General features: G+C 68.0%; 48 protein-coding genes, 1 other RNA gene and 1 pseudogene (1 of these 50 only partly in view). 36 read left to right on the top strand and 14 right to left on the bottom strand.

Annotated elements, in window-relative coordinates; genetic code table 11:
- Positions 1–591 carry the 3' portion of an amino acid ABC transporter permease gene (locus tag DBV10_RS05465; RefSeq protein ID WP_124511422.1) on the top strand. It extends 75 nt beyond the left edge of the window, so the window shows 591 of its 666 coding nt (coding positions 76–666); its start codon lies off the left edge, out of view; its stop codon occupies positions 589–591.
- A 40-nt stretch (positions 592–631) separates the two neighbouring features.
- Entirely contained in the window at positions 632–1,369 is a 738-nt protein-coding gene (locus tag DBV10_RS05460; protein ID WP_124511420.1) for an amino acid ABC transporter ATP-binding protein, read from the top strand.
- A gap of 75 nt (positions 1,370–1,444) precedes the next feature.
- Here DBV10_RS05460 and DBV10_RS05455 read toward each other — a convergent pair whose 3' ends face one another.
- Positions 1,445–2,398: a MurR/RpiR family transcriptional regulator gene (locus tag DBV10_RS05455; protein WP_124511418.1), complete on the bottom strand. Its 954-nt coding sequence runs from the start codon at positions 2,396–2,398 to the stop codon at positions 1,445–1,447.
- A gap of 101 nt (positions 2,399–2,499) precedes the next feature.
- On the opposite strand from DBV10_RS05455, the gene DBV10_RS05450 reads away from it, so the two are divergent.
- The 6 genes from DBV10_RS05450 (at position 2,500) to DBV10_RS05425 (ending at position 9,530) form a co-directional block, all read left to right on the top strand.
- Complete coding sequence (locus tag DBV10_RS05450) at positions 2,500–3,681, top strand: M20 family metallopeptidase (protein WP_124511416.1); 1,182 nt, start codon at positions 2,500–2,502, stop codon at positions 3,679–3,681.
- Between the two features lie 47 nt (positions 3,682–3,728).
- Positions 3,729–4,721 (top strand): tripartite tricarboxylate transporter substrate binding protein, encoded by a 993-nt coding sequence (locus tag DBV10_RS05445; RefSeq protein ID WP_124511414.1) that lies wholly within the window; start codon positions 3,729–3,731, stop codon positions 4,719–4,721.
- A 119-nt stretch (positions 4,722–4,840) separates the two neighbouring features.
- Positions 4,841–5,893, top strand: coding sequence for a dihydroorotase (gene pyrC / locus DBV10_RS05440; RefSeq protein ID WP_124511412.1), 1,053 nt, complete (start codon positions 4,841–4,843; stop codon positions 5,891–5,893).
- On the top strand, positions 5,878–6,642 hold the full coding sequence (locus tag DBV10_RS05435) for a DUF3025 domain-containing protein (RefSeq protein WP_124511410.1): 765 nt from the start codon (positions 5,878–5,880) through the stop codon (positions 6,640–6,642). Before pyrC ends, DBV10_RS05435 begins: the two co-directional genes overlap by 16 nt.
- Positions 6,643–6,840: 198 nt before the next feature.
- Complete coding sequence (gene htpX / locus DBV10_RS05430) at positions 6,841–7,725, top strand: protease HtpX (protein WP_124511408.1); 885 nt, start codon at positions 6,841–6,843, stop codon at positions 7,723–7,725.
- 236 nt (positions 7,726–7,961) lie between these two features.
- Positions 7,962–9,530 (top strand): methyl-accepting chemotaxis protein, encoded by a 1,569-nt coding sequence (locus DBV10_RS05425; protein ID WP_124511406.1) that lies wholly within the window; start codon positions 7,962–7,964, stop codon positions 9,528–9,530.
- Positions 9,531–9,713: 183 nt separating this feature from the next.
- Here the strand turns inward: DBV10_RS05425 and DBV10_RS05420 are convergent, their stop codons facing one another.
- Complete coding sequence (locus DBV10_RS05420) at positions 9,714–10,793, bottom strand: GlxA family transcriptional regulator (protein ID WP_233589813.1); 1,080 nt, start codon at positions 10,791–10,793, stop codon at positions 9,714–9,716.
- A 126-nt stretch (positions 10,794–10,919) separates the two neighbouring features.
- Between DBV10_RS05420 and DBV10_RS05415 the strand changes: the two genes are divergently transcribed.
- Positions 10,920–12,263: an amidohydrolase gene (locus DBV10_RS05415; protein ID WP_124511402.1), complete on the top strand. Its 1,344-nt coding sequence runs from the start codon at positions 10,920–10,922 to the stop codon at positions 12,261–12,263.
- 34 nt (positions 12,264–12,297) lie between these two features.
- On the opposite strand, the gene DBV10_RS05410 is transcribed toward DBV10_RS05415, so the two are convergent.
- Both DBV10_RS05410 and cysK read right to left on the bottom strand, forming a co-directional pair.
- Complete coding sequence (locus tag DBV10_RS05410; RefSeq protein WP_124511400.1) at positions 12,298–14,016, bottom strand: NAD(P)/FAD-dependent oxidoreductase; 1,719 nt, start codon at positions 14,014–14,016, stop codon at positions 12,298–12,300.
- Positions 14,017–14,227: 211 nt separating this feature from the next.
- Positions 14,228–15,145 (bottom strand): cysteine synthase A, encoded by a 918-nt coding sequence (cysK, locus tag DBV10_RS05405; protein WP_124511398.1) that lies wholly within the window; start codon positions 15,143–15,145, stop codon positions 14,228–14,230.
- 153 nt (positions 15,146–15,298) lie between these two features.
- On the opposite strand from cysK, the gene rnpB reads away from it, so the two are divergent.
- Positions 15,299–15,650, top strand: an RNA gene (gene rnpB, locus DBV10_RS05400) — RNase P RNA component class A.
- 81 nt (positions 15,651–15,731) lie between these two features.
- Here rnpB and DBV10_RS05395 read toward each other — a convergent pair.
- From DBV10_RS05395 to DBV10_RS05370, 6 genes are all read right to left on the bottom strand, one after another.
- The gene (locus tag DBV10_RS05395) at positions 15,732–16,958 is read right to left on the bottom strand and encodes a M48 family metallopeptidase (protein WP_124511396.1); all 1,227 of its coding nucleotides are present in this window, start codon (positions 16,956–16,958) and stop codon (positions 15,732–15,734) included.
- Between the two features lie 2 nt (positions 16,959–16,960).
- Positions 16,961–18,223, bottom strand: a complete 1,263-nt coding sequence (locus tag DBV10_RS05390; protein ID WP_124511394.1) for a YjgN family protein — start codon at positions 18,221–18,223, stop codon at positions 16,961–16,963.
- 156 nt (positions 18,224–18,379) lie between these two features.
- Positions 18,380–19,168: an rRNA pseudouridine synthase gene (locus DBV10_RS05385; protein WP_124511392.1), complete on the bottom strand. Its 789-nt coding sequence runs from the start codon at positions 19,166–19,168 to the stop codon at positions 18,380–18,382.
- Positions 19,169–19,334: 166 nt separating this feature from the next.
- A complete protein-coding gene (locus tag DBV10_RS05380) occupies positions 19,335–21,023 on the bottom strand; it encodes an MBL fold metallo-hydrolase (RefSeq protein ID WP_124511390.1) in 1,689 nt (562 codons plus the stop codon).
- 70 nt (positions 21,024–21,093) lie between these two features.
- Positions 21,094–21,846 (bottom strand): Asp/Glu racemase, encoded by a 753-nt coding sequence (locus DBV10_RS05375; protein ID WP_124511388.1) that lies wholly within the window; start codon positions 21,844–21,846, stop codon positions 21,094–21,096.
- An 89-nt stretch (positions 21,847–21,935) separates the two neighbouring features.
- Entirely contained in the window at positions 21,936–22,910 is a 975-nt protein-coding gene (locus DBV10_RS05370; protein WP_124511386.1) for a tripartite tricarboxylate transporter substrate binding protein, read from the bottom strand.
- A 119-nt stretch (positions 22,911–23,029) separates the two neighbouring features.
- On the opposite strand from DBV10_RS05370, the gene DBV10_RS05365 reads away from it, so the two are divergent.
- Positions 23,030–23,902, top strand: a complete 873-nt coding sequence (locus DBV10_RS05365) for a LysR substrate-binding domain-containing protein (protein ID WP_124511384.1) — start codon at positions 23,030–23,032, stop codon at positions 23,900–23,902.
- Positions 23,903–23,953: 51 nt separating this feature from the next.
- Here the strand turns inward: DBV10_RS05365 and DBV10_RS05360 are convergent, their stop codons facing one another.
- Entirely contained in the window at positions 23,954–24,151 is a 198-nt protein-coding gene (locus DBV10_RS05360) for a hypothetical protein (protein WP_124511382.1), read from the bottom strand.
- Positions 24,152–24,258: 107 nt separating this feature from the next.
- Positions 24,259–24,963, bottom strand: a complete 705-nt coding sequence (locus tag DBV10_RS05355; protein ID WP_124511380.1) for a glutathione S-transferase N-terminal domain-containing protein — start codon at positions 24,961–24,963, stop codon at positions 24,259–24,261.
- Between the two features lie 93 nt (positions 24,964–25,056).
- Between DBV10_RS05355 and dapF the strand changes: the two genes are divergently transcribed.
- The 4 genes from dapF to lepB all read left to right on the top strand — a co-directional run bounded on the left by dapF (position 25,057) and on the right by lepB (position 28,567).
- Positions 25,057–25,938: a diaminopimelate epimerase gene (dapF, locus tag DBV10_RS05350; RefSeq protein ID WP_124511378.1), complete on the top strand. Its 882-nt coding sequence runs from the start codon at positions 25,057–25,059 to the stop codon at positions 25,936–25,938.
- On the top strand, positions 25,935–26,627 hold the full coding sequence (locus tag DBV10_RS05345; RefSeq protein ID WP_124511376.1) for a DUF484 family protein: 693 nt from the start codon (positions 25,935–25,937) through the stop codon (positions 26,625–26,627). Before dapF ends, DBV10_RS05345 begins: the two co-directional genes overlap by 4 nt.
- 49 nt (positions 26,628–26,676) lie before the next feature.
- Entirely contained in the window at positions 26,677–27,645 is a 969-nt protein-coding gene (locus tag DBV10_RS05340; protein WP_124511374.1) for a tyrosine recombinase XerC, read from the top strand.
- Positions 27,646–27,892: 247 nt separating this feature from the next.
- Complete coding sequence (gene lepB / locus DBV10_RS05335; protein WP_124511372.1) at positions 27,893–28,567, top strand: signal peptidase I; 675 nt, start codon at positions 27,893–27,895, stop codon at positions 28,565–28,567.
- Between the two features lie 44 nt (positions 28,568–28,611).
- On the opposite strand, the gene DBV10_RS05330 is transcribed toward lepB, so the two are convergent.
- Positions 28,612–30,249 (bottom strand): methyl-accepting chemotaxis protein, encoded by a 1,638-nt coding sequence (locus DBV10_RS05330; RefSeq protein WP_124511370.1) that lies wholly within the window; start codon positions 30,247–30,249, stop codon positions 28,612–28,614.
- Positions 30,250–30,839: 590 nt separating this feature from the next.
- Between DBV10_RS05330 and DBV10_RS05325 the strand changes: the two genes are divergently transcribed.
- From DBV10_RS05325 to ftsZ, 21 genes are all read left to right on the top strand, one after another.
- On the top strand, positions 30,840–32,081 hold the full coding sequence (locus DBV10_RS05325) for a class I SAM-dependent rRNA methyltransferase (RefSeq protein WP_124511368.1): 1,242 nt from the start codon (positions 30,840–30,842) through the stop codon (positions 32,079–32,081).
- 126 nt (positions 32,082–32,207) lie between these two features.
- A complete protein-coding gene (locus tag DBV10_RS05320) occupies positions 32,208–33,269 on the top strand; it encodes a GTP-binding protein (protein ID WP_124511366.1) in 1,062 nt (353 codons plus the stop codon).
- 180 nt (positions 33,270–33,449) lie between these two features.
- A complete protein-coding gene (gene dksA, locus DBV10_RS05315) occupies positions 33,450–34,256 on the top strand; it encodes an RNA polymerase-binding protein DksA (RefSeq protein ID WP_124511364.1) in 807 nt (268 codons plus the stop codon).
- A gap of 46 nt (positions 34,257–34,302) precedes the next feature.
- Positions 34,303–36,057 carry an STAS domain-containing protein gene (locus DBV10_RS05310; RefSeq protein WP_124511362.1) on the top strand — a complete coding sequence of 585 codons (1,755 nt, stop codon included), beginning with the start codon at positions 34,303–34,305 and terminating at the stop codon, positions 36,055–36,057.
- Between the two features lie 212 nt (positions 36,058–36,269).
- Entirely contained in the window at positions 36,270–36,833 is a 564-nt protein-coding gene (hslV, locus tag DBV10_RS05305; protein WP_124511360.1) for an ATP-dependent protease subunit HslV, read from the top strand.
- 98 nt (positions 36,834–36,931) lie between these two features.
- Positions 36,932–38,257, top strand: a complete 1,326-nt coding sequence (hslU, locus tag DBV10_RS05300) for an ATP-dependent protease ATPase subunit HslU (RefSeq protein ID WP_124511358.1) — start codon at positions 36,932–36,934, stop codon at positions 38,255–38,257.
- Between the two features lie 252 nt (positions 38,258–38,509).
- Positions 38,510–38,938: a division/cell wall cluster transcriptional repressor MraZ gene (gene mraZ, locus DBV10_RS05295; RefSeq protein ID WP_124511356.1), complete on the top strand. Its 429-nt coding sequence runs from the start codon at positions 38,510–38,512 to the stop codon at positions 38,936–38,938.
- A gap of 2 nt (positions 38,939–38,940) precedes the next feature.
- Entirely contained in the window at positions 38,941–39,870 is a 930-nt protein-coding gene (gene rsmH / locus DBV10_RS05290) for a 16S rRNA (cytosine(1402)-N(4))-methyltransferase RsmH (protein WP_124511354.1), read from the top strand.
- Between the two features lies 1 nt (position 39,871).
- Positions 39,872–40,192 carry a cell division protein FtsL gene (gene ftsL, locus DBV10_RS05285; RefSeq protein ID WP_124511352.1) on the top strand — a complete coding sequence of 107 codons (321 nt, stop codon included), beginning with the start codon at positions 39,872–39,874 and terminating at the stop codon, positions 40,190–40,192.
- Positions 40,189–41,934, top strand: coding sequence for a penicillin-binding protein 2 (locus DBV10_RS05280; RefSeq protein ID WP_124511350.1), 1,746 nt, complete (start codon positions 40,189–40,191; stop codon positions 41,932–41,934). Before ftsL ends, DBV10_RS05280 begins: the two co-directional genes overlap by 4 nt.
- Positions 41,931–43,451: a UDP-N-acetylmuramoyl-L-alanyl-D-glutamate--2,6-diaminopimelate ligase gene (locus tag DBV10_RS05275; RefSeq protein ID WP_124511348.1), complete on the top strand. Its 1,521-nt coding sequence runs from the start codon at positions 41,931–41,933 to the stop codon at positions 43,449–43,451. The genes DBV10_RS05280 and DBV10_RS05275 overlap by 4 nt, the downstream gene beginning before the upstream one ends.
- Positions 43,448–44,938 carry a UDP-N-acetylmuramoyl-tripeptide--D-alanyl-D-alanine ligase gene (gene murF, locus DBV10_RS05270; RefSeq protein WP_124511346.1) on the top strand — a complete coding sequence of 497 codons (1,491 nt, stop codon included), beginning with the start codon at positions 43,448–43,450 and terminating at the stop codon, positions 44,936–44,938. Before DBV10_RS05275 ends, murF begins: the two co-directional genes overlap by 4 nt.
- Positions 44,939–44,986: 48 nt before the next feature.
- A complete protein-coding gene (mraY, locus tag DBV10_RS05265; RefSeq protein ID WP_124511344.1) occupies positions 44,987–46,165 on the top strand; it encodes a phospho-N-acetylmuramoyl-pentapeptide-transferase in 1,179 nt (392 codons plus the stop codon).
- Positions 46,162–48,201: a UDP-N-acetylmuramoyl-L-alanine--D-glutamate ligase gene (locus DBV10_RS05260; RefSeq protein WP_199740043.1), complete on the top strand. Its 2,040-nt coding sequence runs from the start codon at positions 46,162–46,164 to the stop codon at positions 48,199–48,201. The genes mraY and DBV10_RS05260 overlap by 4 nt, the downstream gene beginning before the upstream one ends.
- On the top strand, positions 48,198–49,469 hold the full coding sequence (gene ftsW, locus DBV10_RS05255) for a putative lipid II flippase FtsW (RefSeq protein ID WP_124511342.1): 1,272 nt from the start codon (positions 48,198–48,200) through the stop codon (positions 49,467–49,469). Before DBV10_RS05260 ends, ftsW begins: the two co-directional genes overlap by 4 nt.
- A gap of 79 nt (positions 49,470–49,548) precedes the next feature.
- Positions 49,549–50,619: an undecaprenyldiphospho-muramoylpentapeptide beta-N-acetylglucosaminyltransferase gene (gene murG, locus DBV10_RS05250; RefSeq protein ID WP_124511340.1), complete on the top strand. Its 1,071-nt coding sequence runs from the start codon at positions 49,549–49,551 to the stop codon at positions 50,617–50,619.
- Positions 50,616–52,049: a UDP-N-acetylmuramate--L-alanine ligase gene (gene murC / locus DBV10_RS05245; protein ID WP_124511338.1), complete on the top strand. Its 1,434-nt coding sequence runs from the start codon at positions 50,616–50,618 to the stop codon at positions 52,047–52,049. Before murG ends, murC begins: the two co-directional genes overlap by 4 nt.
- On the top strand, positions 52,046–53,047 hold the full coding sequence (locus tag DBV10_RS05240; protein ID WP_124511336.1) for a D-alanine--D-alanine ligase: 1,002 nt from the start codon (positions 52,046–52,048) through the stop codon (positions 53,045–53,047). The genes murC and DBV10_RS05240 overlap by 4 nt, the downstream gene beginning before the upstream one ends.
- Positions 53,044–53,850 (top strand): cell division protein FtsQ/DivIB, encoded by an 807-nt coding sequence (locus DBV10_RS05235; protein WP_124511334.1) that lies wholly within the window; start codon positions 53,044–53,046, stop codon positions 53,848–53,850. The genes DBV10_RS05240 and DBV10_RS05235 overlap by 4 nt, the downstream gene beginning before the upstream one ends.
- Before the next feature lie 104 nt (positions 53,851–53,954).
- Positions 53,955–55,184: a cell division protein FtsA gene (ftsA, locus tag DBV10_RS05230; RefSeq protein WP_124511332.1), complete on the top strand. Its 1,230-nt coding sequence runs from the start codon at positions 53,955–53,957 to the stop codon at positions 55,182–55,184.
- A gap of 247 nt (positions 55,185–55,431) precedes the next feature.
- Positions 55,432–56,673 carry a cell division protein FtsZ gene (ftsZ, locus tag DBV10_RS05220; protein ID WP_124511328.1) on the top strand — a complete coding sequence of 414 codons (1,242 nt, stop codon included), beginning with the start codon at positions 55,432–55,434 and terminating at the stop codon, positions 56,671–56,673.
- 167 nt (positions 56,674–56,840) lie between these two features.
- Here ftsZ and DBV10_RS05215 read toward each other — a convergent pair.
- Positions 56,841–57,036, bottom strand: a pseudogene (locus DBV10_RS05215) (chemotaxis protein); the annotation flags it as partial.

The following is a 57,036-nucleotide window of genomic DNA, read 5'->3' as shown; positions in this document are numbered from 1 at the left end:
ATGCTCACGGTCATCGCCACCATTGGCGGCGTGTTCTTCGGCACCCTGCTGGCGCTGATGCGCCTGTCGGGCAAGAAGTGGCTGGATGTGCCCGCCACCATCTACGTCAACGGCATGCGCTCCATTCCGCTGGTGATGGTGATCCTGTGGTTCTTCCTGCTCGTGCCCGCCATCATCGGCCGCCCCATTGGCGCCGAGGTGTCGGCCATCGTGACCTTTATCGCGTTCGAGGCCGCGTACTTCAGTGAAATCATGCGCGCCGGCATCCAGTCCATCCCGCGCGGCCAGGTGCATGCCGGCCAGGCGCTCGGGATGACCTACGGCCAGAACATGAAGCTCGTGGTGCTGCCCCAGGCGTTCCGCAACATGCTGCCCGTGCTGCTCACGCAGACCATCATCCTGTTCCAGGACACGTCGCTGGTCTATGCCATTGGCGCCTACGACATGCTCAAGGGCTTTGAAGTGGCGGGCAAGAACTTTGGTCGTCCGATCGAGGCTTACCTGGCCGCTGCGGTTCTGTACTTCGTGATGTGCTACGCGCTGTCCTGGGCGGTCAAGCGCCTGCACCAGAAGATCGCGATCATTCGCTGATCGATGCCGGTGCAAAAGAGATTGGATTGAGGAAAAAGAAATGATCGAACTCAAAAACGTATCCAAGTGGTATGGCCCGGTGCAGGTGCTCAACGAGTGCTCGGCCACCATCAACAAGGGTGAAGTGGTGGTGGTGTGCGGCCCGTCGGGCTCGGGCAAGTCCACGCTGATCAAGACCATCAATGCGCTCGAACCCTTCCAGAAGGGCGAGATCACCGTCGACGGCGTGAAGCTGCACGACCCCAGCACCAACCTGCCCAAGCTGCGCAGCCGCGTGGGCATGGTGTTCCAGCACTTCGAGCTGTTCCCCCACCTGTCGGTGACGGACAACCTGACGATCGCCCAGATCAAGGTGCTGGGCCGCAGCGCGGACGACGCCAAGAAGCGCGGCCTGAAGATGCTCGAACGCGTGGGCCTGATCGCCCACAAGGACAAGTTCCCCGGCCAGCTCTCGGGCGGCCAGCAGCAGCGCGTGGCGATTGCGCGTGCGCTGTCGATGGACCCCATCGTGATGCTGTTCGACGAACCCACGTCCGCACTCGACCCCGAAATGGTCGGCGAAGTGCTGGACGTGATGGTGGGCCTGGCCAACGAAGGCATGACCATGATGTGCGTGACCCACGAAATGGGCTTTGCCCGCAAGGTGAGCAACCGCGTGATCTTCATGGACGTAGGCGGCAAGATCCTGGAAGACTGCTCCAAGGACGAGTTCTTCAACAACCCCGAGGCACGCCAGCCCCGCACGAAGGACTTTCTCAACAAGATCCTGCAGCACTGATGGGCAGGGCTGCCACGCAAAGAAAAAGCGCCTTCGGGCGCTTTTTCTTTGCGGGTTCTGGTGGGAGGCTCGGCGCTATGGCGTTGGGTTGGGCGCTTTGCGGCCGGGTTTGCGCCCCGCCGGGCCACTCCGGCCGGGGGGCTCGTCCACGATCAGCTGGGCTTCCACATCCTTCCACAGGTCGTCGCGCCGTTTCAGAGCTTCGGACACGGCCTCGTGCCGCAGCTGGGCCACGGCCGACACCAGGGCATTGCACACAAAGAACGCGGCGGTGTACGAGTCGAAGGGGGAGGCATTGGAGATGCGCACCTGCACGCGGTGGTGGGCCAGGGCCGCCAGCGGCGCGGCGGCGCTGTCGGTGATGGCCAGCACCTGGGCGCCCGCGTCGCGAAAGCGCTGTGCCACCTTCACCGGCCCGCTGGCATAGCGGCGGATGCTGAAGACCAGCAGCGTGTCCTCGGGCTGGATCCACAGCAATTGGTCGGTGGCGGCCACGGCGCCCGCGCCCAGCTCGTGCACTCCGGGGCGGCACATGTTCAGGTGCAGTGCGAGCCAGGCGGCCACGGGCGCGCTGTTGATCTGCGCGAGCACAAAGATGCGTCCCCGGCTCTGCGCGATGCGCGCGACGATGGCTTCGAACGCCGCCATGTCCAGCCCGTCGCGCGTGGCGGTGATGTTGTGCTGGTCGTGCAGCAAGGCGTCGTCCACACATTGCTGCAGGCTGCGCTCGGTGCCAATGGTGACAGGCGCGCGCTGCCCGGCGGTTTGCAGCAGCGCCGTGACCTCGCCCCGCGCCTCGCGCTGCGCCTCGGCATAGCTGGCGTAGCCCAGCTTGGCAAACAGCCGCACCACGGTCGAGGGGCTGGTGCCGTTGCGTGCCGCGAGCGCGGTGGCCGATTCGAGCAGCGCGTGCGGGTAGTCGCGCCCCAGGGCATCGGCCAGGGCGCGCTCGCTGGCGGTCAACTTTCCACCCTGCCGGGACAGGCGTTCCGTCAGCAGGGTGGTGGGCGATTGCAACGATGATTTCATTAATTTCCCTTGTTTGCAAAAAGTATTGCAAACGATGCCGGTGCATGCAACACTGCGACCCAAATTTTGCCCCGGCCCGGGGCGTGCCCCAAAGGAAAAGCATGCACGAAACCCTTGAAAACTCTGGCGCGCAGGTGCAACAGCCCGCTGCCACCCCGGCGCTGGACTGGCTGGCCGACCAGGGGCTGGCGATGCAAGACCTGTTGCAAAAGGTGGTCAACATCGATAGCGGCAGCCGCGACGAAGCGGGCGTGACGGCCGTGGCCCATGCGCTGGCCGAGCGCCTGCTGGCCGCGGGCGTGCCGGTGCAGTTCGAGCCCGTGCCCGGCTATGGCGTGCTGCTGCACGCCCAGGTCAACGCGGCAGGCGAGGGCGCGCCCATCGTGCTCATGGGCCACATGGACACGGTGTACCCCGCCGGCACGGTGGCGCGCCGCCCCTTCCGCGTGGAGGATGGCCGGGCCTACGGCCCCGGCGTGGCCGACATGAAGTCCGGCCTGGTGCTCAATGTGTTTGTGGCCGAGGCCTTTGCGCGCTGCGGCGGCCTGAGCGCGCCGCTGCACCTGTTCTTCTCGTGCGATGAAGAGATCGGCTCGCCCGCTACGCGCGAACTCATCATGGCCCGCGTGCGCGGCGCGCGCGCCGTGCTCAATGCGGAGCCCGGCCGCGTGAGCGGCAACGTGGTCACCAGCCGCAAGGGCTCGATGGTGGTGGAGTTCGAGGTGCAGGGCGTGGCCGCGCACGCCGGCATCAACCACGCCGCGGGCGCCAGCGCCATCGAAGCCCTGGCGCGCAAGACGCTGGCGCTGCACGCACTGACCGACACGGCCACCGGCGTCACGTGCAACGTGGGCGTGGTGCAGGGCGGCATCGTGCCCAACATGGTGGCCCCGCATGCCAAGGCCGAGGTGGACCTGCGCTTCACCGCCGACACCGACCCCGACGCCCTGCTGGAGCGCGTGCGCGCCATCGTCGAGGAGGAATCCGTGCCCCGCACCCAGGGCCGCATCACCACCGCGCGCCGCACCCTGCCCATGAAGCCCACACCCGACTACCTGCTGGCGCTGTACCAGCAAGGCGCGCGCACGCTGGGCTTCGAGGTGGCGGGCGAATTCACCGGCGGTGCGGCCGACAGCGGCCTCACGGCCTCGGTGGGCGTGCCCACGCTGTGCGCCACCGGCCCCGTGGGCGGCCACCCGCACACCGAGCGCGAGTACTGCGAGCTGGCCACCTTTGTGCCGCGCGCGCAGGCCGTGGCGCTGGCCGTGCTGGGCCACCCCTGATTCCCGCTTTTCCTCCTTCTTGTTTTTTGCGTTTTTTGACGACCGCCATGAACCACACCCCTTCCCGCCGTCACCTCCTGTCCACGGGCCTTGGCCTGGCCGGCCTTGCCGCAGCGCTGCCCGCATGGGCACAGGACAAATTCCCTTCGCGCCCCATCACGCTGGTGGTGCCGTTTCCGCCCGGTGGTTCGGTGGACATCATGGCGCGCCAGTATTCCGAACCCCTCTCGCGCGTGCTCGGCGTGCCCGTCATCGTGGAAAACCGCGCGGGCGCGGGCGGATCGGTGGGCGCGCAGTATGTAGCGCGTGCCAAACCCGACGGCTACACGCTGGTGGTGTCCTCGCAAAGCAGCCACCTGGCCAACCCGCTCACCCAGGCCAAGGTGGGCTACGACCCGATCAAGGATTTCGAGAACATCGCCATCCTGGGGCGCCAGCCCAATGCGCTGGTGGTGCACAGCAGCCTGCCGTTCAAGACCTTCAAGGAATTCATCGACTACGCCAAGAAGAACCCCGGCAAGCTCAACTACGGCAGCGGCGGTGTGGGCAGCATGGGCCAGCTCAATGTGGAGATGCTCAAGGTGTCCACAGGCGTATTCACCACGCACATCCCTTACCGGGGAGGCACGCCGCTGATCACGGGCGTGCTGGCCAATGAGGTGCAATTCATCCTCGACAACCTGGTCATCATGCTGCCCCATGTGCTGGCCGGCAAGGTGCGTGCCCTGGCCGTGGCCTCCGACCAGCGCCTGCCGCAGCTGCCCGACGTGCCCACCATGGCCGAGGTGGGCCACCCCGAGCTCAACCTCACCTCCTGGACCGGCCTGGCCGCGCCCGGCGGCACGCCCGATGCCATCGTGCAGACGCTGTACAAGGCCATGCGCCAGGTGGCCACGTCGCCGGCCATGCTGGCCAACCTCAAGGAGCGCGGCGTGATCGCGCCGGAAGAAATGACGCCCGTGCAGTTCGAGAAAATGATGGCCGAGCGCATGGTGAAATTCGGCGAAGTGGTGCGCAAGGCTGGCATCACGGCCGAGTGAGGTGTGGGGCGAGTGGGGTTGAAGTGTTTTGGGGCTCCAGCGCAATTCAGCCAAGCGCTAGCAGCTATTGAAAACATAGCATTCGGAGGGGCGCATTGCGCAATGGGACAATGCAGGCCATGACTGCCGCACCCTCCACCCCCGTTCAGACCCTCACCATCACCCGCCCCGACGACTGGCACTTGCATGTGCGCGACGGCGAGCCGCTCGCCACCGTCGTGCCGCACACGGCCGCGCAGTTCGGCCGCGCGATCATCATGCCCAACCTGCGCCCGCCCGTGACCACGGCCGCGCAGGCCCTGGCCTACAAGCAGCGCATCCTGGCCGCCGTGCCCGCCGGTGTGCAGTTCGAGCCGCTGATGACGCTGTACCTCACCGACAACCTGCCCGCCGAAGAAATCGCGCGCGCCAAGGATGCGGGCGTGGTGGCCTGCAAGCTCTACCCCGCCGGCGCCACCACCAACAGCGACGCGGGCGTGACCGACCTGCGCAAGACCTACAAGACGCTCGAAGCCATGCAGAAGGCCGGCCTGCTGCTGCTGGTGCATGGCGAAGTGACCAGCAGCGACATCGACCTGTTCGACCGCGAAGCCGTGTTCATCGAGCAGCAGCTCATCCCGCTGCGCCGCGACTTCCCCGAGCTGAAGATCGTCTTCGAGCACATCACCACCAAGGATGCGGCCGACTACGTGGCCAGTGCTGACCGCTTTACCGCTGCCACCATCACCGCGCACCACCTGCTGTACAACCGCAACGCCATCTTCATCGGCGGCGTGCGCCCGCACTACTACTGCCTGCCCGTGCTCAAGCGCGAGACCCACCGCGTGGCGCTGGTGCAGGCGGCCACCAGCGGCAGCAGCAAGTTCTTTTTGGGCACCGACAGCGCGCCGCACCCTGCGCACCTCAAGGAACACGCCACCGGCTGTGCCGGCTGCTACACCGCCCACGCGGCCATGGAGATGTATGCCGAGGCGTTCGACACTGTCGGCGCGCTCGACAAGCTCGAAGGTTTTGCCAGCTTCCACGGCCCCGACTTCTACAGCCTGTCGCGCAACACCGGCACCATCACCCTGCGCCGCGAGTCCTGGACGCCGCCCGAGAGCTTTGCGTTTGGCGAGGCCAACCTCAAGCCCCTGCGCTCCGGTGAAGCGCTGCCGTGGCGGCTGGTGTAAGCGAAGCCTTCGGCCGCATCGACTGGAACGCTCCTTGGCTGCAACCCTGGCGTGGCCAGGGCGAGCCCGTGGCACAGCGGGTGCAGGGCGCTCAGGCGGTGCACCAGGCCCTGCAGGCCGCCGCGCCGCCAGACGTGCCCGTGGGCTTCGTGCCGCACGATGCACTGCCCGACGGCATGGCCTATGAGCAGTACATCGGGGGCACCCGCCGCGTGCCCACCCGCGACAATCTGCACGACTTCTTCAACGGCCTGGTGTGGCTGCATTTTCCGCACACCAAGCGGCGCCTGAACGAGTTGCAGGCGGGCGCCATCGCCACCGACGGCGTGCAGGCCGTGCGCGGGCCGCTGCGCGATGCGCTCACGGTGTTCGATGAAAACGGCGCGCTGCTGCAGGCGCCGGATGCCCTGTGGGACGCGCTCAGGGCGCGGGACTGGCAGCAGCTGTTTCTCGATCTGCGCCCGCTGTGGGGCCAGGCCCGCCTGGTGCTGTTCGGCCATGCGTTGCTCGAAAAGCTGGTATCGCCCCGAAAGCCCATGGTGGCGCACGTCTATCCGGCGCCATCAGCTATTGAATCCATAGCAGCGCTGGATGCCTGGCTCGCGCAGGACATGTCGCCATCGGCCTGGGCGGCCAAGCCCTTCACGCCGTTGCCGGTGCTGGGTGTGCCCGGCTGGTGGGCTGCCAACGAGGCGCCGGGGTTCTACGCCGATGCCCAGGTGTTCCGGCCGCCACGGGGCGTTGGTTAATTCCCGTCAAGGCTTGTGTGATAAGGCCCTGGCGGGGCTTTGCACCTACCATAGCGCGATGAAATCGCGGCCATGGAGGGATGCCAAGGGCCCGCAGCGGTCCCCATGGCATGGGGTGCGGCGCTTGAAGCGCAGCCCCCGGCCCCCATCTGAGCTTGCAGACACTTGTTGTTGTTTACCCCACGGAGAATTCAATCCATGAAGCGGATCCTTTTGTTTGTGATGACCAACCTGGCCGTCGTTGTCGTGCTGGGGGTGGTGGCCAGCCTGCTGGGCGTCAACCGCTACCTCACGGCCAACGGCCTGAACCTGGGCGCGCTGCTGGGCTTTGCGCTCATCATGGGCTTTGGCGGCGCCATCATTTCGCTGCTCATCAGCAAGCCCATGGCCAAGTGGACCTCGGGCGTGCGCGTGATCGACGGCTCCGGCTCGCCCGACGAGCGCTGGATCGTCGAGACCGTGCGCAAGTTTGCCGACCAGGCCCAGATCGGCATGCCCGAAGTTGGCATCTTTGAAGGGGACCCCAATGCGTTTGCCACGGGCGCGTTCAAGAACTCGGCGCTGGTGGCCGTGTCCACCGGCCTGCTGCAGGGCATGACGCGCGACGAGGTCGAGGCCGTGATCGGCCACGAAGTGGCCCACATCGCCAACGGCGACATGGTGACCATGACGCTGATCCAGGGCGTGATGAACACCTTCGTGGTGTTCCTGTCGCGGGTGATTGGCTACGCGGTGGACAGCTTTCTGCGCAAGAACGACGAGAACAGCTCGGGCCCCGGCATCGGCTACTACGTGACCACCATCGTGCTCGACATCGTGCTGGGCTTTGTGGCCGCGATGATCGTGGCCTGGTTCAGCCGCCAGCGCGAGTTCCGTGCCGATGCGGGCGCCGCCCAGCTCATGGGCCGCCGCCAGCCCATGATCAATGCGCTGGCCCGCCTGGGCGGCATGCACCCCGGCGAGCTGCCCAAGAGCGTGGCTGCCATGGGCATCGCCGGTGGCATCGGCAAGCTGTTCAGCACCCACCCGCCCATCGAAGAGCGCATTGCCGCGCTGCAGAACGCGCAGCAGCAGCAGGGCTGATGGGGCGGGGCTGGGGCCCCGCTCTCCACCCCGCAACCTCTCTCACCACCGCCGCAGGGTTTGTGCCCTGCGGCGGTTTTTTCATGGGCTGTGCCCCGCGCTGCATTCCGCGCCTTGCGGTCTCAAGCGCCTGTAACGTTTTGTCGATAAGCTGGTTGGTGTTTCCCCGGGTGTGCCATGGGCATGCACGGGGCAGTCTGCTTCCTGGCGTTTTCATCCTCACGGAAATATTTTCTATGTCCATCTCCCACGCACGTGTTGCGGTGCGCCTGGCCCTGGCCTTTGGCGTGGTGTGTCTTGTCATGTCGCTCTCTGCGGCCGTGGGCATCTGGCGGCTGGCGGGGCTGCAGGACATTGCCGACGACCTGGGCGGCGCCTCGTCCGAACGGGCGCTGCTGGCGCGCGAGCTGCATGCCATCGTGGTGCTCAGCTCGGTGCGCGCAGAAACCCTGCTGGAGATCGACAACGCGGCCTACGCAGCCCGCATCGACGCCGACCGCAAGCTCACCTCGGCCCGGTCCTCCGAGGTGCGCAAGCGCCTGGACGAGCTGGCAGCCGACCCGGCATCGCAGGCGCTGTTCGATGCCATCGACAAGGCCGGCAACGGTTTTCGCACCGTGCGCGACGACCTCGTGAAACGCCGCAAGGAGGGCGAGGCCCTGCCGCCTGACGCCATTGCCACGCGCCTGCGCCCCGCGGCCGATGCCTATGCGGCGGCGGTGAACCAGCTGGCCGACTTCCAGCGCCAGCGGGTGGTCGAGGCCCGCGAGGCGGCCGGCCGCAGCGAGCGCCAGGGCATCACGCTGCTGGCCGCAGGCTCTGCCGTGGGCCTGCTGCTCAGCCTGGCGTGCGCCTGGCTGCTCTCGCGCTCCATCCAGCAGCCGCTGGCCCAGGCCTCCGATGTGACCGACCGCATTGCCGAAGGCGACCTGACCTCTGCCATCCCCGCCCCCAGCGCGGGCAACCGCGACGAGCTGCAGGCCCTGCTGTCGCGCCTGGGCGGCATGCAGGCCCGCCTGGCGGGGCTGGTGGTGGGCATGCGCCAGGCCAGCACCTCGGTGGCTGGGGCCAGCAGCGAGATCGCGGCGGGCAATGCCGACCTGTCGGCACGCACCGAACACACGGCCTCCAACCTCGAAGAGATCGCCGCCAGCATGGAGGAACTGCTGGCCACCGTGCGCCACAGCGCCGATGCCGCCACACAGGCCAGCAGCCTGGCCACGGGCGCGAGCGACGTGGCGCGCCGGGGCCGCGAGGCGGTGGACCGCGTGGTGGGCACCATGGATGGCATTGCCCTGTCGTCGCGCCGCATCGCCGACATCACCAGCGTGATCGACGGCATCGCCTTTCAGACCAACATCCTGGCGCTGAACGCAGCCGTCGAGGCCGCGCGGGCGGGCGAACAGGGCCGGGGTTTTGCGGTGGTGGCGGGCGAGGTGCGCAGCCTGGCCCAGCGCTCGGCCACGGCGGCCAAGGAGATCGGCAGCCTGATCAGCGACAGCGTGCGCCAGGTGGACGAGGGTTCGCAGCTCGTGCACGCCGCGGGCAGCACCATGGGCGAGATCGTCGATTCGGTGCAGCAGGTGGCCACCATCATTGGCGAGATCAGCACGGCCGCGCGCGAGCAGACCACGGGCCTGAGCCAGGTGGGCGAGGCCGTCTCGCAGCTCGACCAGATGACGCAGCAGAACGCAGCGTTGGTGGAGGAGTCCTCCGCCGCCGCCCAGGGCCTGCGCGTGCAGGCGCAGCAGCTGGCCGAGCTGGTGGAGGCGTTCCGCCTGCCCGCTGGCAACGCGCTGCGCTGAGAGGCTGAGAGTCTTTTATCCATGCCCGCCTTGCACGCCAAAACGCCCCAGCTCGTCGTTGCAAATGCTCGCCATAGCCCGAGCTATGGCTGCGCTTTGCGCCTAGATATGGGGCGTTTTGACGCACCTTTCGGGCACGGCTAAAAAACTCCCAGCCTCTGAGTCGCGCGAAGGGGCGAACCGCTACTGAACCTCCACCCGCCAGCGCCGGCGTGGCGCACGCAGCGCATGGCGCTTGCGGTACTCGGCCGGGGCCATGCCGGCATAGCGCGCAAAGATGCGCCGGAACGCGGCCGGGTCGGCATAGCCGCAGGCCACGGCAATGCTCGGCACGCTCTCCAGCGTCACCTCCAGCAGCACGCGGGCGCGTGCGCAGCGCAGGCCGTGCAGGTAGTCCAGGGGCGACTGCGACAGCTCCTGCTGGAAGTGCCGCAGCAGGGTGCGCGTGCTCACCGAGGCGGCCTCGGCCAGCCGGGCCAGGGAGTAGGGTTGGTCCAGGTGGGCCTCCATCCAGGCGATGGCGCGCGCCAGGGTGCTGTCGCGTGTGGCGGGGATGTGCTGCTGCGCGTTCGCCTGCAGCGCCGCGCGGGCGCGCTGGTGGTCGGGGGCCATCACGGTCTCGCAGGCGGCGGCCAGCTCCGGCCCCAGCGCGTGGTGCACCAGGGCGATGGCCAGCAGGTTCACGCTGCTGGGCAGCGCGCAGCTGAGCCAGGGTCCGTCGTCCGACAGGTCCTGGCCCAGGCTGTGGCCGATGCCCGGGAAGTCCCGCTCGAAGCCGGCGATGTAGAACCAGGGCAGGCTGGCCTGGCGCCCGTTCAGCCGTCCGCTCTGTGCGGCCAGCCAGGCGCCGTTGCCCACGGTGAGCAGCTTCTGCCCCGCGTCGAGCGCGATGCCCAATTGGCGCGACAGGGCCGCGTGGCGGGCCGCCACGGCGCGGATGGCCGGGATGTCCGGCGCGTGGAACGAGGGGACGAACAGCGCCTGGGCGGGGGCCCGCGCCGCATCCTGGTCGTCGGGCGCCGTGTAGGTCGCCAGCGGGCCGGGCAGGGGCGCCAGGGGCCGGCCCTCGGCATCCAGCAGGCGCCAGGCCAGGCGCGGCGCCTGTGTGCCCAGGCGCAGGCTGGCCAGCAGGTTGGCGCCGCGCAACAGGTCGATGAACTGCAGCGCATTGCCCACGGCCGACTCGGGCAGCAGCGGGATGTCCACCCGGAACACAGAAGGCCTGGGGTGGCCCGAAGGCAAGGACAAAGGTGACTGTGGCATGGCGGGATTGGCTCTGTGGATGGCCATTTTCGCTTGTCATGGAAAGGCGGGCGGCTTTTAGCATGGACGTGCTTTTCGCTCCCCCAACCCGGCCCTTGTGGCTTTTCACCCCCTACGGATCTGTCCATGCACAAACCCCTCTCCGCCATCGCGTTTGCCGCCGGCCTCGTCGCCAGCGGGTTCTGCCTTGTCTCCCCGGCCCAGGCCCAGGCGCTGGATGCCGCCGGCCTGCAGGCCATCGACGCGGCCGTGAACGCCGTGGCTCCCAAGATGGTCGGCTGGCGCCGCGACATCCATGCCCACCCCGAACTCTCGGGCCAGGAAGTGCGCACCGCCAAGCTGGTGGCCGAGCACCTGAAGAAGCTCGGCATGGAGGTGCAGACCGGCGTGGGTGGCACCGGCGTGGTGGGCACGCTCAAGGGCGGCTTGCCCGGCAAGGTGGTGGCCCTGCGCGCCGACATGGACGCGCTGCCTGTGCCCGAGAACACCGGCCTGCCGTTCGCCTCCAAGGTCAAGGCCAGCTACCTGGGCAAGGAAGTGCCGGTGATGCACGCCTGCGGGCACGACGCCCACACAGCCATGCTGATGGGGGCGGCCGAGGTGCTGGCCGGCATGAAGGCGCAGTTGCCCGGCACCATCAAGTTCATCTTCCAGCCGGCGGAGGAAGGCGCGCCGGTGGAGCCCGATGCCCAGGGCAAGGTGCCCAGCTTCGGCGCCAAGGCCATGATCGAGGCCGGCGCGCTCAAGGACGTGCAGGCCATCTACGGCTTGCACATCACCTCCAACCTGCCGGGCGGCGTGGTGGGCTACCGCAGCGGGCCGCTGATGGCCGGGTCGGACAACATCACCATCCATGTGGAAGGGCGCGGCGGCCATGGCTCGTCGCCCTGGGCCACCATCGACCCCATCGTGGCGGCCAGCCAGGTGGTGATGGGCCTGCAGACCGTGGTGAGCCGCCAGCTCAACATCAGCCAGGAACCGGCCGTGGTCACCATCGGCCAGATCCAGGGCGGCACCCGCTACAACATCATCCCCGACAAGGTGGAGATGATGGGCACGCTGCGCACCTTTGATGAAGACATGCGCCAGGAAGCGCTCAAGCGCATCACCACCACGGCCGAGTCGATCGCCGCCGCGAGCGGCGCCAAGGCCAGCGTGCGTTTTGGCCCCGTGGCCTACCCCGTGACCACCAACCCGGCCCCGCTCACGCAGGCCTCGCTGCCCGCGCTGAACCTGGCCATGGGCGGCAAGACCATGGTGATCCCCAAGGTCGCGGGTTCGGAGGACTTCTCGGAGTTCCAGAAGGTCGTGCCCGGCTTCTTCTACTTCCTGGGCGCGCCGCCCAAGGGCAAGGAGTTTGCCAAGGCCCCGCCCAACCACTCCGCGCTGTTCGACATCGACGAAGACCAGTTGCCGGTGGGGGCCCGCTCGCTGGCGGCGCTGGCCGTGGACTTTTTGCAGCGCAAGTAAGCGATGCCACGGGCCTGCGCCGCCAGGAGGCAGGTCAGCCCGCTGCGCCCAGCAGGCTCCGGGCGACGGCTTCGCCGACCTTGATGCCATCCACGCCCGCCGACAGAATGCCGCCCGCGTAGCTGGCCCCTTCCCCGGCGGGGTACAGGCCCGGTGTATTCAGGCTCTGCAGGTCGTCATTGCGCCCGATCTTGAGCGGCGACGAGGTGCGTGTCTCCACGCCCGTCAGCACCGCGTCGTGCATATCAAAGCCCTTGATCTTGCGGCCGAATGCGGGCAGCGCCTCGCGCAGCGCCTCGATGGCGTAGCCGGGCAGGGCAGCGTGCAGGTCGCCCAAGGCCACGCCGGGCTTGTACGAAGGCTCCACATCGCCCAGCTGCGTCGATGGCTTGCCCGCGATGAACTCGCCCACCAGCTGGCCCGGCGCGCTGTAGTCGCGCCCGCCCAGCACAAAGGCATTGGATTCGAGCTGGCGCTGCAGCACGCTGCCCGACAGCGGGTGGAACTGCCCGGCGGGCAAGGCCTCGACGCCATAGGTCTGGCCCAGGTGGGTTTCAAACGCCTGCGCGTCCTGCGGGTAGTCGCGTGGGTCGATGCCCACGACCATGCCCGCGTTGGCATTGCGCTCATTGCGCGAATACTGGCTCATGCCGTTGGTCACCACGCGGTGCGGCTCGCTGGTGGCGGCCACCACCGTGCCGCCGGGGCACATGCAAAAGCTGTAGACCGCGCGGCCGTTGGCGGCGTGGTGCACCAGCTTGTAGTCGGCCGCGCCCAGCAGCGGGTGGCCCGCGTGGCGGCCCCAGCGGGCGCGGTCGATCACGCCCTGCGGGTGTTCGATGCGGAAACCGATGGAGAACGGCTTGGCCTCCATGGCCACGCCGCGCTCGTAGAGCATGGCAAAGGTGTCGCGCGAGCTGTGGCCCAGCGCCATCACCACATGGTCGGCGCGCAGCGCGGTGGTCTTGCCCGTGGCCTGGTTCAGCACCTTCAGGCCGCGCAGGTGGCGCTGCTCGCCCTGGCCTTCGATCATCACGTCCGTCACGCGCTGCTCGAAGCGGATCTCGCCGCCCAGTGCAATGATCTGCTCGCGCAGGTTCTCCACCACCTTCACCAGCTTGAAGGTGCCGATGTGCGGGTGGGCGACGTACAGGATTTCTTCGGGCGCCCCGGCCTTGACGAACTCGTTCATCACCTTGCGGCCCAGATGGCGCGGGTCCTTGATCTGGCTGTAGAGCTTGCCGTCGCTGAAGGTGCCCGCGCCGCCTTCGCCAAACTGCACATTGCTCTCGGCATGCAGCTCGCGCTTGCGCCATAGGCCCCAGGTGTCCTTGGTGCGCTCGCGCACGGTCTTGCCGCGCTCCAGCACGATGGGCTTGAAACCCATTTGCGCCAGCACCAGCGCGGCAAAGATGCCGCAGGGGCCAAAGCCCACCACCACAGGGCGCAGCGGCAGGTCGGCAGGCGCCTGGCCCACGGCGTGCCAGGCCATGTCGGGCGTGGGCTGGATGTGCGGGTTGCCCGCAAACTGGGCCAGCAGCGGGGCCTCGCGCTCGGGCTGGGCCAATGTCACATCCACGATGTAGACGGCCAGCAGGTCGGCCTTGCGGGCGTCAAAGCTGCGCTTGAAGACGTGCAGGTGGGCAATGTCGGCGTCTGCCAGGCCCAGAATTTTGGCGGCAGCGGCGCGCAGGGGCGCCTCGGGGGCTTCGGCCACGGTGAAGGGCAGCCGGATTTCGGAGAGTCGGATCATGGTCTTGCGGGCCCGTGGTTATCGGGCGGCGTGCAAAGTCGTGGGGCCGTGATTTTACCGGGGTGGTGCGCTTTCGGCCCGTCCAGCAAAAAGGCCCGCCATGTGGCGGGCCCGGTTGCGACGCAGGGTGTGCGATGTTTTGCTATCTCTTTGGTAGCTTGTTGCGCTTATCGCATTTGCCCTGCAGGCCGTTTTAGCCGGCTTTGCGGCTTCAGGCGGGCAAAAAGCCTTCCACCGACAGGTAGCGCTCGCCCGTGTCGTAGTTGAAGCCCAGCACCTTGGCGCCTGCCGGCAGCTCGGGCAGCTTCTGCGCAATGGCGGCCAGCGTGGCGCCCGACGAGATGCCCACCAGCAGGCCTTCTTCACGCGCGGCGCGGCGCGCAAACTCGCGCGCGGGTTCGGCATCGACCTGGATCACGCCGTCGAGCAGGCTGGTGTCCAGGTTCTTGGGGATGAAGCCCGCGCCAATGCCCTGGATGGGGTGGGGCGAGGGCTGGCCGCCCGAGATCACGGGCGAGGCCGAGGGCTCGACCGCAAACACTTTCAGGGCGGGGAACTTCGCCTTGAGCACCTTGGCGACGCCCGTGATGTGGCCGCCCGTGCCCACGCCGGTGATCAGCACATCAATGCCCTCAGGGAAGTCCGCCAGGATCTCCTGCGCCGTGGTGCGCACATGCACGTCGATGTTGGCGGGGTTCTCGAACTGCTGCGGAATCCACGAGCCCGGCGTCTGGGCCTGCAGCTCCTGCGCGCGGGCGATCGCGCCCTTCATGCCCTTTTCGCGCGGCGTCAGGTCGAACTGCGCGCCGTAGGCCAGCATCAGGCGGCGGCGCTCGATGCTCATGCTGTCGGGCATCACGAGGATCAGCTTGTAGCCTTTGACGGCCGCCACCAGCGCCAGGCCAATGCCCGTGTTGCCGCTGGTGGGCTCGATGATGGTGCCACCGGGCTGGAGCGCGCCCGACTTCTCGGCGTCTTCCACCATGGCCAGCGCAATGCGGTCCTTGATGGAGCCGCCGGGGTTGCTGCGCTCGGACTTCACCCACACATGGGCCGCAGGGCCAAACAGGCGGTTGATGCGCACGTGCGGCGTGTTGCCGATGGTCTGCAGAATGTTGTCAGCTTTCATGGCGTCTCCTGGAGGGTGAAGGTCAGGGATGAGAGAGAGGGGGGCCTGCGCATTCTGAACCAGTTGTTCTGCGACTTGGGCCATATGGATATGCCCGGCAGGAAGAAGGCCGCAGCGCGCGGAGCCTGGAGACTGGGCGATAATCCACCCCGTGAAGCACGCCAGACCGCCGCTGGTGCAATCTGGGAAACCAGGCACTGGAGGAACGTCCGGACTGCACAGGACAGCGTAGCAGCTAACGGCTGCCCACCGTGAGGTGAGGATCAGAGCAACAGAGACGAGTCCCGGGGGAGTGCCGCAAGGCAAACCACCGGGGGTGAAACGGGCAATCTCTACGCGCAGCAATACCAAGTAGGCCAGCGTTGATGTGGTTCCGCAGAGCTGGCGGGTAGGTAGCACCGAGCCGTGGTGGCGACACCCGGCCCAGATTAATGGCGGTCACGCTGCCGGAGCCCGCAAGGGTTTCGGCAGTGCACAGAATCCGGCTTATCGGCGTGCTTCACACTTTATTTTCATTCCTTCTTCTTTCCCTCCCCGCTGACACACCCGGGGCCGGTGCGGGCCCCGGGCGCCGCTTTTCAGCGTCTCAGCTTTTTGCGCAGTGCGGGGCATGCCCCCGCTCCAGTTCGGTGGCGCGCTCCACCGTGTCGGGGTGGCTGCTGAGCAGCGACCAGACCGGGTGGGATTCGACCTCTTTGCCCGGTTTTCGCTTGCGTGCGGCATCGGGGGCGCTGGCTGCGGATTGGGGCCCGGGGGTACCGGCGGCATCTGGGCCCTCGGCCTTTTTCTTTTTCTCGCTGCTGTCCTCGTCTTCGTCCCGCGCAATGGCCAGCAGCAACTGGCCCATGGGCGCCGTGGGCAGGGCGGTGTGGCGCATGAGGGCGATGGCGTAGCAGTCGGCCTCGCGTTCGTGGCTGCGGCTGTAGGCCAGGCCCGTCATCAGCGATGCGCCGGTGGAGACGATGCCGGACACATCCCCCAGCGCCAGTCCCAGCCCCATGTTCAGCACGCCCTGCTGCACCACCATGCGGGTGGTGTGGCGCTGCACCACATGGCCGATCTCGTGGGCCAGCACGCCCACCAGGGCGTCATCGGGCAGGCCCTTGTCGGCGGCGGCCTTCACGATGCCGTCGGTCATCACGATCTTGCCGCCGGGCAGCGCAAACGCGTTGGCGCCCATGCCCGAGCGGAACTCCAGCGACAGCGGCGGGCGGTAGCCGGGGTAGCGCTGCAGGCCCGGGGGCGCCTGCTGGACCAGGGTGTCGAAGCGGGCCTTGAGCTGCGCCTGCCGGGCCGGGGGCAGCTTGCTGGGCTTCAAGGTGCCGTCGTCCATTTGTTTGAGCACGTTCTCGGCCACGCTCGTTTCCCAGCCCAGGGGCACGAAGCGCGTGAGCTGCGTGGCGGCCCAGGGTGTGCCATAGCGGTAGAACAGCGTGAGGCCGATGGCGGCGGCGGCCGTCACGCCCAGCAGCACGGGCCAGCGCGTCTGCATGCGCTGCGCGATGCCGGGGCGCTCGCCCGCCGCGGCCAGTGCGGCGCGCCAGTCGGCCACGGCGTCGATCTCGACGCTGCCGTGGTCATGCAAATCCACGACCACGCGGGGCGGGGGCTTGCGCTCGTTCCAGGCCTCGGGCCAGCCCACGTCCTTCCATGCAAAGACCACGGACTCTGCCCCGGGCTGCGAGAGCGGGTGCAGCACCAGCGATGGGCCCTGCGGCATAGGCCGCAGGCTCACCATGACGGGCCGGGCCTTGCTGCTTTGGCCGTCGAACCAGCGGCCCGGGACCAGGGCCGCGCTGGGAGGGGTTGGCATGCTCACCCGATCAGGTCCAGCCCTGCAGCGTCGGCCAGCGCATCGCCCAGGCCGCCTTGCTGCTGGCGCACCATGGCGCCGGTCACCTGCTCCACGCCGCCCTTGACGTGCAAGGTGACGGACTCGACCTTCATGCGGTATTCGCTGACCCGCGCAAACGGCCGGTACAGCCCCAGCGTGAGCAGGGTGAGCAGCATGTTCTTGATGCGCAGCCCCACATAGCGGCCGCTTTGGAGGCGGCACTTGAAGCGCGCCACATGGCTCACGCCGATGTTGCTCCACATGAGCTGGAACATGCGCGCCTCGCGGTAGGCCCGGGCCGGGGCCGAGGCCAGGACCAGCATGAAGAGGCCCACCACCAAAGACACGATGATCGCCACGATCATCCACAGGCCCATGCGGTTGCTCTGGCCGGCCATCAACGCGATGGAGCTGCCCGCGAGCACGCCGACCAGGGCAGCGATGCCCACCACGCACAGGATGAACACGGCCACTGTGGCCAGCCAGATCTTGACGAAGTCCATGTACACCGGCTTCCAGCGGCCCTTCTCCGCCCCCACCTGGGCCTTGAGCACCAAGAGGCTCTTGAAGTTGTATTCGAGGCGGATGAAGCACAGCACCGACAGCACCAGGCCCAGCAGCGGCAAGCCGGCCATGGCCGGGGTGAAGGAGGGCATGGTGGGCTTGGCGGCTTCGTCCTCGGCGGCCTGCAGCGCATCGGCCAGCTCGGGCGACAGCATCTGAATGCCAAAGAACACGCCGAACCACACCAGCGCCAGTGCAAACACGGGCCAGCTGGCGATGTAGACCTCTTTCCAGCTCGCGGTGAATTGCAGCCGCAGGCCGCGCCAGCGCGTGGCCCCCAGGCGAAACCGCATGGCGCTGCCCCAGATGAAGGGCGCCAGCAGCGCGCCCCCCAGCAGGAACAGGCCCACGGCCGTGTCCTGCCCCGTGTTGGCCGCGAGGTTGTAGGCGATGGTGAGCAGCATCAGCAGCACAAAGCCCATCACCATCTTGCGCTGCTGCGCGGTGAATTCGAGGGGGCTGCCCGCCACCAGGGTGTGGCTGTAGAAATACTGGGCCGTGCGGCGCCGGGCCCAGGGGGTGTAGATGCCCAGCGTGACGATGGACAGCAGCACGTTGACGATCCACACCCGGAAATACTCGCCCCCGCTGCCGGTGAATTCGACGGGGTGGGCATCGATGGCCTGTGGCATGAAGGTGGACATCGGCCCCGCCGCGCCACCGGATCTTTGTTGGTTCATGAACTCCCTCCTGAGTGCTGCGCAGTGTAGCAGCGGCCTTGCTCAAAAGGAAGTCACGCAAAAAGTCCTGATGCGCTTTGCCATCAAGCGTTGATAGCTATGTTTTCAGGAGCATATCTGCGCCCGGGGCGGGGGGCGAAATGACCGTGGCGGGTCTCAAAACTTCTCCCACGGCTGCAGGTAGCGCCACTGCCCCTCGGGCACCTTGGCCAGCGGCACGCGGCCGATGCGGATGCGCTTGATGCCCACCACCGTGAGGCCCACGGCCTCGCACATGGCCGGGATCTGGCCGGGCCGGATGCCCTTGAGTGCAAAGCGTAGCTTGGTTTCGTTCTGCCAGCTCACCTTGATGGGCGGCAGCGGCCGGCCATTGAAGCTGAGGCCGTGGCACAGGCGCTGCAGGCCGTTGGGTGCGATGTCGCCCTTCACCTCCACGATGCATTCCTGCTCCAGCACCTCGATGTCCTCGGCCAGCTTGCGCGCGATGCGCTTGTCTTGCGTGTAGACCACGAGGCCGCTGGCCTCGGTGGGCAGGGGCGTGAAGCATTCGAGCTGCTTGAAGTGGCGCTGCAGCACGCGGATGCCCGAGGCGTCTTCGGGCAGGTGGGAGGTGGCGCTGAGCAAGGTGGTGGCTGCTGCCACACCCTGGCTGCGGCTGCCGTGGGCGCCGCCGCCCTGGGTGGGTTGGCCCAGGCCCGCCTCAAAACCGGCGGGCTTGTGCAGCAGCAGGGTGACGGGGGTCAGCTCCAGCAGGCTGGCATCGGGCGCCACCGCCACGGCCTGGTCGGGGCGCACGCGGGCGCCGGGGGCTTCTTCCACGCGGCCGTCCACGCTCACAAAGCCGCCTTCGATGAATTGCTCGGCCGTGCTGCGCGAGCAGTTCAGTTGTTCGGCCACCCGTTTGGCCAGGCGGATGTGGGTGGGGTCGGGGTTCTTGTCATTCATGGGTTGAGGGCGGTGTTCTTTTAGGCGTCTTCGATGGATTGTGTTGGCGAGCTTCTTGTTGTTCGCGGCGCGTGCAACGGGCGCACTCTGCGCCAGGGACGCCAAGCACGGGCCGCCCCGCAGCGAGGGCGTCGTCCCCCGGATGGGGGAAGGCGCCGCAGGCGACTCAGGGGGAGAGCATTCTTATTCGCTCCACATGGGCCAGCAGCGACCGCTGTGCCACGGGCCACATGCGCTCGGGCACGTCGTCATATGCGTGCCGCACCCAGTCTTCCATGCTGCCTTGCGGCAATGCCTGCATGGCGGCCAGCACCTTGGCCTCGCGCGCCAGGCGGTGGGCCTTGAGTTTGGCGATGGCGCTGCGGCCCCCCAGGATCGGGCCGCCGAGCACGTAGCCATGCGCGGGCAGGATGAACTCCACGCCCTGCGCGGCGCACACGGCGTCAAGCCGGTCCAGCGAGTCGAGGTAGTCCGCCATGTTGCCGTCCGGTGGGTCCACCACCGTGGTGCTGCCGTTCAGGATGTGGTCGCCGCTGAACAGCAGGGCGTCTTCCACCAGCAGCAGGCACAGGTGGTTGGCGGCATGGCCGGGGGTGTGGATGACCTGCAGGGTGTGGGTGATTTTGCCGTCTGGCGCTTGTCCCTCCAGCCCAAGCAGCTCATTATTTTGTAGCGACCGGTCGGGCTGAAACAAGCTGGCCGCGCGCGCCGTGGGGGCCGAGGGCAGGCCCAGGATGGGGGGCTTGGCCCGGCCTGCCTGCACACACAGTGCCTGCAGCGGAGCGGCGCCGGGTGCGTGGTCGGCATGCGAATGGGTGCACACGATCATGCGGATGTCGCCACCTGCGGCGCGCCAGAGCTTGTCCAGGTGCTCGGCATCGGCCGGGCCGGGGTCGATGGCGATATAGCCCGTGGCCGGGTCGCCCACCAGGTAGCTGTTGGTGCCAGGGCCGGTCATCACGCCGGGGTTGGGGGCTGTGAGGCGCTGCACGTTGCGCCGCAGCGGCACGGGGCGCTCGGTCTGCCAGTCCAGCGGGTGCACGATCTGCCCGTCGGGGCACACCAGGGCCAGCTCGCCAAAGGGCATTTCGTCCTCCATGTAGCGGGCCTCCTTGCCCGCCAGCAGGCCCGCACGCGGGCAGCTCACCCACAGCGGTTGCTCGTGCGCCACGGCGTCCAGCACGGCCTGGCTGCTCGCAAAGTGGGCCAACCGCTGCAGCGTGCGGATAGTGGGGAAGATCATGAAGAACTGGCCCGCCGCATGCCGCGCCAGTGCATCGGCCGGGCGCACCCACACGGGCTCGAACTGCTCGGCCTCGTCGGCCACGGGCTCCTGGCCCGCGGGCATGCGGGCCACCAAAAAGGGCACCTCAAAGCGGCGCGCCAGGTCGCGGTCGGCCGTCCAGTGGGCCAGCAGGAACACGCTGTCGGCCGCCAGCCGCAGGCCACGCGCCTGGCACTGCGCCACGAAGGGCTGGTGGCGGTCGATGGCCGCGATGTCCGCTTCATCGGCCATCAAGCCTTTGCGCGGGCCATCGGCATGGCGCGCCAGCAGGATGCCCAGCTCTTCAAAGCTTTCGCGGATGGCGGCGACGGCCTGGGTGAGGTGCAGATCGCTCTGCGCGGGGCGGCGGTCGGCGGCGGAGTGTGTCGCAGGGGCGGCATCCAGCGCATCGATGCCGCCCCCGGGGAACACATAGGCCCCGGGCGCAAAACTGGCCTGGTCGGAGCGCCGGGTCATGAGGACTTCGAGCCCTCCGCCCTCCGGCGCATCGCGCAGCAGCAGCACGGTGGCGGCCGGGCGGGTGGCAACAGGTTCGCGGTGGGGGTGCAGTTGTTGGGTGGTGCGGGGCATCGGGCCATTATCGGATTTGCCCGGCACCTTGTCGGCGGTGCCCTCGTGCGGGGCCTTCCCCCCCCCAGGTTCAATACGCGCCGGACAGCAGGGCTCCGGCGTTGGGCACGCGGGTGGCGAGCCCCAGGCGCTTGAGCATCGCCCAGGTGGTGCACGCGGCGGCCGAAACGACGGGCACGCCCAGCTGGTCCTGGGCGACCTGCACCGATGTCAGGGAGGGCATTTGCACGCAGGCCGAGATCACCACCACGTCCACGCCGCGCGTGTCCAGGCGCTGCACGATCTGCGCGGGGGCGGCCGGGTCCTGCGCGCCCACCTGCAGGTTGTCGGGGATCTCCAGCGACAGGCTGTCGTGCACCGCAATGCCCTCGTGCTCGATGTAGTCCACCACCAACTGCGTGAGGGGCTTCATGTAGGGCGTGAGTATCGAGACCTTCTTTGCCCCCATGGCTTGGAGGCCTTCGATCAGTGCGCCGGCGCTGGACACCACGGGCGCAGGCTTGCCGTTGGCCGCGGTGACCTCGCGCAGGCGTTTTTCAGAGGCACGGTGGTAGCCCAGGCCCATGCTCATGATGGCCACTAGGCAGGCATAGCCCATCACGTCCATCTTTCCATCCGAAAGCTCCAGCGCGCAGCGGTCGGAGTCGCGGTCCATGGCGGCCAGCTCTTCCTGGGTGACTTTCTGCATGCGCATGCGGCTGGCGTGGAAGCTGAAGCGCTCGGGCAGGATCTGCTCGCGGGCGCGCAGCATGGCGGGGATCTCGGTCTCCATGGTGGTGTTGGAGCTGGGCACGATCTGCCCGATGCGGTAGGTGTGTTGCATGGTGGTCTTTCAGGAAAAAATGGCAAAGCGCTGCCTGCCCGGCGCTGGAGGCGCCGGGGACGGGGTCACGCAGGGGAGTCCTTGGCGGGTCAGTCCGCCTTGATGCCGGCAGCTTTGATGGTTCTGGCCCAGTAGGCCGTCTCGGTCTTGACCAACTGGCCCAGCGCCTCGGGCGGCTGGTAGCGCAGTTCGACGCCGGCGGCATCGGCGCGCTGACGGGTTTCGGGCAGCTCCAGGGCTTTCTTCACATCGGCTGTGAGCCTGGTGACCACGGCGGGTGGCGTGGCGGCGGGGGCGAACAGCCCCACCCAGGCTTCGAGCTTGAAGTCCGGCATGCCGGCCTCGGCCACCGTGGGCACGTTGGGCAGGCCGGGGTGGCGCTTGGCGCCGGTTACCGCAAAGGCCTTGAGCCTGCCGCTGACCACATGCTGCATGACGGAGGGCGGCGTGGTGATGAACACCTGCACCTGGCCGGCCAGCACATCGGCCACGGCCGGGCCCGAGCCGCGGTAGGGGATGTGGGTCATGAAGGTGCCGCTCTGCTGCTTGAAGATCTCGGTGCCGATGTGCGAGAGCGAGCCGTTGCCTTGCGATGCGTAGTTCACCTTGCCCGGGTTGGCCTTGAGGTAGGCGATGAACTCCTTGAGCGTATTGGCCGGCACCGAAGGGTGGGCGGCGATCACGTTGGCGGCCGTGGTGAGCAGGGCGACGGGGGCGAAGTCCTTGGCCTCCCAAGGCAGGCCGGGCGAGAGCGCCGGGTTGCCCACGTGGTAGGCCGAGTAGGAGATCAGCAGGTTGTAGCCGTCGGCTTTGGCGCGGGCCACGGCGCCATAGGCCACGTTGCCGCTGCCGCCGGCCTTGTTGTCGACCACCACGGGCTGGCCGAGCACGCGGGCCAGGGGTTCGTTGAGCAGCCGGGCCGAGGTGTCCACCACGCCGCCGGGCGGGTTGGGCACGGTGAGCGTGATGGCCTTGCTGGGGTAGCTGTCTTGCGCTGGTGCCTGTGCTGGCACCAGCACGGAGAGGGCGAGCAAGGTGGCCGGCAGGTGGTGTTGGATCTTCATGTTTGTCTCCATCGGGGGGTGTTCAGGAGCGATTGTCGAAACGGAAGAAGCAACAGTCCAATATATTGTTTGTCTTGATTTAGACTTTAAAAATATCAATTGCCCAAGGGGTTATCACCATGGAGCTGCGGCACCTGCGGTACTTTGTCGCCCTGGCCGAAGAACTGAGCTTCACGCGCGCCGCCCAGCGCCTGCATGTCTCGCAGCCGCCGCTGAGCCTGCAGATTGCCCAGCTGGAGCAGGAGCTGGGTGCCCAGCTGTTTGTGCGCACCAGCCGGCGCGTGGAGCTGACGCTGGCGGGCCAGGCTTTTCTGGCGGAGGCGCGCGCGGTGCTGGAGCGGCTGGACGCGGCGCGCCAGCGCGTGGCGGCCATCGGCCGGGGGCAGGCGGGGCGCATCGAGGTGGGGCTGTCGGGCTCGCATTTCCTGGGGCCGTTTCCGGCGGCGCTGGCGCGTTACCGGCAGAGCCACCCGGGGGTGGACGTGGTGCTGCACGAGATGCAGCCCGCGCTGCAGCAGGCGGCCCTGCGCGACAAGCGCATTGACGTGGGCATTGCGCGCACGGCGGTCAACGACGACAGGCTCGCGAGCACCCTGCTGTGGCCCGACCCTGTGGTGGCCGCCCTGGCGCCGGGCCACCGGCTGGCGGGGCGCAAGGCGCTGGCCTTGGGAGACCTGCGCAGCGAGCCCTTCGTGATGCTGCGCCGTGATTCGTCGGCCCACGCCGAGCACATGGTGCAGTGCTGCGTGCAGGCCGGCTTTGCGCCCCGGGTGGCGCAGACGACGGTGGAGCTGGCCGCCGTGCTCAGCCTGGTGGCTGCGGGCCTGGGCGTGGCCCTGGTGCCGTCTTCGCTCGGTGCGCTGTTCGCTCAGCGCGTGGTGTTCAAGCCCCTGGGCGCCAAGGCGCCGCGCGCCGACGTGCATGCTGTGCAGCGGCGTGACGATGCCATCGGTGTGGTGCCGGAATTCGTGCGGATGGTGTCAGGGGGTTGAGGCGGGCCCACCCTTCTGCCGAAGGCCCTGCCCGTGCTGCACGGCGCTGCGTCAGCGCAGCGCGCGCAGCTGCTGCAGGCGCTGCAGCACGGCGTCGATGACGGCGTTGGCGCCCTCCACCTCGCAGCTCCAGAGCATCTCCAGCAGTTCGATCAGCGCGATCGCGTTGTTCTCCTGCAGCGCTGCGCGCGCGGCGGCCTGCAGGTTGTGGGTGTCCAGGTCATCCAGAACGTCTACGGTCAATCCCATGGGGTACTCCCTGTTTTTTTGAGGAGGCCCATCGTAGGTGCGGGGCGGCCTGCCATCCGGCCTGCGGGCCTGATCGACATCAAAGGCGCGTGAGAAATTGCCCCAGGTCAAGCCCGTGCCGGAATCGCCAGCCCCCGGGCCACGGCCGGGCGGGCCACGAAGGCGGCGAGCACGCGCTGCACTTCCTGGTACTGGCTGAACTCCACCAGCTCGCCCGCGCCGTAAAAGCCCACCAGGTTGCGCACCCAGGGCCAGATGGCGATGTCGGCAATGGTGTAGGTGTCGCCCATCACCCAGGTGCGGCCCGCAAGGCGCTCGTCCAGCACCTTGAGCAGGCGCTTCGATTCGGCCACGTAGCGGTCGCGGGGGCGCTTGTCGTCAAAGTCCTTGCCGGCAAATTTGTGGAAGAAACCGAGCTGGCCGAACATCGGGCCCACGCCGCCCATCTGCCACATCACCCACTGGAGGGTCTCGTAGCGCGCGGCGGCGTCGTGGGGGACCAACTGGCCGGTCTTGTCGGCCAGGTACAGCAGGATGGCGCCGGATTCGAACAGCGCCAGCGGCTGGCCGCCGGGGCCGTTCGGGTCGAGGATGGCCGGGATCTTGTTGTTGGGGTTGAGCGAGAGGAATGCGGGCGAGGTCTGGTCCTGGGTCTCGAAGCTCACCAGGTGGGGCTCGTAGGGCAGGCCCAGCTCTTCGAGCGCAATCGACACCTTCACGCCGTTGGGCGTGGGCAGCGAATACAGCTGCAGGCGGTCGGGGTGCTCGGCGGGCCATTTGTGGGTGATGGCAAAAGCGGAAAGATCGGTCATGCGCGGTTCCTGAAAAGCCGGGGGGACGAAGGGAGTTGCGAAGCCTACGCCCGCGCGCGGTTTGGCGCAGGGCCGGGGCCATAATCCCTTCCCATGCAGATTCGCTTCACCAAAATGCAAGGCGCGGGCAACGATTTCGTGGTGCTCGACGAAACCTTGGGGCCCCTGGGGCTGACTGCGGCGCAGTACCGCTTCCTGGCCGACCGCCACTTTGGCGTGGGGGCCGACCAGATCCTCACCGTGCGCCCCTCCCCGGCCGAGGGCATCGATTTTGAATACGTGATCCACAACGCCGACGGCGGCGAGGTGGAGCAGTGCGGCAACGGCGCGCGCTGCTTTGCGCGCTTTGTGCACGACAAGGGCCTCACGGGCAAGGACCAGATCCGCGTGCAGACCCAAAGCGGCGTGATCGCGCCCCGCCTCACGGGCGATGGCCGGGTCACCGTGGACATGGGCCGCCCGGAGTTCGACCCCGCCAAGGTGCCGTTCGATGCGGCGGGCCTCACGCCCGTGGCCCAGGGTTCAGGGCAAAAATGGCCTCTTGCGCTGGATGGGCAAGCGCAAACAGCTCCTGTTTTGGTAGCGGTGGCCTCCATGGGCAACCCGCATGCCGTGCAACTGGTGGACAACGTGGACACCGCGCCCGTGGCGCAGACCGGCCCGCTGATCGAGCGCCATGCGCGTTTTCCGCAGCGCGTGAATGCGGGCTACCTGCAGATCGTGGACCGCCGCCATGTGCGCCTGCGTGTGTTCGAGCGTGGCGCGGGCGAGACCCTGGCCTGCGGCACCGGCGCCTGTGCCGCCGTGGCCTCGGGCATCCGCCTGGGTCTGCTCGACCCCGAGGTACATGTGGACACGCGCGGCGGGCGCCTCACCATTGCCTGGAGCGGCCAGGAGGCCGATTCCGTTTTCATGACCGGCCCCGCCACCACGGTGTTCGAAGGCCAGATCGACATTCCTGACACCCTCGTATGACGACCTCCCACATCCCACCGATCACCGAAGACGACATCGCCCAGTTTCTGACCAACACCCCCGGCTTCTTCGAGCGCCACGCCGAAGTGCTGGCCAGCGTGCAGATCACCAGCCCCCATGGCGCGCGCGCCGTGAGCCTGCAGGAGCGCCAGGCCGAGATGCTGCGCGAGAAGATCAAGGGCCTGGAGCAGCGCATCATGGAAATGGTGCGCAACAGCAACGAGAACACCGCCATCGCCCACAAGGTGCACCAGTGGACCGGGGAGCTGCTGCGGGTGAAGGACCCGTTCGACCTGCCCCAGGCCGTGGTGGATGGCGTGCGCACCCTGTTTGACGTGCCCCAGGCCGCCGTGCGCGTGTGGGACGTGGCCGGCCCCTACATCGATGCCGACTTCACCCAGGGCGCGAGCGACGATGCGCGCGCGTTTGCCTCGTCGCTGACCATGCCCTTCTGCGGCCCCAACCTGGGCTTCGAGCCCGCAGGCTGGCTGGCGCACGGGGCGGGCGAGCCCGCCCAGTCGCTGGCCCTGCTGCCGCTGCGCGCGGGCGCCATCGACAGCGCCACGCCCGCGTTTGGCCTGCTGGTGCTGGGTTCGCACGACCCGCAGCGGTTTGACGCCACCATGGGCACCGACTTCCTGTCGCGCATGGCCGAGCTGGCCAGTGCGGCGCTGCTGCGTTTGAGGTAGCACCGTCCCGCAGCGCGCAGAACCCGGCGGCGGCTCTTCCACGGCACCCATGTCTGCAACGCCTTCTGCCCCGGACCCGCAGGTGCTGCGCTACCTGGAGCATGTGCGCGTCGAAAAGCGGCTGGCCGCGCGCACGCTCACGCTCTACACCCTGGACCTGGACCGGCTCGCGCAGCTGGCGGCGGGGGTGAACGTGCCGCTGCTGCAGCTCACCAGCGCCCACATCCGCCGCTTTGTGGCGCAGATGCACAGTGCGGGGCGCAGCGGGCGGGGCATTGCGCTCATCCTGTCGGGCTGGCGCGGCTTTTTTACCTGGGCCGGGCGGCAGGGGCTGATTCCCCACAACCCCGTGCAGGACGTGCGCGCCCCCAAGGCCCCCAAGCCCCTGCCCAAGGCCCTGGGCGTGGACGATGCCGTGCGCCTGGCCGAGTTTGACAACACCGGCGCCGACCCCTGGCTGGAGGCGCGCGACGCGGCCATGGTCGAGCTGCTGTACGGCTGCGGCCTGCGCGTGGGCGAGCTGGCGGGGCTGGACGCCATCCCCAGTGCCGACACCCAGCGCCTGGGCCGGGGCTGGGTGGACCTGCAGGCGGGCGAGGCCCATGTGTTCGGCAAGGGCAGCAAGCGCCGCAGCGTGCCCGTGGGCCGCGCCGCCACCGAGGCGCTGCAGGCCTGGCTGCAGCTGCGGGCCGCGCCATTTGGCGGCGAGGGCTCGGCGCGGCTGGATGCCGCGCTGTTCGTGGGCCAGCGTGGCAAGCGGCTCACGGCGCAGTCGATCTGGCTGCGCCTGCGCCAGCGCAGCCAGCAGGCCGGGCTGACCACGCCCGTGCACCCGCACATGCTGCGCCATTCGTTCGCCAGCCACCTGCTGCAAAGCAGCGGCGACCTGCGTGCGGTGCAGGAGCTGCTGGGGCACGCCAACATCACGACCACGCAGGTCTATACGCGGCTCGATTTCCAGCACCTGGCCAAGGTGTACGACGCGGCCCACCCCCGGGCACGGCGCAAGCCCCCCTGAGCGGCTGCGCCGCTTCCCCCGGAGGGGTGCGCACCCTGTGGCCTGGCACAGCCAGCTCCACGGGGGCGCTGGTGCGGGCTGCCCGCGCTGCGGGCGTGGAGGTCGCTGCGGTGGGCCTTGGGCACTGATGCGGCCGCTTTGTGGGGGCCTGGCGGTGGTGCGGGTCGCCAAACGCCGCGGAACCAAGAGGCCGGTGGCGCATCCGAGCAAGGGGCGCTTGCTGTGGAGCGTCTTGGAGTGTGCTGACATGCTGCTGAAATGGATCAAATCGAACCGTGGGTTCCTCGTGCTGCTGCTGTGCTTTGGCCTCTTTCGCACAGCGGTGGCCGACTGGAATCCCATCCCCTCAGGCTCGATGCGGCCCACGCTGCTCGAAGGGGACGTGGTGTTTGTCAACCGCCTGGCCTATGACCTCAAGCTGCCGCTCACCGACCGGGTGCTGGCGCGCCTGGGCGAGCCCGAGCGGGGCGACGTGGTCACCTTTTCTTCGCCGCTGGACGGCACGCGGCTCATCAAGCGCATCGCGGCCCTGCCCGGCGACACCGTGGAGATGCGCGACGAGGTGCTGTACCTCAACGGCGAAGCCGCGCGCTACGAGGCCCCCGAGGCCGTGACCGAAACCCTGGTCGAATGGGGCAGCATCCAGGTGCCCGCCACCCGCTGGACCGAACACTTGCAAGGCCATGAGCGGCGCGTGCAATGGCTGCAGGGCGTGACCGCGCACCGCAGCTTCGGCCCCGTCACCGTGCCCGAGGGGCAGTACCTGGTGCTGGGCGACAACCGCGACAACAGCGCCGACTCCCGCTACATCGGCTTTGTGCCGCGCCACCTGCTCATCGGCCAGGCACAGCGCGTGCTGGTGTCGGCCGACATCCTGGGCGGGTGGGTGCCCCGGCTGGAGCGCCTGGGCAAGGCGCTGTAGCGGCAGCGGCCGGACGAGGCGCCAGGGCTCGGCGCCGGGGGCCGTCAGCCGGCCACCAAGGCATGCTTGCCGTGTCCCAGCAGGGGGCGGCGTGGTGGCTGGTGGGGCAGTGCCGGGCGGTCCTCATAGACCTCGGGCAGCTTGAAGGTGGCCACGGTGTCCACCAGCTCCCCGGCCTGCTGGTTCAGGCTGGCGGCGGCGGCGGCCATTTCCTCGACCAGGGCGGCGTTCTGCTGGGTGGCATGGTCCATCTGGGAGACGGCCTCGTTGATCTGGTCCACCCCCGCACTCTGCTCGGTGCTGGCGGCGCTGATCTCGCCCATGATGTCGGTCACGCGGCGGATGGAGGCGACCACCTCGCCCATGGTCTGGCCGGCGCGGTCCACCAGGGCAGAGCCCGCTTCCACGCGCTCCACGCTGGCGCCGATCAGGCCCTTGATCTCGCGCGAGGCCGCCGCCGATCGGCTGGCCAGCACGCGCACCTCGGTGGCCACCACGGCGAAGCCCCGCCCTTGCTCCCCGGCGCGGGCGGCCTCGACGGCGGCATTGAGCGCGAGGATGTTGGTCTGGAAGGCGATGGAGTCGATCACGCCGATGATCTCGGTGATCTTGCTGCTGCTGTCATTGATGTCCTTCATGGTGCGCACCACGTCGGCGACTGCGGCCCCGCCCTGCATGGCGATGGTGGTGGCGCTTTGCGCCAGCTGGTTGGCCTGGCGGGAGCTGTCGGCGTTTTGGCGCACGGTGGCATGGAGCTGTTCCATGGACGCGGCGGTTTCCTCCAGTGCGCTGGCCTGCTCCTCGGTGCGTGAAGACAGGTCGTGATTGCCCTGGGCAATCTGCTCCGAGGCGCTGGCCACGCTGACCGAGCTTTGGTGCACCATGGCCACCATGGCGGCCAGGCTGTCCTGCATGCGCTTGAGCTGTGCCATCAGGCTGGTGGTGTCGCCGGGCTTGAGGTGGATGGCCACCGTGAGGTCGCCGTGGGCCACGCTGCGCGCCAGCGCGGCGGCGGTGCCGGGCTCGGTGCCCAGCTGGCCGATGATGCTGCGCGCCACCAGGTAGCCAAAGCCCAGGGCGAACAGCACACCGGCCGCGATGGCCAGGGCCACGAACATCCGGGTTCTGGCATAGGACTCCACCGCCTGCTCGTAGGCCATGCGGGCGGTGTCAAGCTGCACCTGCACCAGGGCCCCCAGCACATCCTGCAAGGGGTCGAGCGCGGGGTACATCTCTTTCGCCGCATAGGCGGTGAGGCCGGCCTGGTCCTTGCTGCCGATCAGGCCTTCCAGTACGCGCACGGCGCCATCGGCCCGGGGCTGCAGCTCCTTGAAGCGCGCGGCCAGCCGCACCTCGTCCGGCACCAGTTCGGTGGCCAGGTAGGCGCTCCAGTTGTCGCTGATCTCCTTCTTCGCCCGCCCGATGGAGTCGAGGCCTTGCTGGGACGTGAGGGCGCCATCGCGCACCTTGTGCGCCGTGTCCACCACGTTGACGGCGTAGGCATCCGACACCAGCTTGATCTGCTTGAGCGGTATCACGCGGTCCTGGTAGACCGTGTTCAGTCCGGCGTTGGCGCGCTGCATGCCTGCCAGGCCCACGCTGCCGATCACGGTGGTGAGCAGGCACAGCGCGGCCAGCAGCAGCGACAGGCGGGTGGCGATTTTCAGTTGGCTGAAGTTCATGAAGACTCTCCTGGACGCCGGCCGCGCGCGGGGCGCATGCCGTTGGTATGGGGTGTCGGATGCATTCCCACCCGGGGCCAGGCCGGCACGGCGGTGGTGGGCGGAAGGGTTTTGGCCTGGCGGGCCAGGGCGGCCTGGGCCCGGTGTGCCTTGGGGGCCGTCGCTATCTCAGGCAATGCGGGGCGCTGCGTTCAGTGCGGCGGGTCGGCACCATGGGCGGCATGGCCGTGGCGCCACGGGGGCGGGCTCTTGCGGCCTGGCGGCGGCCAGGGGGCGATCTTCTTCGGGTCGTTGAAGCGCATGGTGGTGCAGTTCCTGGTGGGTTGTGCGACCGCTGGGAGTCTGGGCGGCAGAAGGCATCGAAGCGAAACGCGCGAGACCGGTTTATCGCGCGTTGCAGCCGATGCTCCTTTTGCCGCGCAGACTCCCAGTTGACTGACCGCTGGTGTATCACTCGCCGCAGATCTGGCAAGCGTTTTTTGACCCGGGTCAATCCTGGGTGGGGCCGCCCCGGGGCTTGCCGCGCGCGGCCCTGGATGTTTTTGGCGCATCTGTTTGGCTGCCCGCCAGCGTCTTGCGACAATCCGGGCATGAAAACCCTTCGCCTTCGCCCTGGCAAAGAGCGCTCGCTCTTGCGCCGCCACCCCTGGATCTTTGAATCGGCCATCGCCAAAGGCGGCGGCGACAGCGGCGAGACCGTGCGCGTGGAGTCGCACGAGGGCCAGTTCCTGGCCTGGGCCGCGTTCAGCCCCAGCTCGCGCATCCGCGCGCGGGTGTGGAGTTTTGACGAGGCACAGCGCATTGATGCTCCGTTTTTTATAGCTGCTTGCGCACGTTCTATCATCGCCAGAGCCCGTTTTGATGTGCAAAGCGATGGGGTACGCCTGGTGCACGGCGAGTCCGACGGCCTGCCGGGCCTCATCGTGGACCGCTATGGCGACACGCTGGTGGCGCAATTCACCAGCGCGGGCACCGAGCGCTGGAAGGATGTGATCGCCGACGCGCTGCTGCGCGAGACGGGCCTGGCCAAGCTGTACGAGCGCTCGGATGCCAGCGTGCGTGCGCTGGAAGGGCTGCAGCCCGCCACGGGCTGGCTGCGCGGCGGCACGCCCGCCCAGGCGGGCGACGCACCGCCCCCGCTGGAGCTGACCATCCAGGAGCACCAGTGGCGCCTGACGCTCAACATCGCCGAAGGCCATAAGACCGGCTTCTACCTGGACCAGCGCGACAGCCGCAAGCGCTTTGCCGACTACGCCCGGCGCCTGGGCTTTCAGCGCGTGCTCAACTGCTTTTGCTACACGGGCGGCTTCAGCGTGGCTGCGCTGGCGGGCATGCGCGCCGCCGAGGCCGCTGGGGGCACGCCGGGCGGGCAGGTGATCTCGATCGACTCGTCCGGCCCGGCCCTGGAGCGGGCGCGCAACCATGTGGCGCTCAACGGCTTTGATCTGAACCGGGCGAGCTTCATGGATGCGGACGTGAACGCCTCGCTGCGCCAGTTCCTGAAAGAGGGCCAGCGTTTTGATGCCATCGTGCTCGACCCGCCCAAGTTCGCCCCCACGGCGGCGCATGCCGAGCGCGCCGCGCGGGCCTACAAGGACATCAACCGGCTGGCGCTGCAACTGCTGTCGCCGGGCGGGGTGCTGTTCACCTTCTCGTGCTCGGGCGGCATCAGCGCCGACCTGTTCCACAAGATCGTGGCGTCGGCTGGGGCCGATGCCGGGGTGGACGGCTTCGTGCTGGAGCGCCTGGGTGGCGCGCCCGACCACCCGATGACGCTGGAGTTCCCGGAAGGGGAGTACCTCAAGGGTCTGGTCGTGATGCGCAAAGGGTGAACGCGGCGGCGCCCGGCAGGGGCTTGACAGCCTCGGTACACTGAAAAAGCGCCCCCTGTGCGGGGCCCTGCAGCCTGCGGCACCGGGCTGCAGCGCAAGCATTTGATCCCCTTGAAAGACAGATTTATGGCACTGATCCCCGTCACCATCCTCACCGGCTTCCTGGGCTCGGGCAAAACCACGCTGCTCAAGCGCCTGCTCTCCGAAGCCCACGGCCAGAAGATCGCCGTGATCGAGAACGAGTTCGGTGAAGAAAACATCGACAACGACATCCTCGTGACCGAGTCCAAGGAGCAGATCGTGCAGATGAGCAACGGCTGCATTTGCTGCACCATCCGCGAAGACCTTCGCGAGACGCTGCAGCTGCTGGCCGCCAAGAAGCGCAAGAACCTGCTGGAGTTCGACCGCATCGTGATCGAGACCACGGGCGTGGCCGACCCGGGCCCGGTGGCGCAGACCTTCTTCATGGACGAAGAGATCGCCGAGACCTACCTCATCGACTCCATCATCACCCTGGTGGACGCCAAGCATGCACCCCAGCAGCTCAACGACCGCCAGGAGGCGCGCCGCCAGGTGGGCTTTGCGGACCAGATCTTCCTGTCCAAGACCGACCTGGTGAGCGCCGAGGAAACCGATGCGCTGGTCCACCGCCTCAAGCACATGAACCCGCGCGCGCCCATCAAGGCCGTGCATTTCGGCGAGGTGCCGCTCAAGGAGGTGCTGGACCTGCGCGGCTTCAACCTCAATGCCAAGCTCGACATCGACCCCGACTTCCTCAAGGAGGAGGGGGATGGCCATGACCACCACGACCATGACCACGAACATGGCGAGCACTGCAGCCACCCCTCGCACCAGCACGACCATGGGCATGGCCACCACCATCACCACGACGATGATGTGAAGAGCTTTGTCTACCGCTCGGACCGTCCGTTCGACCCGGCCAAGCTCGAAGACTTCCTTGGGGCGATTGTCAACATTTATGGCCCGCGCATGCTGCGCTACAAAGGCGTGCTTAATATGAAAGGCACCGAGCGCAAGGTGATCTTCCAGGGCGTGCACCAGCTCATGGGCAGCGACCTGGGCCCCCAGTGGGCCGAGGGCGAGCCAAGGACGAGCAAGATGGTCTTTATCGGCATCGACCTGCCCAAGGACATCTTCCTGCAGGGGCTGGAGCAGAGCCTGGTCTGACCCCCTTCGCCGGTGCCGGGGCGGGTGGTTGCGTCCGATCTGTGTTGTATCCGCAACGTTTCCGTTTGCGGCAGCCCAGGTCGATACAATCGCGCCCCGGTAAAACCACCCAAGGCTTGCCACCAGTCCCGGGCCGTGAGAGCGGCCAAGGGCCCGCCCGTACAGCGAGGAGACCAGGAAGTGAAAGCCGACACCAGCAAATCCAAGGGGGCCGCCAAGGCAGCCCCTGCCGCGGCAAAAAGCTCTGCCGCCCCTGCGGGCACCAAGGCGACTGCCAAGACGGCCGCTGTTCCCAAGGTGGCTGCTGCAGCACCCAAGGCGGCCGCCAGCCCGGCGGTGGCAGCCCCCGCCGCGGCCCCGGTGCACGAGGCGGGTTTGCAGGTACCCGTGCGCACAACCCGGCCTTCTTCCCGATTGGCCCAATTGACCGTACCATCCATGGCACAGGCAGTGGCGTCCACCGCTGCCAAAGCCAGTTATTTACATACCATGCCCACGACCGCGCAAGCGCAGCCCACTTTCACGGCTGCCAAAAAAGACCCCAAGCTGGCGAACAACTGGAAATCCAAGTCCGCCGCCGAGCTGACCGATGCCGAAGTCATGGCCATGCCCGACAGCGAGTACATGAACGACAAGCAGATGGCGTTTTTCCGCCTCAAGCTCGTTCAGCTCAAGCAGGACATCCACAACAGCGCCGGCGAAACCACCGAGCACCTGCGTGAAGACACGGTGGTGGTCCCCGATCCTGCCGACCGCGCCACCATCGAGGAAGAGCACGCGCTGGAGCTGCGCACCCGCGACCGCGAACGCAAGCTGCTCAAGAAGATCGAGCAATCCATCGCCCGCATCGACGCGGGCGACTATGGCTACTGCGACGAAACCGGTGAGCCCATCGGCGTGGGCCGCCTGATCGCCCGCCCCACGGCCACGCTGTCGCTGGAAGCGCAGCAGCGCCGTGAACTCAAGCAGAAGATGTTCGGGGACTGATCTCGCCACGGTTGGACGATCACCACGCGCATCTGCACCCTGAGCCATGAGCAAGGAAGAAACCACCCCCGGCGGCCTGCTATCGAAGGTGGTTCGGTTCGTGAAGAATCCCACCGTCAACTGGACGGAGCTGGACTCCATCCAGGACGACCGGGAGAGCCAGTACAGCAAGCAGATGCTCAAGGAGATGATCGAGCGCAAGCGCCGCAACGACTTCGTGCGGCGCCGCGAGTTCGATCAGCTGCGCAAGCTGCGCCAGCGTGAAGTGCTGCAGGGCCAGCGCGTGGAAGACGCCGCGGGCCGGCCCTCGTTCTTCCAGAGCAGCATGGCCTCGCCCGACGAGCGCGCCGTCACGCTCAAGAAGATCGACGAGATCGAGGCGCAGATGTCGCAGCAGTGGTGGAAGAGCAAGCAGGGGGCCGATGCGCCCACCCAGCCCGGCGTGATGCCCGAGTCCAGCACGGAGCCCTCCGACTCTGCCCATGCCAGGGCCTATGCCCCCACCGCGCCCGGCAGCCTGCCCGCGCCGCTGGACAACAAGGCCGCCGTCCAGCCGCTGTTTGCCGACGACAGCATGGCCATTGGCAAGTTCGGGGGCACTTCCGCGCAAATGCTCGCGGACAGCCGCCACCCCGTCGAGGCGTCCTTCAGCCCTGCGGCCCCTGCGGCAGCGCCCGCACCCGCATTCGAACCGGAGGAATTCGTGCACGAACCCGATCTAGAAGAAGCCGCCATCCGGTTTGCCAATGGAGACCATGTGGGGGCCGAGTCCGGTTTGCTGGATGTGCTGGCCCAGCACCAGCAGGACGAGCCCGAGCAGCAGCTCGAAATCTGGATGACGCTGTTCGACCTGTACCGCGCCACCGGGCAGCATGACCGTTTTGACGCGCTGGCCATCGATTTCGCGGCCCAGTACAGCCGTTCGGCACCGCTGTGGTTCTCGATACCCGAGCAATTGGGCCTGGTGGCAGCGGCCGTGCCTGCGGCGGGTGCGGTGGAGGCCGTGCCGGCGCCCGCCATGCGCCGTGATTTCAGCTGGAATGCGCCGCCCTCCCTGGCGGTGTCGTCCGTGGCGGCCCTGCAGGCCTCGCTGGCGCGCGCTGCGGCGCCCTGGACGCTGTCCTGGTCGCGCCTCACGGGCATTGAAGAGGCGGCCGTGCCCTTGCTGGCCGACCAGATCACCCACTGGGCCGACCGCGAAGGCCAGCTGGTGTTTTCGGGGGTGGAGAAGCTCAACGCCCTGCTCGAAGCCAAGACCCAGTCGGGCGACCGATCCAGCAGCCCCGAGTGGTGGCGCCTGCGCATGGCCATGATGCGGCTCATGGGCAAGCCCGATGAATTCGAGCTGGTGGCGCTGGACTACTGCGTCACCTACGAGGTCTCGCCCCCATCCTGGGTGTCGCCACGCTGCGGGTATTCCGACAACGAAGGCGTGTCCTCCGGGGCGGCGCCCCTGGCGGCCGACAGCGACTTCATGGCCTCGGACCTGGGCGAGTTGTCCGCGCCCGCGCCGCTGGACGCTGGGCCGGTGGCGCAACTCAGCGGCCACATCGACGGCGATGCCACGCCGCTGCTGCAGCCGTTCGAAGCCTTCCTGCGCCCAGGAGCGCCGTTGACCATCGCCTGCGACAAGCTCATCCGTGTGGATTTTGCGGCGGCGGGGTCGGTGCTCAACTGGGCGGCCGACCAGCAGGCGCATGGCCATGTGGTCCAGTTCCACAATCTGCAGCGGCTGGTGGCGATTTTCTTCAACGTGATCGGCATCAACGAGCACGCCTGGGTGGTTCCGCGGAAGAATTGACTCCCCCTGAGTCGCTTCGCGCCTTCCCCCTGAGGGGGACGCCCCCAGTGCACGCAAGCGAAGCGCCGCATCCGCGGCTTGGCGGCCCTTGCACGGGGCACTGACCTCGGCAGTGCCAGTTTGGCGGCTGCGTACAGTGGCGTGGGTTGGCTTGTAGCGTGTGGCGCCATCTTGGCTTGAAAGTGGCGTCCGCGCCCCCACCTGCGCCAGCTATGGACTCATCTCAAAACACCCCGGTGTTCCACGGCACCACCATCCTCAGCGTGCGCCGCCAGACGCCCACAGGCATCCAGGTCGCCATTGGCGGTGACGGCCAGGTCACGCTGGGCAACATCGTGGTCAAGGGCACGGCGCGCAAGGTGCGCAAGCTCTACCACGGCAAGGTGCTGGCAGGCTTTGCGGGCGCCACGGCCGATGCCTTCACGCTGTTCGAGCGCTTTGAAGCCAAGCTGGAAAAGCACCAGGGCCACCTCACCCGCGCCGCCATCGAGCTGACCAAGGACTGGCGCACCGACCGCGTGCTGCGCCGCCTCGAAGCCATGCTGGCCGTGGCCGACGCGAGCGCCTCGCTCATCATCACTGGCAACGGCGACGTGCTGGAGCCCGAGCAAGGCATCGTGGCGATCGGGTCGGGCGGTGCCTATGCGCACTCGGCCGCCAAGGCGCTGCTGGTGAACACCGATCTGTCCGCGCAGGACATCGTGAAGAAGTCGCTCGAAATCGCGGGCGAACTCTGCATCTACACCAACATGAACCACACCATCGAAACGCTGTAAAGCGGCGAGGTGCGATTACTCCCAATTTGATAGCTGCTTGCGCTTATCCATTGAGCGCAAGCAGCTGATTTTGCTTTGAATTTGAAGGCAGGCCCCGCATGTCCTCCATGACCCCCCAGGAAATCGTCTCCGAACTCGACCACCACATCGTGGGCCAGGCCAGCGCCAAGCGTGCCGTGGCCATTGCGCTGCGCAACCGCTGGCGCCGCCAGCAGGTCGCGGGCAGCCTGCGCCAGGAGATCACGCCCAAGAACATCCTCATGATCGGCCCCACGGGCGTGGGCAAAACCGAGATCGCGCGGCGCCTGGCGCGGCTGGCCGATGCGCCCTTCATCAAGGTCGAGGCCACCAAGTTCACCGAGGTGGGCTATGTGGGCAAGGACGTGGACTCCATCATCCGCGACCTGGCCGAGATGGCCGTCAAGCAGACGCGCGAGGCCGAGATGAAGAAGGTGCGCGTGCGCGCCGAAGACGCGGCCGAGGAGCGCGTCCTGGACGTGCTGATCCCGCCCGCCCGGGCTGCCGCCGGCGCCGAGCCTGCGGCCGACAGCACCGCACGGCAGGTGTTCCGCAAGAAGCTGCGCGAAGGCGCCCTGGACGACAAGGAGATCGAGATCGACGTGGCAGAAGCCCGTGCGCCGCTGGAGATCACGGGCCCGCAGGGCATGGAGGAAATGACCGAACAGCTGCGCGGCATGTTCAGCCAGATGGGCCAGGACCGGCGCCGCGCGCGCAAGCTCAAGATCGCCGAAGCGCTGAAGCTGCTCGCCGACGAAGAGGCGGGCAAGCTCGTGAACGAGGAAGAGATCAAGACCCGCGCGGTGGCGAATGCCGAGCAGAACGGCATCGTCTTCATCGACGAGATCGACAAGGTGGCCGCGCGCCAGGAAAGCAGCGGCGCGGACGTGTCGCGCCAGGGCGTGCAGCGCGACCTGCTGCCGCTGGTGGAGGGCACGACGGTGTCCACCAAGTACGGCATGATCAAGACGGATCACATCCTGTTCATCGCCTCGGGCGCGTTCCACCTGGCCAAGCCCAGCGACCTGATCCCGGAGCTGCAGGGGCGTTTCCCGATCCGGGTGGAGTTGGAATCGTTGTCCGTCAAGGATTTCGAGGCCATCCTCACGCAGACCCATGCGTCCCTGGTCAAGCAGTACCAGGCGCTGCTGGCGACCGAAGGCGTCACGCTGGAGTTTGCGCCCGAAGGCATCACGCGCCTGGCGCACATTGCCTTTGAAGTGAACGAGCGCACCGAAAACATTGGCGCACGCCGGCTGTCCACCGTCATGGAGCGTTTGCTCGACGAGGTCAGTTTCGATGCGGCGCGGCTCGCGGGCCAGACGGTCACCGTGGATGCGGCCTATGTGGATGCCCGCCTGCAGGCCCTGAGCCAGGATGAAGACCTTTCGCGCTACATCCTGTGACGATGCGGCCTGGCCTTGAGAGGTCACTTTCATAGGCCCTTGTAAGTTCTTCTTTTTCAACGACTTTTGCTTCTTTGCGGGCTGCGAAGTCGCGCCTAAGTCGTTGATTTCATTACCAAAGTTTGGTGGACACCCTCTTGTTCGGTGTGCTTTTCCTGCTACAGTGCAAAAAAGTGCAATTAAGTGGTGAAAAGTGCCCTTCGAACCCCGCCGGGGCGATGAAGGATTCAAAAACCGAGCTGGGAATCGTCCGTGTTTCAAGGTGCCTCGTCGCTAAATCTCGATGCGAAGGGTCGGCTGTCCGTGCCGACCCGGCATCGTGACGTGCTCGCGGCCACTGCATCGGGCCAGCTCACGATCACCAAGCACCCGCACGGCTGCCTGATGGTGTTCCCCCGCCCCGAGTGGGAGAGGTTCCGCGAGCGCATCGCCCAGCTGCCCATGTCCGCCCAGTGGTGGAAGCGCATCTTTTTGGGCAATGCGATGGACGTGGAGATGGACGCCACGGGCCGCGTGCTGATTTCGCCCGAGCTGCGCGAGGCAGCCGGTATTTCCAAGGACACCATGCTGCTGGGCATGGGCAACCACTTCGAACTCTGGGACAAGGCCACCTACGATGCGCAGGAGGCCCAGGCCATGCAGGGCGAGATGCCGGATGTCTTCAAGGACTTCTCCTTCTGACCATGACATCCACTTCTTTGAAACACACCACCGTCCTGCTCGATGAAGCCGTGGACGCCCTGCTGGGCGGCGCGGGCCCCGAGCCTGCGGGCACCTGGGTGGATGGCACCTTCGGGCGGGGAGGGCATTCGCGGCTCATCCTGCTGCGGCTGGGACCCGGGGGGCGTCTTGTCGCTTTTGACAAGGACCCTGAAGCCATTGCCGAAGCAACGCGCATCACCGATGCGCGTTTTTCCATTCGGCACGAAGGTTTTCGCCACCTGGCCGACCTGCCCGCCGGCAGTGCGGCGGGGGTGCTGATGGACCTGGGCGTGAGTTCGCCCCAGATCGACAGCCCCGGAAGGGGCTTCAGTTTCCGGTTTGACGGCCCGCTGGACATGCGCATGGACACCACGCGCGGCGAAAGCGTGGCCGATTGGTTGGCCACGGCCGAAGTCGGTCAGATTGCGGAGGTGATACGTGACTACGGTGAAGAACGGTTTGCTGGCCCCATTGCAAAGGCGATTGTTGCTCGGCGCGAAGAGCGGGGCCCTCTTGCAACCACCGCCGAACTGGCCGATCTCGTGGCTGGCGCGGTCAAAACCCGCGAGCCGGGCCAGAACCCTGCAACGCGCACATTTCAAGCTCTTCGGATTTTCATCAACGCCGAGCTTGAAGAGCTGCAACAGGCGCTAGAGGCCAGCCTCTCGGTGCTGCAGCCGGGCGGGCGCCTGGTGGTGATCAGCTTCCATTCGCTGGAAGACCGCATCGTCAAGCAGTTCATCGCCAAGCACTCCAAGGAGGTGTTCGACCGCCGTGCGCCGTTCGCCAAGCCGCAGGCCATGAAGCTCGTGGCGCTGGACCGCATCAAGCCCAGTGCGGCCGAGGTCGAGGCGAACCCCCGCGCACGCAGCGCGATCATGCGCGTGGCTGAACGCACGGCCACCGTCTGACATGACCAGGCTCAACCTCGTCCTGCTGGTGGCCGTGCTGGCCAGTGCCATCTATCTGGTGCACACCCAGTACGAGTCGCGCCGCCTGTTCACCGAACTGGACCGCGCCATCGCCGAGGCCCGCCGTCTGGACACCGAGCACCAGCGCCTGCAGGTGGAAAAACGCGCGCAGGCCACGCCGCTGCGCGTGGAGAAGATCGCCCGCGACCAGCTGAAAATGCGCACGGCCACCCCGGCCATCACGCAGTACGTGTCCGACCCGCAAGGTGCGGCGGTGGCGGCAGCCAGCACGGCGGCGCAACCCGGGGGCGTTCAGCCATGAGCCGCAGCGTGGTCTACACCGCAAGCCCCCTGCTGGCGAGCAAGACGCCGGTCTGGCGCAGCAAGTTCATCGTGGCGGTGATCGCGCTGGGCTTTGTGGGCCTGGGCGCGCGCGCGGCCTATGTGCAGGTGTTCGGCAACGCTTTCTTCCAGCGCCAGGGCGAGGTGCGCTTTGCGCGCACCCTGGAGCTGCCGGCCAACCGCGGCAAGATCCTGGACCGCAACGGCCTGATCCTCGCCTCCAGCGTGCCGGCGGCCAGCATCTGGGCCATCCCCGAGGACGTGGACCAGGACAAGCCCGAGGTGCGCGCCAAGCTCAAGCAGCTGGCCAAGCTGCTCGACATGCCGCAGGCCGAGCTGCTCAAGAAGCTGGCCGACGAAGACAAGACCTTTGTCTGGATCAAGCGCCAGCTCGACTGGGATGTGGGCCAGCAGATCGCGGCGCTGGACATCAAGGGCATCTACCAGCGCAAGGAATACAAGCGCCAGTACCCCGAGGGCGAGGCCGCCGCGCACGTGGTGGGCTTCACCAACGTGGAAGACCATGGCCAGGAAGGCATGGAGCTGGCCTTCGACAAGGACCTGGCCGGCAAGGCCGGCTCGCGCCGCGTGATCAAGGACCGCCTGGGCCGTGTGGTGGAGAGCGTGGGCGAGACCGTGCCCCCGCTGGACGGCAAGGACATGCAGCTGTCCATCGACAGCAAGGTGCAGTTCTTTGCCTACCAGAAGCTGCGCGACCAGGTCACGGCGCACAAGGCCAAGGCGGGCAGCGTGGTGGTGCTCGATGCCCACACGGGCGAGCTGCTGGCCCTGGCCAACTACCCCAGCTACGTGCCCGACAAGCGCCAGAACCTGACCGGCGAGCAACTGCGCAACCGCGCGCTCACCGACGTGTTCGAGCCCGGCTCGACCATGAAGCCCTTCACCATTGGCCTGGCGCTGGAGACCGGCCGCGTGCGCCCCGAAACGCCGGTGGACACAAACCCCGGCCGCATCACCATTACCGGCTCCACGATTTCGGACACGCACAACTACGGCCTGCTCACCGTGGAAGGCGTGATCCAGAAGTCCAGCAACGTGGGCACGACCAAGCTCGCCATGCAGATGCCGGCGCGCGAGATGTGGGAGACCTTCTCGGCCGCAGGCTTTGGCCAGAAGCCACAGCTGCACTTCCCCGGCGTGGTGACCGGCCGCCTGCGCCCCTACAAGACCTGGCGCCCGGTGGAGCAGGCCACCATGTCCTACGGCTACGGCCTGTCGGCCAGCCTGTTCCAGATGGCGCGCTCGTACACCGTGTTTGCCAACGGCGGGCGCGTGATCCCTGCCACCATGCTCAAGAGCGCCGAGCCCGCCGTGGGCGTGCCGGTGTTTTCCGAACGCACGGCCGACCAGGTGCGCAAGATGCTGCAGATGGCGGCAGGCCCGGGCGGCACAGGCCAGAAGGCGCAGACCGTGGGCTACTCGGTGGGCGGCAAGTCGGGCACCGCGCGCAAGCAGGTGGGCAAGAACTACGCCTCGGGCAAATACCGCGCCTGGTTCACTGGCATGGCCCCCATCGACAAGCCGCGCATCATCGTGGCGGTGATGGTGGACGAGCCCAGCAACGGCGTGTTTTACGGCGGCGCCGTGGCTGCGCCCGTGTTCAGCGAAGTCGTGCAGCAGACCCTGCGCATGATGGGCGTGCAGCCCGACATGGCCGTCAAGCCCCAGATCGTGGCCAACACGGTGGAGGAGTCGCTGTGACGCTTGCTGCTCCCCTTCACACCCTGCAGTCCGCCAGCGAGGCAGTGCAGTGGTTGCGCACGCGCGTTACCGGCACCCTGCACACCGACAGCCGCCAGATCACCCCTGGCGACGGCTTCATCGCCTGGCCCGGCGCGGCCACCGACGGGCGCGCCCATGTGGCCGACGCCCTGGTGCGCGGCGCCACGGCCTGCCTGGTGGAGCAGTCCGGCGTGGAGGCCTTCGGTTTTTCGGGCGAGCACCTGGCGGCGCTGCCGGGCCTCAAGGCGGCCACCGGGCCCATCGCAGCGCAGTGGTTCGGGCAGCCCACCACGCGGCTCGATGTGCTGGCCGTCACCGGCACCAATGGCAAGACCAGCACCGCCTGGTGGCTGGCGGGGGCCTTGAACGAGCTATCAAATCAAGAGCGCGCAGGGCAAGACCAGTGTGCCCTGGTGGGCACTTTGGGCACGGGGGTTCCGCCCGCGCTGGTGTCCACCGGCATGACCACGCCCGACCCCGTGCGCCTGCAGCGCGCGTTTGGTGCGTTTGTGGCGCAAGGCCTGGGTGCCTGTGCCATCGAGGCCTCGTCCATCGGCCTGGCCGAGGCGCGGCTCGACGGCACGCAGATCCGCGTGGCCCTCTTCACCAATTTCACGCAGGACCACCTCGACTACCACGGCAGCATGGCCGACTACTGGCTGGCCAAGCGCGCGCTGTTCGACTGGCCCGGCCTGCAGGCGGCCGTGATCAATGTGGACGACCCTGTGGGCGCGCAACTGCATGCCGAACTGGCGGGCGGTGGGCTGGACCTGTGGAGCGTCTCGGCCCGGGGCGCCGCGCGCCTGGCCGCGCAGGACATCGCCCTGGGCGACCAGGGCCTGCGTTTCACCGTGGTCGAAGGGGCCGAGCAGCAGCTGCTGCAAACGCGCGTGATCGGCCACTACAACGTGCTCAACCTGCTGGGTGTGCTGGCCGCGCTGCGCAGCCGGGGCGTGCCGCTGGCCGATGCCGTGCGCGCCTGCGCCGGCCTGCAGCCTGTGCCGGGCCGCATGCAGCGGCTGGTGGCTGTGGGCCAGCCGCTGGTGGCGGTGGACTATGCCCACACTCCCGATGCGTTGGAAAAGGCCTTGCAGGCCCTGCGCCCGCTGGCTGCCCTGCGCGGCGGCCAGCTGTGGTGCGTGTTTGGCTGCGGCGGCGACCGCGATGCGGGCAAGCGCCCCCTGATGGGCGCCGTGGCGCAGCAGCAGGCCGACCAGGTGCTGGTGACCAGCGACAACCCCCGCAGCGAGAGCCCGGCGGCCATCCTGCACCAGATCCTGCAAGGCACGATTGCGGGCGCCACAGTGCGTGCAGAGCCCGACCGCGCCGCCGCCATTGCCCAGGCCATTGCCGAGGCCGCACCCGCCGACGTGGTGCTGATCGCCGGCAAGGGCCACGAAGACACCCAGGAGGCGGCGGGCATGCGCCTGCCGTTCTCCGACATGGCCCATGCGCAAGCCGCGCTGCAGGCCCGAGGAGCCCGCACATGGGCATGACAAGCACTTCTTCCACAACCGCCATGACCCTGCAGCAGGCCCTGGCGCTGCTGCAGCCGCGCATTCCGGCCGCCCGCCTGGTGGGCGAGGGCGCCACGCCGCTGGCGCGTGTGCACACCGACACGCGCACGCTGCAGCCCGGCGACCTGTTCGTCGCGCTCAAGGGCGAACGCTTTGATGCCAACGCCTTCCTGGCCGACGCCCGCGCCGGGGGCGCCGCAGCCGCCATCGCCCATGGCGGCCTGGCCGCAGGTTCCCCAGGCGGCGGCCTGGCCGCCGCAGGCCTGCCCGGCATCGAGGTGCCCGACAGCCTGGCCGCATTGGGCGCATTGGCGACGGGCTGGCGCGCGCAGTTCAACTTTCCGCTGATTGGCGTGACCGGCAGCAACGGCAAGACCACGGTGACGCAGATGATCGCGTCCATCCTGCGTGCCTGGCAAGGCGATGCCGCGTTTGCCACGCAGGGCAACTTCAATAACGACATTGGTGTGCCCCTGATGCTGCTGCGCTTGCGGGAAACACACCGCGCCGCCGTGATCGAGATGGGCATGAACCACCCGGGCGAGATCGCCCAGCTGGCGGCGATGGCCCAACCCACGGTGGCCTTGGTCAACAACGCGCAGCGCGAGCACCTGGAATTCATGCACACCGTCGAAGCCGTGGCGCGCGAGAACGGAGCGGTGCTGGCCAGCCTGCCCGCCGATGGCGTGGCCGTGTTCCCGGCGGGCGACGCCTACACGGGCCTGTGGCAATCGTTGGCCGATGCCCAGCCGGGCCGCCGCACGATGACCTTTGGCGAGGGCGGCGATGTCCGCTGCGCGCGGGCTGCCTGGGAGCGCGGCGCCTGGGCCGTGGCCCTGGCCACGCCACGCGGCGAAGTTACCACCCGCCTGCACATCGCAGGCCGCCACAACGTGACCAATGCGCTGGCCGCCGCCGCCTGCGCACTGGCTGCGGGCGCACCGCTGGCCGCCATTGCGCAGGGGCTGCGCGAGTTCACGCCCGTCAAGGGCCGCTCGCGCGCCTTCAGCGTGGCCGTTGCCGGCAGCGAAATCACGGTGGTGGACGACACCTACAACGCCAACCCCGACTCCATGCACGCCGCCATCGATGTGCTGGCCGAACTGCCCGGCCCGCAACTGCTGGTGATGGGCGACATGGGCGAGGTCGGCGACCAGGGCCCGCAGTTCCATGCCGAGGCCGGGGCGCTGGCGCGCAAGGCCGGCATTCCCCTGCTGTTTGCCCTGGGTGCGCAGTCGGTGCACGCTGCTTCTGCTTACGGCCACGGCGCCCGGCATTTCAACGAGATGGGCGCACTGCTGGATGCCGTGCGCCAGGCCCTGCCCACCGTGGGCAGCGTGCTGGTCAAGGGATCGCGATTCATGAAGATGGAACAGGTGGTGCAGGCCATTGCTGCTGCAGCCCCCCAAGAACAACAACAAAAGCCGACTGACCCACTGGAGAGATCCCATGGCGCAACGCATTGATGAAGTCGCCCGCGCGGTGTCCCTGTCCCCCTTGGCCGGAGGTTCCGCATGCTGCTGACACTGTCGCAATGGCTGCAGGGCCTGTCGCCCGAGTTCGGCTTCTTCCGCGTGTTCCAGTACCTCACCTTCCGTGCGGTGATGGCGGCCCTGACGGCGCTGCTCATCGGCCTGGTGGCGGGCCCCAAGGTGATCCGCGTGCTCACCTCGCTCAAGATCGGCCAGCCCATCCGGGGCTATGCGATGCAGTCGCACCTGTCCAAGAGCGGCACCCCGACCATGGGCGGTGTGCTGATCCTGCTGTCGATCGCGATTTCGACCCTGCTGTGGTTCGACCTGTCCAACCGCTTTGTGTGGATCGTGCTCATCGTCACGCTGGGTTTTGGCGCCATTGGCTGGGTGGACGACTGGCGCAAGGTGGTCAACAAGGACCCCGAGGGCATGCGCTCGCGCGAAAAGTATTTCTGGCAGTCGGTGATCGGTCTGATCGCAGCGCTGTACCTCGCATTCAGCATTTCTGAAAGCTCCAACGCCAAGGTGTGGGAGCTGTTCGTCGCCTGGGTGCAGTCGGGCTTCGCGCTCGACCTGCCGCCCAAGGCCGGTTTGCAGCTACCGTTCTTCAAGGAAGTGAGCTACCCGCTGGGCGTGCTGGGCTTCGTGATCCTGACCTACCTCGTGATCGTGGGGTCGAGCAATGCCGTGAACCTGACCGACGGCCTGGATGGCCTGGCCATCATGCCGGTGGTGATGGTGGGCTCGGCCCTGGGCGTCTTCGCCTATGTCACCGGCAGTGCGGTGTATTCCAAGTACCTGTTCTTTCCGCACATCCCCGGCTCGGGCGAGCTGCTGATTTTTTGCGCGGCCATGGCCGGCGCGGGGCTGGCCTTCCTGTGGTTCAACGCGCACCCGGCCCAGGTCTTCATGGGCGATGTGGGCGCGCTGGCGCTGGGCGGCGCCCTGGGCACCATCGCCGTCATCGTGCGGCAAGAGATCGTGCTGGCCATCATGGGCGGCATCTTCGTGGTCGAAGCCCTGTCGGTGATGCTGCAGGTGTCCTGGTTCAAGTACACCAAGCGCCGCTACGGCGAAGGCCGGCGCCTGCTCAAGATGGCGCCGCTGCACCACCATTTTGAAAAGAGCGGCTGGAAGGAAACGCAGGTGGTCGTGCGCTTCTGGATCATCACCATGCTGCTGTGCCTGATCGGCCTGTCCACGTTGAAACTGCGATGAATCCGAACGATCCCTCTGCCCCCCTGGGCTCACCCGCTGCGCCCGAGGCCGTGTCGCCCGAGGCTGGCGTGGGCGTGGGCGAGTCCTGCGGCGCACCTGGCGCTGCGCCCGGGGAGGGCGTGGACGCAGTGAATGCTGCAGAGCCTTCCTCTGCAGGCGCAGCGGCCGAATCCGCGCTGCCTGCCGAGGCCGCAGACACTCAGGCCGTTGTGCCGGTGGCCACGGCCCCCAGCACCGCCTGGAACCCCGAAGCGGTGCCCGCCGTCTCTGCCGCCAAGGCCGCCGCCGATTTTGTGGCGCAGATCTTTGCCGAGGTGACGGCCCCCGAAGGGCCCGAGGCGGTGGAGCCTGGCGTGGTCGATGAGGCCTCCGTGGCCGAAGCGGCACCCGCCGAACCCCTGGGCAGCCCCCGCGAAGGCGTGGCTCAGCTGCTGCAGGGCCAGCACATCCTGATCCTGGGCCTGGGCGCCTCGGGCCTGGCCATGGCGCGCTGGTGCGTGCGCTGCGGCGCCGAGGTCACCGTGGCCGACACCCGCGCGGCCCCGCCCCAGCTGCCGGCGCTGCAGCAGGAGCTGCCCCAGGTCCGCTTCGTCGCGGGTGCCTTCGACGCCCGCCTGGTTGAGGGGCAGAGCATGCACGCGGTCTACCGCTCGCCCGGGTTGAGCCCGCAGGCGGTTGTTCCTGTTTTGGAAGCTGCTTCGGCAAGCGGGATAAGCGCTGGAGGCGAGTTAAGTCTGTATGCGGCGGCACTGACCGCGCTGCGCGCATCGCACGCCTATGCGCCTTCCGTGCTGGCCATCACGGGCACCAACGGCAAGACCACCGTGACCTCGCTCACCGGCCAGCTGGTTGAACGCGCGGGCAAGCGCGTGGCCGTGGCCGGCAACATTGGCCCGACCCTGCTCGACACGCTGGCCGCGCACCTGGACGCCGACACGCTGCCCGAGGTGTGGGTGCTGGAGCTGTCGAGCTTCCAGCTGGACGGTGTGGCGGGCTTCGAGCCCACGGCCGCCACCGTGCTCAACATCACGCAGGACCACCTCGACTGGCATGGCAGCATCGAGGCCTATGCCGCCGCCAAGGCCCGCATCTTTGGCCAGGCCGGCCTGATGGTGCTGAACCGCGAAGATGCGGCGGTCATGGCGATGCTGCCGCCGCCCGGCCGCCCGAAGGCGGCAGCGGCCCCCTCGGGGGGCAGCGCAGCACACGCAGTGGCAAGCGTGGGGGCTGCCCAGCCTGTGCCGCCACCGGTCAAGGCCAAGCTGCAAAAGCCGCAGGTGCGCACGCACCTCACTTTTGGCGGCGACATGCCCCGGCGCCCGGGCGACTTCGGCATCGAGGTCGTGAGCGGCATGCCCTGGCTGGTGCGCGCGATGGACGCCGACGAAACCCGCAAGCGTGGCCGCAACAACGAGGCCGAAGAAGAGCTGCACATCCAGCGGCTCATGCCGGCCGATGCGCTGCGCATCCGGGGGCGCCACAACGCCTCCAACGCATTGGCCGCCCTGGCGCTGGCCGCCGCGGCGGGCTGCCCCCTGGCGCCCATGCTGTACGGCCTGCGCGAGTACCGGGGCGAGCCACACCGCGTGGAGCCCGTGGCCATCATCCACGGCGTCGAATACTTTGACGACAGCAAGGGCACCAACGTGGGCGCCACGGTGGCGGCCCTCACCGGCCTGGGTGCGGAGCGCCGCATCGTCATCATCCTGGGCGGCGAGGGCAAGGGCCAGGACTTCTCGCCCCTCGCCGCGCCCGTCTCGCGGTATGCGCGTGCCGTGGTGCTCATTGGGCGCGATGCGCCGCAGATCCGTGCTGCGCTGCACGACAGCGGCGTGGCCCTGGTCGATGCCGAAACATTGCCGCAGGCCGTGGAGCTGGCCACGCGCCGCGCCCATGCAGGCGATGCGGTGCTGATGTCGCCCGCCTGCGCGAGCTTCGACATGTTCAAGGACTACGAGCACCGGGCGCAGGTCTTCTGCGACACCGTGCGTGCCATGGCCGACGACGCCGGCTTCGCTGCGGAGGGCCGGCAATGACCGCTGCCAACGCCAGCACCCTGCTGCAGCGCGTGACCGGCTGGTTTGGCGGCCTGCCCGGCAAGGCGGCCGATGTGCTGCCCGTGCGCGTGGGCGGCACCGAGTACCGCCAGTCCTCCAGCACCCCGGCCAGCGTGCTGGGCTTTGACCAGGCCCTGCTGTGGGTGGTGGTGGCGCTGCTCGCCTGGGGGCTGGTGATGGTGTATTCGGCCTCCATCGCGATGCCGGACAACCCGCGTTTCTCCAACTACTCGCCCACCCATTTCCTGACCCGCCACGTCATGTACCTGGTGGTGGGTTTCGTGGCCGCACTGCTGACCTTCCAGGTGCCCATGGCGCTGTGGGAACGGGTGGCGCCCTGGCTGTTCGTGGCGGCGCTGCTGCTGCTGATTGCGGTGCTGATTCCTGGTGTGGGCAAGGTGGTCAATGGCGCGCGCCGCTGGCTGTCGATCGGGCCCGTGGGGTTCCAGCCCTCCGAGGTCGCCAAGTTTGCCGTGCTCATCTACGCGGCCGACTACATGGTGCGCAAGATGGAGGTCAAGGAGCGCTTCTTCCGCGCCGTGCTGCCCATGGGCGCGGCCGTGGCCATCGTGGGCGTGCTGCTGCTGGCCGAGCCCGACATGGGCGCCTTCATGGTGGTGGCCGTGATCGCCATGGGCATTTTGTTTCTGGGCGGCGTCAATGCCCGCATGTTCTTCCTGATCGCCGGGGTGCTGGTGGGGGCCTTCGCGCTGATGATCGCCAGCTCGCCCTGGCGGCGCGAGCGCGTGTTTGCCTACCTCGACCCGTTCAGCGAACAGCATGCGCTGGGCAAGGGCTACCAGCTCTCGCACTCGCTGATCGCCATCGGCCGGGGCGAGGTGTTTGGCGTGGGCCTGGGCGGCAGCGTGGAAAAGCTGCACTGGCTGCCCGAGGCGCACACCGACTTCCTGCTGGCCGTGATCGGCGAGGAGTTCGGTTTGGTGGGGGTGCTCACGCTCATCGTGCTGTTCCTGTGGATGACGCGCCGCATCATGCACATCGGCCGCCAGGCGATTGCGCTGGACCGCGTGTTCTCGGGCCTGGTGGCGCAGGGCGTGGCGATCTGGATCGGCTTTCAGGCCTTCATCAACATGGGCGTGAACCTGGGCGCCTTGCCGACCAAGGGGCTCACGCTGCCGCTGATGAGTTTTGGCGGGTCGGCGATTTTGATGAACCTGGTGGCGTTGGCGGTGGTTCTGCGCGTTGACTATGAAAACAAACTGCTCATGCGCGGAGGCCGCGTATGAGCAGTTTGTTTCACCAAAACAAGCTGTGCATTTCGCACGCAATGCCAGGCGCGCAGCGCCTGATGCGCGGAGGCCGCGTATGAGCGCGCAGAAAACTGCTCTGATCATGGCCGGCGGTACGGGTGGCCACATCTTCCCCGGCCTCGCCGTGGCCGAAGAGTTGCGCGCACGCGGCTGGCGTGTGCACTGGCTGGGCGCGCCCGGCAGCATGGAGTCGCGCATCGTGCCGCAGCACGGTTTCGCGCTGGAGCTGATCGACTTTTCGGGCGTGCGGGGCAAGGGTCTGGCCACGCTGGCCCTGCTGCCGCTGCGCCTGCTGCGCGCGTTCTGGCAGGCGCTGGCGGTGGTGCGCCGCGTCAAGCCGGACGTGGTGGTGGGCCTGGGGGGCTACATCACCTTTCCGGGCGGCATGATGGGCGTGCTGGCGGGCAAGCCCCTGGTGCTGCACGAGCAGAACTCGGTGGCCGGCATGGCCAACAAGGTGCTGGCGGGCGTGGCCGACCGCGTGTTCACGGCTTTCCCGGATGTGTTCAAGAAAGGCCAGTGGGTGGGCAACCCGCTGCGCACCGCCTTCACGCAGCAGGCTGGGCCCACCGAGCGGTTTGCGGGGCGCACGGGCCCGCTGCGCCTGCTGGTGGTGGGCGGCAGCCTGGGGGCGCGCGCACTCAATGAGATCGTGCCGCAGGCCGTGGCGCTGATGCCGGCGGAGCAACGGCCCACCGTGGTCCACCAAAGCGGCGCCACGCAGATCGACGCCTTGCGCGCCAATTACGCGGCGGCCGGGGTCGAGGCCGAATGCACGCCTTTCATCGACGACACGGCCAGCGCGTTTGCCGCGGCCGACATCATCGTCTGCCGTGCCGGTGCCAGCACCGTGACCGAAATTGCCGCCGTGGGGGCCGCGTCCATTTTTGTGCCCTTCCCCTCGGCCGTGGACGACCACCAGACCACCAACGCCCAGTTCCTGGTGAATGCGGGGGGCGGCTGGCTGGTGCAGCAGCGCGACCTTACGCCCGAAGGGCTGTCGCAGATGCTATTGAATTTAGAGCGATCCACGCTGATGGATAGCGCGCAGAAGGCCAAAAACATGCAAAAAATCAACGCCACCCGCGAGGTGGTGACTGCCTGCGAGGAGTTGGCCGGACCATGAAACACGCCATTCGCCACATCCACTTCGTCGGCCTGGGCGGCGCCGGCATGAGCGGTATCGCCGAGGTGCTGTTCAACCTGGGCTACCGCATCTCGGGCTCGGACCTGGCGGACAGCGCCACGCTGCGCCGCCTGCAGGGCCTGGGCATCACCACCTGCCTGGGCCACGCGGCGGCGCACATCGACGGCGCGGATGCCGTGGTCACGTCCACCGCAGTCACGGCCGACAACCCCGAGGTGCTGGCCGCGCGCGCGAAGAAGATCCCCGTGGTGCCCCGCGCCCTCATGCTGGCCGAGCTGATGCGCCTGAAGCAAGGCATTGCCATTGCGGGCACCCACGGCAAGACCACGACCACCAGCCTGGTGACCAGCGTGCTGGCCGAGGCGGGCCTGGACCCGACCTTCGTGATTGGCGGCAAGCTCAACAGCGCGGGTGCCAACGCCAAGCTGGGCAGCGGCGACTACATCGTGGTCGAGGCCGACGAGTCCGATGCCTCGTTCTTGAACCTGCTGCCCGTGATGGCCGTGGTGACCAACATCGACGCCGACCACATGGAGACCTACGGCCACGACTTCGGCCGGCTCAAGGGCGCGTTTGTCGATTTCCTGCACCGCATGCCGTTCTATGGCACGGCCATCCTGTGCGTGGACAGCCCGGCCGTGCGCGACATCCTGCAAAGCGTGACCTGCCCCATCACCAGCTACGGGTTTTCGGAAGACGCCCAGGTGCGCGCCGTGAACGTGCGGGCCGAGGCCGGTCAGATGCGCTTTACCGTGCAGCGGCGCAACGGCGTCACGCTGCCCGACATGGAGATCGTGCTCAACCTGGCGGGCGAGCACAACGTGCTCAACGCGCTGTCGGCCATTGCGGTGGCAGTGGAGCTGAACATCCCCGACGAGGCCGTGCAGCGTGCGCTCGCGGGCTTCAAGGGTGTGGGCCGGCGCTTCCAGCGCTATGGCGACCTGCCCGCCAAGGGCGGCGGTACGTTCACCGTGATCGACGACTACGGCCACCACCCCGTGGAGATGGCCGCCACCCTGGCCGCCGCGCGCGGCGCCTTCCCCGGGCGGCGCCTGGTGCTGGCCTTCCAGCCGCACCGCTACAGCCGCACGCGCGACTGCTTCGAGGATTTCGTCAAGGTCATCGGCAACGCGGATGCGGTGCTGCTGACCGAGGTGTACGCCGCTGGCGAGGCACCGGTGGTGGCCGCCGATGGCCGTTCGCTGGCGCGCGCGCTGCGTGTGGCAGGCCGTGTGGAGCCGGTGTTCGTCGATGCCGTGGCCGATCTGCCCCAGGCGATTGCGGACAACGCGCGCCATGGCGATGTGGTGATGTGCATGGGCGCGGGATCGATTGGCGCCGTGCCCGGCAAGGTGGTTGAAATGCTACAGAATAATGAGCTGAAAGCGCTTGAAGGGAGCGCGCTATGACCCTTCCTGATTCCAACATTGATGTGAAGTCGCTCGGCAAGGTGGCCGTGCTCATGGGCGGCACCTCGGCCGAGCGCGAGGTCTCGCTGATGTCCGGCAGCGGCGTGCTGCAGGCCCTGCGCTCGCGCGGCGTGGACGCGCACGCGTTCGACCCTGCCCAGAGCGACCTGGGCGACCTCAAGCGCGATGGCTATGCCCGCTGCTTCATCGCGCTGCATGGCCGCCACGGCGAGGACGGCACGGTGCAGGGCGCGCTGGAGCTGCTGGGCATTCCGTACACCGGCCCGGGCGTGATGGCCTCGGCCATTGCGATGGACAAGGTCATGACCAAGCGGGTGTGGAGCGCCGAAAACCTGCCCACGCCGCGCTACGTGTGGCTGGCCCCGGACCGCCAGCAGCGCGAGGTGGTGCGCACCGTGCCCGACGAACTGGGCCTGCCGCTGATCGTGAAGCCCCCGCGCGAGGGCTCGTCGATTGGTGTGACCAAGGTGCGCGGCTATTCCGAGATGCAGGAGGCCGTGCAGCTCTCGGCCAAATACGACCCCGATGTGCTCTGCGAAGAGTTCATCGACGGCGAAGAGGTGACCTGCCCCGTGCTGGGCCAGGGCGCCGACGCAGTGGTGCTGCCCGTGATCCGCATCGTGGCCCCCGATGGCGCTTACGACTACCAGAACAAGTATTTCACCGACGACGTGAAGTACCAGTGCCCGAGCGGCCTGCCCGAGGCCGAGGAGCGCGAGATCCAGCGCATCGTGCTGGAGGCCTACCGCGCACTCGGCTGCCGGGGCTGGGGCCGTGCCGACCTGATGATCCGCGCCAGCGACCGCAAGCCCTTCCTGCTGGAGATGAACACCTCGCCCGGCATGACGGGCCACTCGCTCGTGCCCATGTCGGCGCGGGCTTCGGGCATCAGCTACGAGGACCTGTGTCTGCGCATCCTGGCCGCCGCGGCCCTGGACACGCCGGCAGGCACCGCTGCGGGAGCCGCCAGCGCATGAACACCGCCCTGCCAGCACCTCTGGACGTCAAGCTCATGAACCTGACCGCGTCGGTCCTGTTCGTGGGCTTCGCTGCGTTCGTGCTGGCAGCGGGTGCGTGGTGGGTGCTGCGCTACCAGGGGTTCGGTATTGCCCGCATCGTGGTGCAGGGCGAACTGGCGCACAACAACGCCGTGACCTTGCGCGCCAACGTGGGGCCGCACCTGGTGGGCAACTTCTTCACGGTGGACCTGCGCGCGGCCCGCGAGGCCTTCGAGCAGGTGCCCTGGGTGCGCCGCGCGCAGGTGCGCCGCGTGTACCCCGGCAGCCTGCATGTGGAACTGCAGGAGCACGACGCGGTCGCGTACTGGGGGCCGGAGTCTGGCTCCGCGCTGGTCAACAGCCAGGGCGAGGTGTTCGAGGCCAATGTGGGCGATGTGGACCAGGACGGCCTGCCACGCCTGCAGGGCCCCCAGGGCAGCTCTGCGGAGGTGCTGCAGATGTATGGCCTGCTGGAACCCGTGTTCAAGCCCCTGGGGCTGGACGTGGACGAGCTGGAGCTCACCGGCCGGGGCGGCTGGCGCGCCACGCTCGACAGCGAGGCCGTGGTGGAGCTGGGCGGTGGCACGCCCCTGGAGGTGGTGCAGCGCACGCAGCGGTTTGTGCGCACGCTGACCCAGGTGGCCAGGCAATACGGCCGGCGGGTGGATGCGCTGGAGTCCGCGGACCTGCGCCATGCCGGGGGCTATGCGCTGCGCCTGCGTGGCGTGACCACCGTGAGCGCGGATGCCGCCGCTGGCGCCGCTGGCGTGCGCAAGAGGTGATGGCATGGGCCGCATGGAACTGCAGGCAGGGGTGCGGCGCGTGAACGGGCAGGCGGGGCGGGCCGTGGGGCCGTGGGACAGAACAGAGAAGGGCAGAGACTGATATGGCAAGAGAATACAAAGACGTCGTCGTGGGGCTCGATATCGGCACGGCCAAGGTCATGGCCGTGGTGGCCGAGGTTCTGCCCAGTGGCGAGCTCAAGCTGGCGGGCCTGGGCGTGGCCCCGAGCAATGGTTTGAAGCGCGGCGTGGTGGTGAACATCGACGCCACGGTGCAAAGCATCCAGCAGGCCCTCAAGGAGGCCGAGCTGATGGCCGACTGCAAGATCCAGCGCGTGTACACCGGCATCACCGGCAGCCATATCCGGGGCCTCAATTCCAGCGGCATGGTGGCCGTGAAGGACAAGGAAGTCACCTCGGCCGACGTGGCGCGCGTGGTCGAGACCGCCAAGGCCATCAACATCAGCAGCGACCAGCGCCTGTTGTTGGTGGAGCCGCAGGAATTCGTGATCGACGGGCAGGACGTGAAAGAGCCCATCGGCATGAGCGGCATCCGCCTGGAGGCCAAGATCCACATCGTGACCGGTGCGCAGAGCGCGGCCGAGAACATCATCAAGTGCGTGCGCCGCTGCGGCCTGGAGGTCGAGCAGCTCATGCTCAACCCGCTGGCCAGCAGCCAGGCCGTGCTGACCGACGACGAGCGCGAACTGGGCGTGGTGGTGGTGGACATCGGCGCGGGCACGACCGACGTGGCGATCTTCACCGGCGGTGCGATCCGCCACACGGCCGTGATTCCGATTGCGGGCGACCTCATCACCAGCGACATCGCCATGGCGCTGCGCACGCCCACCAAGGACGCCGAGGACATCAAGGTCGAGAGCGGCTATGCCAAGCAACTGCTGGCCGACCCCGAGGCGCAGGTGGAAGTGCCCGGCCTGGGCGACCGCAGCCCCCGCATGCTGAGCAAGCAGGCGCTGGCCGGTGTGATCGAGCCACGCGTCGAAGAGATTTTCTCGCTGGTGCAGCAGGTGGTGCGCGAGTCGGGCTACGAGGAGGTGTTGTCGTCGGGCATCGTGCTCACGGGCGGCAGCTCGGTGATGCCCGGCATGATCGAGCTGGGCGAGGACATTTTTTTGAAGCCTGTGCGGCGCGGCATTCCCAAGTATTCCAGCGCCTTGTCTGACATGGTGGCCCAGCCCAGAGCTGCTACCGTCATGGGCCTTCTGGAAGAGGCGCGCCTGGCCCGGCTGCGCGGCTTCAAGGTGGCCCAGAAAAGTGGTTCCATGAAGACGGCGTTTGGCCGCTTCAAGGACTTCATCGTGGGGAATTTCTGACCATGAAATTCCCAGGAATGAGCGCCGCCGGGCCGCCCCAAGGCGCGAAGGCCTCCTTGGGGGGCTGCGCAGCACACGCAGTGGCAAGCGTGGGGGCCTTGTGGCTGGCACGCGGAAGCCCGCACCGAATACCGCGCGGGCGATGGCGACGCTGTACCGGACCGCCGCCCCAAACCTTCACGATGATGTACCGAATAACCCATTGGCAGTTGCAAACGAATTCAGCGAAAGAAACAGGAGCTCCAACATGACCATCGAAATGATCGAAGCCGAAGAATTCAACCAGGGCACCCAGATCAAGGTGATCGGCGTGGGCGGCGGCGGCAGCAACGCCGTTGAACACATGATTGCCCGCAGCGTGCAGGGCGTGGAGTTTGTCAGCGCCAACACCGATGCGCAGGCGCTGACGCGCAGCTCGGCCCACCGCGTCATCCAGCTGGGTGGCAGCGGCCTGGGCGCGGGCGGCAAGCCTGAAAAGGCCCGCGATGCGGCTGAAGCCGCCGTGGACGACATCCGCGACGCCATCCATGGCGCGCACATGCTGTTCATCACGGCCGGCATGGGCGGCGGCACCGGCACCGGGGCGGCCCCTGTGATCGCGCGCGTGGCCAAGGAAATGGGCATCCTGACCGTGGGCGTGGTGACCAAGCCTTTCGACTGGGAGGGCGGCCGCCGCATGAAGAACGCCGACGATGGCCTGGCCGAGCTGGAAGCCAACGTGGACTCGCTGATCGTGGTGCTCAACGAGAAGCTGCTCGATGTGCTGGGTGACGACATCACCCAGGACGAAGCCTTTGCCCATGCCAACGACGTGCTCAAGAACGCCGTGGGCGGCATTGCCGAAATCATCAACGAATACGGCCAGGTGAACGTCGACTTCGAGGACGTGCGCACCGTGATGGGCGAGCCCGGCAAGGCCATGATGGGCACGGCCACCGCCAGCGGCCCGGACCGTGCACGCATCGCCGCCGAGCAGGCCATTGCCTGCCCGCTGCTCGAAGGCATCGACCTGTCGGGTGCCAAGGGCGTGCTGGTGCTGGTCACGGCCAGCAAGGGCAGCTTGAAGCTGTCCGAGTCGCGCCAGGCCATGAACACCATCAATGCCTACGCGTCGACCGACGCGCATGTGATCTTCGGCGCCGCCTACGACGAAAGCCTGGGCGACGAGATCCGCGTGACCGTGGTGGCCACCGGCCTGTCGCGTGCCAACGCACGCCGCCAGCCGATCTCGGTGGTGCAGGGCGGCCTGCGCACGGGCACGGACAACATGGCCTACCAGATGCCTGTGGCGGGCGTGGGCTCGGTGGGCGGTGCGGTTGGTGTGCAAGGCGGCCATGCCGGCAGCGCGCAGGCCGACTACGGCAGCATGTCGGTGCCCAGCGTGTGGCGCACCAACCGAACGCAGGCAGCCGCCCGCGTGGATGCGCTGTCGTCGGGCGGCATGGATGACCTGGAGATCCCGGCCTTCCTGCGCAAGCAAGCTGACTGATTGATGGGTCCGGGGCCTCGGCGTTCCCGGGGTTGAGCCGGTCTGAAGAAAGAAACCCTGCCAGCGTGAGCTGGCAGGGTTTCTTGTTTTTGAGCGTTGGGGTGACGCGGTGGTTGGCTGACGCAGTGGCTTCGGCACCCGCGAGGCGAAGTCACCGCCTCAGTCGTTCAGAAGGATTCCCAGTCGTCGTTGTTGTCCGCCGCAGGCTTGGGACCGCTGGCCTTCGGTGGCAGGGCCGCTGCGGGTTGGGGGGCCGATGCTGTGGGGCGCGGTGGCGGGGTTTTGGCCAGGGCCGGGCGGGGCGCTGTGGCACGCATGGCAGGGGCTGCAGCGGGGCGGGGCGCGGGCGTGGGGCGGCTGGCC

It is taken from the genome of Acidovorax sp. FJL06, assembly GCF_003852545.1.
Classification (GTDB): Bacteria; Pseudomonadota; Gammaproteobacteria; order Burkholderiales; family Burkholderiaceae_C; genus Acidovorax.
The sequence above is the reverse complement of the archived record's forward strand: the minus strand, read 5'-3'. Positions and strand labels throughout refer to the sequence as shown.

Excerpts from the sequence above, each read along its gene's own strand:
- ftsL (WP_124511352.1), top strand. The coding sequence starts at position 39,872 with ATGACCAGGCTCAACCTCGTCCTGCTGGTGGCCGTGCTGGCCAGTGCC.
- cysK (WP_124511398.1), bottom strand. The coding sequence starts at position 15,145 with ATGAAAGCTGACAACATTCTGCAGACCATCGGCAACACGCCGCACGTG.
- DBV10_RS05415 (WP_124511402.1), top strand. The coding sequence starts at position 10,920 with ATGCACAAACCCCTCTCCGCCATCGCGTTTGCCGCCGGCCTCGTCGCC.
- DBV10_RS05280 (WP_124511350.1), top strand. The coding sequence starts at position 40,189 with ATGAGCCGCAGCGTGGTCTACACCGCAAGCCCCCTGCTGGCGAGCAAG.
- DBV10_RS05375 (WP_124511388.1), bottom strand. The coding sequence starts at position 21,846 with ATGCAACACACCTACCGCATCGGGCAGATCGTGCCCAGCTCCAACACC.
- ftsA (WP_124511332.1), top strand. The coding sequence starts at position 53,955 with ATGGCAAGAGAATACAAAGACGTCGTCGTGGGGCTCGATATCGGCACG.
- DBV10_RS05330 (WP_124511370.1), bottom strand. The coding sequence starts at position 30,249 with ATGAACTTCAGCCAACTGAAAATCGCCACCCGCCTGTCGCTGCTGCTG.
- DBV10_RS05360 (WP_124511382.1), bottom strand. The coding sequence starts at position 24,151 with ATGGGATTGACCGTAGACGTTCTGGATGACCTGGACACCCACAACCTG.
- DBV10_RS05460 (WP_124511420.1), top strand. The coding sequence starts at position 632 with ATGATCGAACTCAAAAACGTATCCAAGTGGTATGGCCCGGTGCAGGTG.
- hslU (WP_124511358.1), top strand. The coding sequence starts at position 36,932 with ATGTCCTCCATGACCCCCCAGGAAATCGTCTCCGAACTCGACCACCAC.
- DBV10_RS05370 (WP_124511386.1), bottom strand. The coding sequence starts at position 22,910 with ATGAAGATCCAACACCACCTGCCGGCCACCTTGCTCGCCCTCTCCGTG.
- DBV10_RS05365 (WP_124511384.1), top strand. The coding sequence starts at position 23,030 with ATGGAGCTGCGGCACCTGCGGTACTTTGTCGCCCTGGCCGAAGAACTG.
- DBV10_RS05310 (WP_124511362.1), top strand. The coding sequence starts at position 34,303 with ATGAGCAAGGAAGAAACCACCCCCGGCGGCCTGCTATCGAAGGTGGTT.
- DBV10_RS05320 (WP_124511366.1), top strand. The coding sequence starts at position 32,208 with ATGGCACTGATCCCCGTCACCATCCTCACCGGCTTCCTGGGCTCGGGC.
- DBV10_RS05355 (WP_124511380.1), bottom strand. The coding sequence starts at position 24,963 with ATGACCGATCTTTCCGCTTTTGCCATCACCCACAAATGGCCCGCCGAG.
- DBV10_RS05450 (WP_124511416.1), top strand. The coding sequence starts at position 2,500 with ATGCACGAAACCCTTGAAAACTCTGGCGCGCAGGTGCAACAGCCCGCT.
- DBV10_RS05410 (WP_124511400.1), bottom strand. The coding sequence starts at position 14,016 with ATGATCCGACTCTCCGAAATCCGGCTGCCCTTCACCGTGGCCGAAGCC.
- lepB (WP_124511372.1), top strand. The coding sequence starts at position 27,893 with ATGCTGCTGAAATGGATCAAATCGAACCGTGGGTTCCTCGTGCTGCTG.
- dapF (WP_124511378.1), top strand. The coding sequence starts at position 25,057 with ATGCAGATTCGCTTCACCAAAATGCAAGGCGCGGGCAACGATTTCGTG.
- mraY (WP_124511344.1), top strand. The coding sequence starts at position 44,987 with ATGCTGCTGACACTGTCGCAATGGCTGCAGGGCCTGTCGCCCGAGTTC.
- DBV10_RS05380 (WP_124511390.1), bottom strand. The coding sequence starts at position 21,023 with ATGCCCCGCACCACCCAACAACTGCACCCCCACCGCGAACCTGTTGCC.
- DBV10_RS05385 (WP_124511392.1), bottom strand. The coding sequence starts at position 19,168 with ATGAATGACAAGAACCCCGACCCCACCCACATCCGCCTGGCCAAACGG.
- murG (WP_124511340.1), top strand. The coding sequence starts at position 49,549 with ATGAGCGCGCAGAAAACTGCTCTGATCATGGCCGGCGGTACGGGTGGC.
- DBV10_RS05340 (WP_124511374.1), top strand. The coding sequence starts at position 26,677 with ATGTCTGCAACGCCTTCTGCCCCGGACCCGCAGGTGCTGCGCTACCTG.
- ftsZ (WP_124511328.1), top strand. The coding sequence starts at position 55,432 with ATGACCATCGAAATGATCGAAGCCGAAGAATTCAACCAGGGCACCCAG.
- DBV10_RS05445 (WP_124511414.1), top strand. The coding sequence starts at position 3,729 with ATGAACCACACCCCTTCCCGCCGTCACCTCCTGTCCACGGGCCTTGGC.
- DBV10_RS05395 (WP_124511396.1), bottom strand. The coding sequence starts at position 16,958 with ATGCCAACCCCTCCCAGCGCGGCCCTGGTCCCGGGCCGCTGGTTCGAC.
- DBV10_RS05425 (WP_124511406.1), top strand. The coding sequence starts at position 7,962 with ATGTCCATCTCCCACGCACGTGTTGCGGTGCGCCTGGCCCTGGCCTTT.
- DBV10_RS05455 (WP_124511418.1), bottom strand. The coding sequence starts at position 2,398 with ATGAAATCATCGTTGCAATCGCCCACCACCCTGCTGACGGAACGCCTG.
- hslV (WP_124511360.1), top strand. The coding sequence starts at position 36,270 with ATGGACTCATCTCAAAACACCCCGGTGTTCCACGGCACCACCATCCTC.
- rsmH (WP_124511354.1), top strand. The coding sequence starts at position 38,941 with ATGACATCCACTTCTTTGAAACACACCACCGTCCTGCTCGATGAAGCC.
- DBV10_RS05260 (WP_199740043.1), top strand. The coding sequence starts at position 46,162 with ATGAATCCGAACGATCCCTCTGCCCCCCTGGGCTCACCCGCTGCGCCC.
- murF (WP_124511346.1), top strand. The coding sequence starts at position 43,448 with ATGACAAGCACTTCTTCCACAACCGCCATGACCCTGCAGCAGGCCCTG.
- htpX (WP_124511408.1), top strand. The coding sequence starts at position 6,841 with ATGAAGCGGATCCTTTTGTTTGTGATGACCAACCTGGCCGTCGTTGTC.
- pyrC (WP_124511412.1), top strand. The coding sequence starts at position 4,841 with ATGACTGCCGCACCCTCCACCCCCGTTCAGACCCTCACCATCACCCGC.
- ftsW (WP_124511342.1), top strand. The coding sequence starts at position 48,198 with ATGACCGCTGCCAACGCCAGCACCCTGCTGCAGCGCGTGACCGGCTGG.
- DBV10_RS05235 (WP_124511334.1), top strand. The coding sequence starts at position 53,044 with ATGAACACCGCCCTGCCAGCACCTCTGGACGTCAAGCTCATGAACCTG.
- DBV10_RS05390 (WP_124511394.1), bottom strand. The coding sequence starts at position 18,223 with ATGAACCAACAAAGATCCGGTGGCGCGGCGGGGCCGATGTCCACCTTC.
- DBV10_RS05240 (WP_124511336.1), top strand. The coding sequence starts at position 52,046 with ATGACCCTTCCTGATTCCAACATTGATGTGAAGTCGCTCGGCAAGGTG.
- murC (WP_124511338.1), top strand. The coding sequence starts at position 50,616 with ATGAAACACGCCATTCGCCACATCCACTTCGTCGGCCTGGGCGGCGCC.
- DBV10_RS05420 (WP_233589813.1), bottom strand. The coding sequence starts at position 10,793 with ATGCCACAGTCACCTTTGTCCTTGCCTTCGGGCCACCCCAGGCCTTCT.
- DBV10_RS05325 (WP_124511368.1), top strand. The coding sequence starts at position 30,840 with ATGAAAACCCTTCGCCTTCGCCCTGGCAAAGAGCGCTCGCTCTTGCGC.
- DBV10_RS05345 (WP_124511376.1), top strand. The coding sequence starts at position 25,935 with ATGACGACCTCCCACATCCCACCGATCACCGAAGACGACATCGCCCAG.